Raw genomic sequence first — 45031 nt, 5'->3', positions numbered from 1 at the left:
AAAAAATCGGCCCAGATCCGCGAAATTTTAATCAGCGAGTCAGCTTGGGAAGAAATGACCTGCTTATTCGCACCTTCCCTGGAATGTCGGCAGCGATGAGTTCTTCCGTATTGCCTCCGACTGGTGTGATGCCGGGGCAAAAATTAAGAAAGACGGTGAGAATTTCGTAATTTCCCTGAAGGGATTCCCGGTTCCTCCTCAACAGTAATATTGCTGGGACTTCCTTGTCCATCACGGTATTCAATGGCGGGTCTTTTGACTCGTCGCTTAGATTATTTTACGCATTTTTCCGCTGCTGGCCTGCAATCGCAGGTTATCCCAAATGGGTTGCAACACTCTGAAAGCAGCACGCGCTGTGTCATCCGGTAACGTGAAGGGCATACGCAAAAAGCGATCGAATGCGCCATCAAGGCCAAACCGCGTACCGGTACCCAGCTGAATGCCTGCACTTTCGGCGCGTGTGGCAAAGAGCGTCGCCAGCGTATCGGGCAGTTCAACCCAGAAAGAGAGTCCTCCCTGTGGCTGGGTAAACTGCCATTCCGGGAAATGTGAGTTCATCAGGTCCGAGCACAGATCTCGTCGCGATGTGAGCAGGCGTCTTCTGTCAGGAAGAAAGTTAGGGGCGTTATCCAGCAGCCAACTGGTGGCGAGTTGTTCAAGCACCGGGGAGCCTAAATCGAAGGTGTCGCGGGTTTGTACCAGCGCCGCAATGGTTCGTGCCGACGCCCGGATCCAGCCCAGACGTAATCCCCCCCAAAAGCTTTTCCCGGCCGAACCCAATAGAATGATCGGCGCGTCGCGATTGAATGCGGCAAGTGGCGGCGGCGGCGGGGCGTCATACCACAGGTTCACCATCGTCTCATCGACCACCAGGGTAGTGCGGGTTCGTTCGGCAATATCCGCCACGACCTGGCGAGTTGCAGCGTCCATGCAACGCCCGGTCGGGTTGTGAAAGTCCGGCATCAGGTAGGCCATTCTCGGTGCGGTTTGCGCGAGGGTGGCGACCAGACCCGCGGTATCCCAACCGTGCTCGGGTAGCGACACGCCGACGGGGCGACAGGATGCGCCTTGAATCGCGGCAATCGCCAGCGGATAAGTAGGGTGATCTACCACTACGCGATCGCCGGGGCCGGTGAGCAAACGTAGGATCAGCGCCAGGCCGCTGACAGCACCATTCACGACCATGATTTCATCGGGCTGCGTCGGGAGCCCGCGATCGCAATAATGCTGAGCGATGGATTCACGCAATACCGACAGTCCCTGTGGCAGATACCCGGAACTCAACAGATGCTGTGGCATGGCGAACAGCGCCTGTTGGTAAGCCTGATGAATTTCGGGTCCGGCACTTAGCGCCGCCGTGGACAAATCAAGTGCTGTGCCGGTACTGGTCCGGGTTGGCACATGGCGAATATGTTCCGGCAGGATCACCCGTGAGCCGCTACCATGACGGCTTTCCAGATATCCCTCTTCACGCAGTTGCGCCATAGCGCTGGCGACGGTAGTTCGACTTACTTGCAGAACGACGGCGAGCTCGCGTTCACCCGGTAAACGGCTATCCAGCGCCAGTCGACCATCGAGAATAAGCAGACGTAACGCTTCTGCCAGCTGTCGCCAGATGGGCGTTCGCGAGGGGCTTTCCAGCCAGTGTCCGAGCAGGCGTTGCAAAGACTGACTTCCATAACGGCGAGATGACATAGCAGTCCACTTTTTGAAAACTGGACATTAATCATAGTGCCAATTGCGATGAAGATGAAAGTTATACGAGAGTGGGAGGGAAATGCATGCTGCGTCGTTTACTTCAGTTATATATCGGGCTGGTGCTGTACGGTGTATCGACGGCGATGTTTGTCCGTGCTGATTTAGGGGCCGATCCTTGGAACGTGTTTCACCTTGGTGTAGCCAATTTATTGTCAATGAATATCGGCGTGGTGATTATTGCCGTGGGCGTGTTGGTGCTGCTGGCGTGGATACCGCTGCGCCAGCGTCCTGGCTTTGGCACGTTGAGTAACGTGATTATGATCGGACTGGCGGCAGATGCCGCGCTGCTGGTGATTCCTGGATTTGAATCTCTGCTGGCGCGCAGCGGGCTGCTGGTGTCAGCGGTAATATTGAATGCGTTAGCAACCAGCCTGTACATTGGCGCCGGTTTTGGCGCCGGTCCGCGTGATGGTCTGATGACCGGTATCCACGCGCGTACCGGCTGGCCAGTACGACGAATTCGAACCGCAATCGAAGTGTCGGTGCTGCTTATCGGTTGGCTGCTAGGTGGAACCGTGGGAGTTGGTACGGTGCTGTATGCCTTGGCTATCGGACCGTTGATTCAGCTTTGCCTGCCGTGGTTTCGGCATCAGCCGCAGTCGCGTACGCGTATCAGGAATGCGCCTGGGGCGCGATCGCCTGGTGGCGACTAAACTTAACCTCGACTGACGCGGCCGGAATCGGCTTGCCGCGCAGTACACTTCGGAGGTTTTTCTCATGAAGTATGTTGATGGCTTTGTGGTTGCCGTACCCGCTGAAAACAAGGAGGCGTACATTGCGATGGCGGCAAAAGCAGCTCCGCTTTTCAAGGAGTTCGGTGCATTGCGCGTGGTGGAGTGCTGGGCAGATGATGTCCCCGACGGCAAGTTGACCGATTTTCGCATGGCTGTGAAAGCGCAGGATCATGAAGAAGTGGTATTCAGCTGGATTGAATATCCATCCAAAGAGGTCCGCGATGCGGCGAATCAGAAGATGATGTCCGATCCCCGTATGAAGGAATTCGGTGAATCTATGCCATTTGATGGCAAGCGAATGATCTACGGTGGATTTGCGCCCATTATGGAAGAGTGATGTGACTGGCTGTGCGGCGTGCCGCCAGCCATCTCAACATCAACAGCCATGTTAAAGCCGTTTTTCTGCCCACAGAATAAATTCCGCTTTCGGCAGCGCTTTGCTGTAAAGCCAACCCTGACCGTACTGCACGCCGTGCTGGCGTAGCCAGGTTTCCTGATTCTCGGTTTCGATACCTTCCGCCACCATCTCAAGTTTCAGCGTTTTTGCTATCTCGATGATATGCGGCGTGACGTTATTGTACTCCAGCGCATCGACGAACGATTTGTCTATCTTCAGGATGTCTACATCCAGATCCTGCAAATAACTCAGGCTGGAATAGCCGGTACCAAAGTCATCAATATAGATTGAATGACCCGCCTGACGGTATTTGGCAATAAACGGCGCGCTGTTTTTTGGGTCGGCAAATTCGCGTTCAGTTAGCTCCAGCGCGATTTGCGCAGGCTTAAGCTGCCAGCGGTTCACCTTCTGGCTTAACAGGGCAGGAAGCGTTTCGGAGGACAGATCGGCTGACTCTAGGTTGATGGATATATGCTGCTCCGGATGCTGACGCAGCCATTTGCCTAAATCTTCAAATACGCTTTCAATAATCAACCGGGTGAGGGACTCTGTCAACCCGGTTTCATGCGCCAGCGCGACGAAGACTTCCGGCGACAGATAGCTTCCGTCGGCCTACTGCCAGCGAGCCAGCGCCTCTGCCCCAACCACTTTCCCCGTTTTGAGCGAGATAATTGGTTGGTAGTGGACTTTGATGTCCCGATGCTGGATAGCGTCCTGCAACTGGTGATGGGGCGACTGTAAGCGGCGCAAAATACGCAAAACAAAGGCGGCGGTGAGCAAGCCGATAAGAATGCCTGCCGGGAGCCAGATCAGTGCCTGCCGGTGCCAGGTTTTTTGTAACGGCAGGGTAGATGCCCAGGTTACGATCGTGATACCCAACTCAGGAAAGGGGCGGGCGTTATAAATGCTGCCATCTTTTTTAAAATGAGTAATCGATCGTTCTTGCTGTACATGCTGCAAAACGTCCGATGGCAGATCGGCGCTACTGGCAACCACGACGTTGCGCACGGTGCCAATGATAGTCACTTCAATCGGCCATGAGCCAAACGGGATGACGTCAATGAAAGAACCCGGATCGACCATCACAACATAATGTTCGCTCCCTAATGCTGCCATAAAGCGCTTGATACCCAAATCATTTTGCGTGGTAAGCCATGCGCGATATCCATCAGGAGTGACTTTCATTGCGGGTGGAAATGCGTCAGCCTGGCTTCTTTTTTCCAGAGATGAGCATTGCGGAACGTTATCTTTGAGGTACAGCACTTCCTGAATATAGCGATAGCTATATGACAAACGGCGCATTTCCAGCAGATGCTCTTCACTACAAGGCACCCCCTGAAATGCTTCAATATGGCGCAATGCTTTTTTCGCCTGCTCGCCTACGCGTTCCGTACGTAATGCGACCCGCGTTGAGAACATGTCGAGCTCATCGATAAATTTCGTTTCGACCTGACGATGTGCCAGCCACAGGCTTAAACCTACAGGCGCGAGGATGGAAAGGAACAGTACCCCAGTCACCAGGCTTATCAGATGTCGTGTTGTCACAGTGATATCCTTATTTACACAGCGTAGGGAAAGTATATCCGAAACCCCAAAAAGCTATTCGATTGGCATCATATATTTACGGCCACTTATCATCCCGTTTGACTCCCTGTCGCGTAAATCAGGTTGTGATTTGTACAAGAGTGGTGTATTTTGTTGGTTATGTTATAACGTAACAAATTGAGGTTGCCATGAAACCGGATATTCATCCTTTTTACCGTACCGTGGTGTTTCACGATACCAGTGCCAATGAATTCTTTAAGGTCGGTTCGACCATCAAGACTGAGCGTGAGATTGAGTTTGAGGGGAAAATGTACCCGTACGTGACTCTCGATATCTCTTCTAAATCACATCCGTACTATACCGGGAAACAAAAAACCTTTGATAATGAAGGCAGTGCAGCACGTTTCCAAAAACGTTTTGGTCATTTTATTGGCGTTAAGCGGGGTTAAAATGCAGGTACTCAATTCACTTCGCAGCGCAAAACAGCGCCATCCTGACTGCCAGATAGTAAAACGCAAAGGGCGTTTGTACGTTATCTGCAAAACGAATCCGCGCTTTAAAGCAGTACAGGGTCGTAAAAAAAGACGTTAGTTTCCTTGCCAGCATTTCAGGGAGTAAAGTGCGTTGCCTTCGCAGCAACGCACTTTTTTAATCTGTGCTGAGATGCCGTTACTGGCTGGTCTGGGCGCGGGTAAGCGTAAAGACATCGTAAAACGAGAGTTCGCCTTTGCGCGATATCATCTTTTGCAGCTGTGCTTTATGTTCGCTATCCACGGACGGTGAGTGCAGGATAGTATCGATGAGTGAGGAGGGGACAAAGCGCGTGTTGTACCATTCTCCGTTATAGCAAACTCTAAAATCCAGAACGTCGATATCTTCAAAGCGGTATCGTGGCGCAACGTCGAAAAAGAAAAAGCCGTTGAGCACAACGAACAGTACCACCAGCAGCCATACTGAATCGACTAACGTTTCTGACTGTAGCATCACCGCCAGCGTGGCAAACCACGCAACATACATGCCGATAAACAGCCCTGGATGTTTGCGAATAAAGCTGATGCTAAAGCGCGGTTTGTTGTCGCGCTTCTCGCGAATATTTAAGTCGTCGATTGTTTCAGTAAGCAGGCGCTGTATTTCTGTCATCTCTTGCCTTCGTGGTGTCTGCAAAATTCAGGTGCGATCGCCCTATTTTAAAAGGGGATACGTTCTGAAGAAAGTAACAGATTAACCACAATTTAGCATAACAGTTACATTTAAGATCACAGCGTTTTGATGATCCTTGCGGGATTGCCCCCAACCACGGTGTTTGCCGGAACGCTTTTAGTGACCACTGCGCCTGATGCCACAACCACGTTATCGCCCAGCGTGACGCCGGGATTGATCACTGCACGGCCACCTATCCAGACATTATTGCCGATAGTCACGGGCTTTCCGAACTCCAGGCCACTGTTGCGCTCGGTAGCATCCAGCGGATGGGTCGCGGTATAGATATGAACGCCAGGTGCCAGCATGCAGTTGTCGCCAATATGAATTGGACAGACGTCGAGCATAACGCAGTCGAAATTAGCGTAAAAGTCTTTACCAAGATAGATGTTATAACCGTAATCACAACGGAAAGAGGGTTCAATATAGGCCCCCTCACTCTGACCTAACAGATCATGCAGGATTGCCTGACGCTCATTTTTTTCATCGGGAGCGGTGAGATTGTAGCGATGGATCAACTGACGAGCGCGTAGGCGGTCACTGCGCAGCGTTTCATCTGCCGGGCGATAGTATTCGCCGGCGATCATTTTTTGCTTTTCATTACGCATTACGAATTCCCTGTGTACTGAAGGTTATTTCAGCACAGTAAAACGTAATGCAAGAAAGGGGAACGTTCCCGCTTCTTTGCTGTGATCATAGTCACGCGATTTGAATTAAATAACCATTGTAAATGAGAAAATGGTCAGCCAGACAACGGTACCGCTATACCTGACTTACCCTTGAGTGCAATTAGCGAATGAATTTCCAAACAGAAGTTGGAATCTTGTCGTAAAGCTTATTCATGGTCAATTCAGCAAGGCGATGATCTGCTGCTGAGTAAAATACAGCCAGTTCGTTGTCGGACAATTCATATTTATTTTTTTCAATAACGCGCTCTAGCGTATCAATTGTCTGGCAACGTCGCAGGCGCATCAAATAATCTGTTTTAGTTAATGGTTTATCGGACATAACTCTTACCTATGATTGTAATAATTTTTAACAAGACAAACTAACAGGATTAGCCCTGGTGGCATTGACAAAACAGCGAAACAGTCGATTACCTGACTTCCGCCATTTCTGCAGATCCTGCGTATTAATACCATAACTGCTGAACAACATAAAAGTGTCATCCAGGTATTCATCTATCTGCGCGATCAGCTTATTGTCCTCATTGTACTTAATTTTATAATTAAGTGCGAAGGTTGCAATATGCTCTATCAGTTCATTGAGCTGCAAGCTGGTTGCAGAGGTAGGGTCATTAACCCAGCCATGGTTACTTTGTTCAAGGTTTGCAAGACAGTCATGATACAGAGTTTCGCAGAGAAATTTAAGCTGCGCGATATCATGTCTTTTGGGTGAGTATTCATCCATAACGCATCCCCTTCTTAGTGGCTTAAACTAACCGAACACCTTTCGGGATGGATACAACAACTACCTGGAACTTGCCCGCGACTCCTGATGATTTAACTATAATCTACTCTAAAAAAGATTTCATCGTCATATCACGAAAAATTACAATTATGTAAAATTATGATGCTACGTCATTTTTACATTTTAACAGATAAATGCCGCTATTCGAAATGGGACAAATTCTTTATTCTTCGGGCAATCATCGGGTTATCTTGTTTAGGTTTAGCAACGAAAGGCAACAACCGACAATGTGAACCAGTGGATAGGATTAATCTTAATATTTATTAAAGTAAATAAGAACTCTCGCTGTTTTTTTAAGAATAGCCTTTAAGGCTACAAGGATTATATCGCTTATTTACCCGAGAGAAAATAAACGGAATGGCAATAAGTGATTTTTATGATTTTTCCAGAAAAAAGGCCGCTTGTGCGGCCTTATCTTTAGAGATGTATCAATGATGTTCTACTGAGTGGCTATGCTCAATATCTTCATTTTTGCGGCTAAAGCGGCGGCGTACCACCACAAAGAACACCGGAACAAAGAAGATCGCCAACACGGTTGCCGTCACCATCCCACCCATTACGCCAGTACCAACGGCGTTCTGCGCACCGGAACCTGCGCCGGAGCTGATGACCAGCGGCATTACGCCCAGAATAAAGGCCAGTGACGTCATCAGGATTGGACGTAAACGCATGCGTACTGCGTCCAGCGTCGCCTCTATCAGACCTTTACCCTCTTTATCCATCAAGTCTTTGGCGAATTCGACGATAAGTATCGCGTTCTTCGCCGACAACCCAATGGTTGTGAGCAGGCCTACCTGGAAGTAAACGTCGTTGGTCAGGCCGCGGAACGTTGCTGCCAGCAATGCACCGATAACACCCAGCGGTACAACCAGCATTACGGAGAACGGAATTGACCAGCTCTCGTACAACGCTGCCAGACACAAGAACACGACGATCAGTGAAATGGCATACAGGGCAGGAGCCTGGTTGCCGGACAGTCGTTCCTGGTAGGACATACCGGTCCAGTCATAACCGATACCGGATGGCAGTTTGCTGGCCAGTTGCTCCATCATGGCCATCGCTTCACCGGTACTTTTACCCGGAGCGGCCTGGCCTAAGATTTCCATGGAAGGCAGACCGTTATAGCGTTCCAGACGCGGTGAGCCGTATTCCCAACGCGAAGTAGAGAAGGCGGAGAACGGTACCATCTGTCCATCGCTGCCGCGGACATACCAGTTTCCAATATCTTCCGGCAACATACGGTATTTCGCTTCAGACATGACGTAAACTTTCTTCACACGACCACGGTCGATGAAGTCATTCACGTAGCTTCCGCCCCATGCTGCACCCAGCGTTGTATTAATATCACTAATGGAAACGCCCAGAGCCTGCGCTTTTTCCTGATCGATATCGATCTTGAACTGCGGCGTATCTTCCAGACCGTTAGGACGTACGCCGACCAACAGATCAGGATGCTTCGCGACTTCACCAAACAGCTGGTTACGCGCCTGAGTCAGCTTCTCATGACCTAAACCTGCCTGGTCAATCAACTGGAAGTCGAAACCGGTCGCGGTCCCTAACTCCACAATCGCTGGCAGGTTAAAGGCAAAGACCATAGCGTCTTTAATCTGCGAGAATGCGCCCATCGCACGTTGAGTAATCGCCTCAACTTTGTTCTCTTCGCCTGGACGTTCACTCCAGTCTTTCAGAGAAACGAACGCGATACCGGTGTTCTGACCACGACCAGCAAAACCGAAACCGTTAACGGCAAACACCGATTCAACGTTCGCTTTTTCCTTGGTCAGGTAGTAATCCGTCATTTCGTCCAGCACCTTCTGGGTACGCTCTTGCGTTGCACCCGCTGGCAGCTGAGCCATTGACAGGAATACCCCCTGGTCTTCATCTGGCAGGAACGAGCTTGGCAGACGAACGAACAGATAAGCCATGCCCACGACGATTATCAGATACAGCGCCAGATAACGACCGGTGCTGCGCAGAATACCGCCCACGCTGTCGGTGTAATGGTGCGTGCTCTTATCGAACATGCGGTTAAACCAGCCGAAGAAGCCTTTTTTGCCTTCACCGTGATCGCCTTTAGCAATCGGTTTGAGCATGGTCGCACACAGGGCAGGGGTCAGAATCAATGCCACCAGGACTGACAACGCCATTGCTGAAACAATGGTGATGGAGAACTGACGGTAAATTGCACCGGTAGAACCCCCGAAGAATGCCATCGGGATAAATACCGCTGACAGTACCATCGCGATACCCACCAGTGCGCCCTGAATCTGGCCCATTGATTTACGCGTTGCTTCCTTCGGCGGTAGTCCTTCCTCTGCCATTACACGTTCAACGTTCTCGACCACAACGATGGCGTCATCCACCAACAGGCCGATGGCGAGCACCATCCCGAACATCGTCAGGGTGTTTATCGAGAAGCCGAAAATCGCAAGGACGGCAAACGTACCCAATAGCACAACCGGCACGGCGATAGTCGGAATCAGCGTCGCGCGGAAGTTCTGCAGGAACAGATACATTACCAGGAACACGAGGATGATTGCTTCCGCCAGCGTTTTTACTACTTCGTGAATAGAGATTTTCACGAACGGCGTGGTGTCATATGGGTAAACGATCTTCAGACCTGACGGGAAGAACGGCTCCATCTTCTTCAGTTCTTCGCGGATAGCGTTTGCTGTATCCAGGGCGTTAGCACCTGTCGCCAGCTTGATACCCAGACCGGATGCCGGTTTACCGTTGAACTTCGCAATGATGTCGTAGTTCTCACCGCCCAGTTCCACTTTCGCCACGTCACGCAGACGAACCTGGGAACCATCCTGATTCACTTTCAGCAGAATTTTGCTGAACTCATCAGCGGAGGTCAGACGGGTTTGCGCGATGATTGACGCGTTAAGCTGCTGGCCTTTAACCGGTGGCGTACCACCTAACTGACCGGCTGCAACCTGGGCGTTCTGCGCCTTGATGGCGCTGATTACATCAACCGGCGTCAGCTGGAAGTTGTTCAGTTTGTTCGGATCCATCCAGATACGCATCGCGTACTGAGAACCAAACAGCTGAACATCACCCACGCCTGAAGTACGGCTAATAGCGTCCTTCATGTTGGCGCCAACGTAGTCGGAAATATCCTCCTGCGTCATGGTGCCGTTGGTGTTGATAACACCGACAACCATCAGGAAGCTACTGGATGACTTCTCAACGCTAACCCCTTGCTGCTGTACTTCCTGCGGCAGCAACGGCATGGCCAGCTGCAGTTTGTTCTGCACCTGAACCTGCGCGATATCCGCATCAGTACCAGACTGGAAGGTTAGGGTGATCTGCACGGTACCCGTGGAGTCACTGTTAGAGGACATGTACATCAGGTTATCGATACCGTTCATATTCTGTTCGATAACCTGCGTAACAGTATCCTGTACTGTTTTGGCATCAGCGCCAGGGTAGGTCGCGGAGATCGTCACTGCTGGCGGTGCAATAGTCGGATATTGCGCTACCGGCAATTTGAGGATCGCGAGCCCCCCTGCCAACATGATGATAATGGCGATCACCCACGCAAATATTGGGCGATCGATAAAGAAATTAGGCATGTCTTAACGGCTCCTGTTTAAGTTAAGACTTGGACTGTTCAGGCTGGCTACCGCTTTGGCCTTGCTGGTTGTTATCAGCGGTGATTTCCTGCGCTTTTACCTGCGCGCCAGGACGTACTTTCTGCAGCCCAGTAACAATCACGCGGTCGCCCGGCTTAAGTCCATCAGTGACTAACCATTTGTCACCAATCGCTTGTGCGGCGACAATTTGACGAGTTTCAACTTTGTTGTCTGCGCCGATAACCAATGCACTGGCATCGCCACGCGGTGTACGGGTAACGCCTTGCTGCGGGACCAGTAATGCAGTTGGGTTAATCCCTTCTTCCAGACGTGCACGGACGAACATACCCGGCAGTAAGGTGTGATCCGGGTTAGGGAAGATGGCGCGTAACGTAATCGATCCGGTGGTTTGATCAACCGTCACATCAGAAAATTCCAGCGTGCCGGACTGCGGGAATTTAATGCCGTCATTGGTTACCAGTTCGACTTTCGCTTTGCCGTTCTCTTGCTTCAGTGTGCCGTTGGCCAGCTCTTGTTTCAGGCGCAGGAAGTCGTTGCTTGACTGCGTCACGTCCACGTAGATCGGGTCTAACTGCTGAACGGTCGCCAGTGCGGTCGCTTGACCGTTTTGCACCAGAGCACCTTCCGTAACGGATGATTTACCAATGCGGCCGCTGATAGGCGACGTCACTTTGGTATAGGCCAGATTGATGCGTGCAGTTTCTACCGCGGCTTTCGCGGCGACAACGGCGGCGTTTGCCTGCTGCGCGTCTGCCAGCGCGCTATCATAGTCCTGTTGACTGATGTACTTGGTACCCAACAGTTTCTGATAACGTTTAACCGTCAGTTGAGCGATATTTGCTGCGGCTTGTGCTTTGGCCAGATCGCCTTTTGCGCTTTCATAAGCGGCCTGGTAAGTTGCAGGATCAATCTGATAGAGAGACACACCCGCTTCGATGTCACCACCTTCGGTGAAATTACGCTTCAGGATAATACCGCTAACCTGAGGGCGAACTTCTGCGATGCGAAACGCACTGGTGCGACCCGGAAGCTCGGTTGTTATCTGTAGAGGTTCAGTTTTGAGTGTAACAACTCCAACCTCTGGCATCTGCTGGCCCCCTTGTTGGGCCTGTTTGTCGTCACATCCTGTTAGCGCTAAGCTGCCTGAGAGCATCAGAACGACTGCCAGAGGCGTTAACCCTCTGTTTTTGTTCATATGTAAACCTCGAGTGTCCGATTTCAAATTGATCAATGGCTTAAAGCCCATAAACCCATTGCTGCGTTTATATTATCGTCGTGCTATGGTACATACATTCACAAATGTATGTAAATCTAACGCCTGTAAATTCACTGACATATGGCACGAAAAACCAAACAACAAGCACAGGAAACACGACAGCATATTCTCGATGTTGCTCTGCATTTGTTTTCGCAACAAGGGGTATCATCCACCTCGCTTGCGGAGATCGCAAAAGCCGCTGGTGTCACGCGCGGAGCAATCTATTGGCATTTCAAAAACAAGTCGGATTTATTCAGTGAAATCTGGGAGCTAGCAAAACCTAACATTGATGAGTTAGAGACTGAGTATCAGGCAAAATTCCCCGACGATCCACTATCAGTATTAAGAGAAATTTTAATTTACGTTCTTGAAGCTACCGTGACAGAAGAACGCCGACGTTTGTTGCTGGAAATTATATTCCACAAATGCGAATTTGTCGGGGAAATGGCCTCTGTTCAGTTAGCTCAACGCCATCTTTGTATTGAAAATTACGATCGTATCGAACAAACATTGCGGCACTGTATGGATGCCAATATGCTGCCGGAAAACCTGAACACCCGTCGCGTGGCGGTCCTGTTGCGTAGCTACATTACCGGAATCATAGAAAACTGGTTATTTGCCCCCGAATCGTTTGATCTGAAAAAAGAAGCTCGGGAATACGTGGCTGTGCTGCTGGAGATGTGCCTTATGTGCCCAACTCTGCGGCTTGGCGTGGCGGAAATCCACTAAACGTTTTGGGCCTGTACCAGGAATTCTCCTGGTCGTTTTGCCTGCTGCTATTCTGCCGGTCACAGCCGTGATATTCTTGCCGCTTGACTATTTTCGGTCACTTTTCCGGTTCAGAAACGTTCATTCTCATGACTATGTTGCAGCTCTATAAACGTTCACAGCATCTTATTGCTATTACCATTCTTTTCTTCATTCTCTTGCTATCTTGCCAGTCGTCTGCTTTTGCGCGGGCGCAACAGAGTGGTGAACTGCCGACGAAAGCGGATATTCAGAGCCAACTGGACGCGCTGAGTAAACAAAAAGATCTCTCCGCGCAGGATAAGCTGGTCCAACAGGATCTCATCGATACCATCGCCACGTTGGATAAAATCGATCGCGTGAAAGATGAGACCGTACAGCTTCGCCAGAAAGTTGCCCAGGCACCGGAGAAAATGCGTCAGGCGACGGATGCGTTAAATTCGCTCAGTGATGTTGATAACGACGATGAAACGCGAAAAACGCTGAGTACACTCTCCTTACGACAGCTTGAGTCGCGCGTGGCACAGGTTTTGGATGACCTGCAAAGTGCGCAAAACGATCTTGCCGCTTACAACAGCCAACTGGTGTCGCTCCAGACGCAGCCAGAGCGTGTGCAGAATGCGATGTACACCGCGTCGCAGCAAATGCAGCAAATCCGCAATCGACTCGATGGCACCAATGTGGGAGAGGCGGCGTTACGCCCCAGCCAGCAGGTGTTGCTGCAGGCGCAGCAGGCGCTGCTGAATGCGCAGATCGACCAACAGCGTAAGAGCCTGGAAGGCAATACTGTTTTGCAGGATACCTTGCAAAAACAACGTGATTACGTAACAGCTAACAGTAACCGGCTTGAACATCAGCTCCAGCTCCTGCAAGAAGCGGTGAACAGCAAACGACTGACGTTAACCGAAAAGACGGCTCAGGAAGCGGTAACGCCGGATGAAGCCGAGCGTATTCAGTCAAATCCGTTAGTGAAGCAGGAACTGGATGTTAACCATCAGCTCAGCCAGCGCCTGATTGCCGCGACCGAAAACGGCAACAACCTGATGCAGCAGAATATCAAAGTCAAAAACTGGCTTGACCGCGCGCTGCAATCCGAACGCAATATTAAAGAACAGATCGCTGTCCTGAAAGGCAGTCTGCTGCTGTCGCGTATTCTGTATCAGCAACAACAAACACTGCCGTCGGCGGATGAACTTGCCGATATGACTAACCGGATCGCTGATTTGCGTCTGGAACAGTTTGAGATTAACCAGCAGCGCGATGCGCTATTCCAGAACGATGCGTTTGTCGCCAAACTGGAAGAAGGGCACAGCAACGAAGTGAATGGTGAAGTCCATGATGCCCTGCTGCAGGTTGTGGATATGCGCCGTGAACTGTTGGATCAGCTGAACAAGCAGCTGGGCAACCAGTTGATGATGGCGATTAACCTGCAAATCAATCAACAGCAGCTAATGAGCGTGTCGAAGAACCTGAAAGGGATCCTCACGCAGCAAATCTTCTGGGTTAATAGTAACCGTCCGATGGACTGGGACTGGATCAAAGCCTTCCCGCAAACGCTCAAAGACCAGTTTAAGTCGATGAAAATCACAGTGAACTGGGAAAAAGCCTGGCCAGCGGTCTTTATTGCGTTCCTGGCGGGCCTGCCGCTGCTGCTTATTGCCGGGTTAATCCGCTGGCGTTTGAAATGGCTGAAAGAGTATCAGGCGAAATTAGCCGCCGCAGTAGGGAATCTGCGTAATGACAGTCAGCTCAATACGCCAAAAGCGATACTGATCGATCTGATCAGAGCGTTGCCGGCGTGCCTGATTATCCTCGCCGTGGGCCTGATTCTGCTTACCATGCAGTTGAATATCAGCGACCTGCTGTGGGCGTTCAGTAAGAAGATGACAGTCTTCTGGCTGGTGTTTGGTCTGTGCTGGAAGGTGCTGGAAAAAGATGGCGTGGCGATACGTCATTTTGGCATGCCAGCGCAGCAGACCAGCCACTGGCGCCGCCAGATCGTGCGTATTAGCCTGGCGCTGTTGCCGCTTAACTTCTGGTCGGTCATTGCTGAACTGTCGCCGCTTAATTTGATGGACGATGTGCTGGGTCAGGTAGTTATTTTCCTCAACCTGCTGCTGATCGCCTTCCTGGTATGGCCAATGTGCCGCGAAAGCTGGCGTGACAAAGAGTCACATGGCCTGCGTCTGGTCACTATTACCGTCCTCTCAATTATCCCGATTGCATTAATGGTGCTGACGGCGACAGGGTATTTCTACACCACGTTGCGCCTGGCCGGCCGTTGGATTGAAACGGTCTATCTGGTTATCCTTTGGAACCTGCTGTATCAGACGGTACTGCGTGGATTGAGTGTGGCGGCACGTCGTATCGCCTGGCGCCGTGCCTTAGCGCGTCGTCAGAACCTGGTGAAAGAAGGGGCGGAAGGAGCCGAGCCGCAGGAAGAACCGACCATTGCGCTTGAGCAGGTTAACCAGCAAACGCTGCGTATAACAATGCTGGTGATGGTTGCCCTGTTTGGTATTCTGTTCTGGGCTATTTGGTCTGATTTGATAACCGTATTCAGCTACCTCGACAGCATAACGCTCTGGCATTACAACGGCACCGAAGCGGGAGCTGCGGTGGTGAAAGACGTCACCATGGGCAGTCTGCTGTTTGCGATTATTGCCTCAATGGTCGCGTGGGCGCTGATCCGTAACTTACCCGGCCTGCTGGAAGTGCTGGTGCTGTCGCGACTGAAGATGCGTCAGGGTGCTTCGTATGCGATCACCACGATCCTTAACTACGCGATCATCGCCATCGGTGCGATGACGGTCTTCGGATCGCTCGGTGTTTCATGGGATAAGCTACAGTGGCTGGCAGCAGCCCTGTCGGTTGGTCTTGGTTTTGGCTTGCAGGAAATCTTCGGTAACTTTGTTTCGGGTCTGATTATTCTGTTTGAACGCCCGGTCCGCATCGGCGATACCGTAACTATCGGTACGTTCTCAGGAACGGTCAGCAAGATCCGTATCCGTGCCACCACTATTACCGACTTCGATCGCAAAGAGGTGATCATCCCGAACAAAGCATTTGTGACGGAGCGCTTGATCAACTGGTCGCTTTCCGATACCACCACGCGTCTGGTGATCCGCATCGGCGTGGCCTACGGTTCGGATCTGGATAAAGTGAAGAAAGTGCTGTTGCAGGCGGCGATGGAACATCCGAAAGTGATGCACGATCCGGAGCCTGCGGTGTTCTTTACCGCCTTCGGCGCCAGCACGCTGGATCATGAACTGCGATTATACGTGCGTGAACTGCGCGATCGTAGCCACACGGTTGATGAACTGAACCGTGCGGTCGATCGTTTGTGCCGTGAAAACGACATTGATATCGCCTTTAACCAGCTCGAAGTGCACCTGCATAATGCGAAAGGTGATACCGTGACCGAGGTTAAGCGTGACATCATTAAAGGTGATGATCCGACGCCTTCGGTAGGTTAATAGAAAAACTCATCAGGCCTGCGAGCTTCGATTCATTCGTAGGCCTGATAAGTGCAACGCTTTCAGGCATTTCAGCTATAGCGCGTTTTTTGAAGAAGAGAGCTGTTTCTTTTCGTAATCCCGTTTAACAATCTCCAGCGCCTTCAGTACGGTTTCAGGCGCAACCTGATTTTCCTCAAGTAAAACAATCAAATCGACGGCCAGTTTGACCTCGTCCGGGGCGTTCTCTAATGACATAAATTCTCCGGGGATTAACGGGTTAAACGCGCCAGCACGTTTTCTATGCTTGCCAGAGCATGGCGACAGCGCGCCAGTCGCGCCTCGAATGCTTCTACTTCACGATGCAGTTTTTGCTGTTCTTCAAAGCCGGTAGCCTGAGCCAGACGCTCTTTGCGTTCACGCGTCATTTCAACCAGACGGCGTTCAAATTCCTGATGTTGGACCCGCTTGCGCTGCCAGCGCGCCAGACCTGGAGAAGCGCTGTCCCACTCTCGAAGGGACCAACTGGCGGTTTCACGTGAAATCGCCTCTAACTGTGAGGCAAGGTGTTCCGCAAGCCAGGTGATTTGCGGGAGTTGTTGCTGCTCAACGGCACGACGCAGGGCAGTAAGATTATCGTCAGCCTCATCCAGACAAGCCTGCAGCAACGTGCTGCGCGTGTGAAACAGATGCCTGTCAAAGCGGGCGCTAAGCGTTGTGTGATGCGCCAGCGGAGCACAACGCTGTCGCAGGCGGTTAAGCTGGTTTTCGAGCGTCTGTAACAGCATGGCGGTTTTCACAACAACACTCCGATGAAAATGAGAACCGTTATGCTAAAGTAGCGATTCTCTGTGTTAAGTACTCATATTATGCAACGCATTATTCTAATCATCATTGGCTGGATAGCGGTAGTGCTAGGTACGCTGGGCGTTGTATTGCCTCTGTTGCCGACGACGCCGTTTATACTGCTGGCAGCCTGGTGTTTTGCCCGCTCATCGCCGCGTTTTCACGACTGGTTGCTTTACCGTTCGTGGTTCGGCGGGTATTTGCGCCACTGGCAAAAACACCGTGCGATGCCGCCGGGAGCAAAACCGCGCGCTGTTTTGTTGATCCTGGTGACGTTTGGTATTTCACTGTGGCTGGTCAATATGATGTGGGTGCGCGGCCTGCTGCTGGTTATTCTTGCCTGTTTACTGATTTTTATGTGGCGGATCCCGGTGATTGATGAAAAACAACAAAAGCAGTAAAGCGCAATAATCGCTGTTGCAATTGTCTCTCACAGCCAGTAAATTCGACCGTTTTCGAGCACAGGCGCAGGTGGTCAAAGGTTAAGCAAGTGTAACCTTGGCTCTTATATAGACACAAAATCATTCAAGATACGTCGAGGATGAAGTGTTTAGTGCGCCGTGAAGTAATACTGTATTAATCAGGCACAAACTTATGACCGCGACAGCACAGCAGCTTGAGTTTCTCAAAAATAGCATCAAAAGCATCCACGACTACCCAAAACCGGGCATTCTCTTTCGTGATGTCACCAGTTTACTGGAAGACCCGAAAGCCTACGCCCTCAGCATTGAATTGCTGGTTGAACGCTACAAAAATGCGGGTATCACTAAAGTGGTTGGCACCGAAGCGCGTGGCTTCCTGTTTGGCGCGCCGGTAGCGTTGGGTCTGGGCGTCGGCTTTGTTCCGGTACGCAAACCCCGTAAGCTTCCGCGTGAAGTTATTGCTGAGACCTATGAGCTGGAATACGGCACCGATCAGCTGGAAATCCACGTTGATGCCATCAAACCTGGCGATAAAGTGCTGGTTGTGGACGACCTGCTGGCAACTGGCGGCACGATTGAAGCGACTGTGAAGCTGATCCGCCGTCTGGGTGGTGAAGTTACCGATGCTGCTTTTATCATTAACCTGTTTGATCTGGGCGGCGAACAGCGTCTGGAAAAACAGGGGCTGACCTGTTATAGCCTGGTTCCATTCCCGGGCCACTAAGTCGGGCTATCTTATCTCGGTAGACGAATACCGAGACACACAACCTCGCCGTCGCTGCGAGGTTGTGTTAGCATTATCCCCCTGTGAATCCACCCTCCAGCCTTTCAGAGCCTGCCAATGAGTTATCAGGTCTTAGCCCGAAAATGGCGCCCACAAACCTTTGCTGACGTCGTCGGCCAGGAACATGTGCTGACGGCACTGGCGAACGGCTTGTCGTTAGGGCGTATTCATCATGCTTATTTGTTTTCCGGCACCCGTGGCGTCGGGAAAACCTCTATCGCCCGTTTGCTGGCGAAGGGATTAAACTGTGAAACCGGCATCACCGCCACGCCGTGTGGCGTGTGCGATAATTGCCGGGAAATCGAGCAGGGGCGTTTTGTCGATCTGATTGAAATCGACGCCGCCTCACGCACCAAAGTCGAAGACACCCGTGACCTGCTGGATAACGTCCAGTATGCGCCTGCGCGCGGTCGCTTTAAGGTCTACTTGATCGACGAAGTGCACATGCTGTCTCGCCACAGTTTTAATGCCTTGCTGAAAACGCTCGAAGAGCCGCCCGCGCACGTTAAGTTCCTGCTGGCGACTACCGATCCGCAGAAGCTGCCGGTGACTATCCTGTCGCGCTGTCTGCAATTCCATCTTAAAGCGTTGGATGTCGAACAGATTCGCCATCAGCTTGAGCATATCCTCAAAGAAGAGCATATCGCCCATGAACCACGTGCACTGCAATTGCTGGCTCGCGCCGCGGACGGCAGCCTGCGTGATGCGCTGAGCCTGACCGATCAGGCGATCGCCAGCGGCGATGGCCAGGTCTCGACCGAGGCGGTCAGCACTATGCTCGGCACGCTGGACGACGACCAGGCGCTCTCGCTCGTTGAAGCGGTTGTTGCTGCGGACGGCGAACGCGTGATGGCGCTGGTAAACGACGCCGCCGCGCGCGGTATCGAATGGGAAGCGCTGCTGGTTGAGATGTCGGCTTTGCTGCATCGTATTGCCATGGTTCAGCTTTCGCCTGCCGCGCTCGGCAGCGATATGGCCGCCATTGAACAGCGTATGCGTGAACTGGCGCGAATTGTTCCGCCAACCGATGTGCAGCTTTACTACCAAACTTTGTTAATCGGGCGCAAGGAACTGCCATATGCGCCGGACAGGCGAATGGGCGTCGAAATGACGCTGCTGCGTGCGCTGGCTTTTCATCCGCGCATGCCGCTCCCGGAACCTGAAGTTCCACGACAGTCGTTTGCCCCGGTCGCACCCACTGCGGTGATGACCCCGACGCAGGTGCAGCAGCAGCCTGCGCCTGCACAACAGCAACAGAATGTGCCGCTCTCCGATGCCACCAGTCAGGTGTTGGCGGCGCGTAGCCAGTTGCAACGCGCTCAGGGAGCAACCAAAGCAAAAAAGAGTGAACCGGCAGCCGCTTCCCGCGCGCGGCCGGTGAATAATGCTGCGCTGGAAAGACTGGCTTCGGTGTCGGAACGTGTTCAGGCGCGTCCGGCGGTCTCTGCGCTGGAAAAAGCACCGGCGAAGAAAGAAGCGTATCGCTGGAAAGCGACCAATCCTGTTGCAGAAGTTAAAGAAGTCGTTGCCACGCCGAAAGCGCTGAAAAAAGCGCTTGAGCATGAAAAAACGCCGGAACTGGCGGCAAAGCTTGCGGCTGAAGCCATTGAACGCGACCCGTGGGCCGCCCAGGTGAGTCAGCTCTCGCTGCCTAAACTGGTGGAGCAGGTGGCGCTTAATGCCTGGAAAGAAGAGAATGGCAACGTAGTTTGCCTGCATCTGCGTTCCACGCAGCGACACCTAAATTCCAGCGGTGCGCAGCAAAAACTGGCCGAAGCTCTGAGTTCCTTAACGGGGTCAACGGTTGAATTGACCATCGTTGAAGATGATAATCCAGCGGTGCGTACGCCGCTGGAGTGGCGTCAGGCCATTTATGAAGAGAAGCTCGCGCAGGCGCGTGAGTCGATTATTGCGGATAATAACATCCAGACGCTGCGTCGTTTTTTCGATGCGGAGCTGGACGAAGAGAGTATTCGCCCCATTTGATCGTCAGCCTAATGGTTTGACGGTCGTCATCCCTTAACGTGATTGAGAGAGAAGCCTATGTTTGGTAAAGGCGGTCTGGGTAACCTGATGAAACAGGCCCAGCAGATGCAAGAAAAAATGCAGCAGATGCAGGAAGAAGTCGCCAAGCTGGAAGTGACCGGCGAATCTGGCGCGGGTCTGGTAAAAGTGACCATTAACGGCGCGCACAACTGCCGTCGCGTGGAGATCGATCCAAGCCTGCTGGAAGACGACAAAGAGATGCTGGAAGATCTGGTTGCTGCGGCATTCAACGACGCGGCGCGTCGCATTGAAGAGACGCAGAAAGAGAAGATGGCCTCTGTTTCCTCCGGAATGCAGCTGCCGCCTGGCTTTAAGATGCCGTTCTGATGCAAACCAGCCCGCTGTTAACTCAGCTTATGGAAGCACTGCGCTGTCTGCCCGGCGTTGGCCCGAAGTCGGCGCAGCGCATGGCGTTCACGCTACTTCAGCGCGATCGCAGCGGCGGGATGCGTCTGGCACAGGCGTTAACGAAGGCAATGTCGGAAATCGGCCACTGTGCCGATTGCCGCACCTTCACAGAACAAGACGTCTGCAACATTTGTTCGAACCCGCGTCGCCAGGAAAACGGTCAGATTTGTGTGGTGGAGAGTCCGGCGGACATCTACGCCATTGAGCAAACCGGGCAGTTTTCCGGACGTTACTTCGTGCTGATGGGACACCTGTCGCCGCTGGACGGTATTGGCCCTGATGATATCGGGCTGGATCGTCTCGAACAGCGACTGGAGTCTGAGCAAATCAACGAACTGATCCTGGCGACCAATCCCACGGTCGAAGGAGAGGCGACCGCCAACTATATTGCTGAGCTTTGCATGCAATATGGCGTTGAAGCCAGCCGTATCGCCCATGGCGTTCCGGTAGGCGGCGAGCTGGAAATGGTCGATGGCACTACGCTGTCGCACTCTCTGGCAGGACGACACAAGATTAAATTCTGAACAAACGGAGGCCGCGACGGCGGCTTCCGCTTGAAATCCTTCCCGCTTGTCCCCATTTCACCCTCAACGTGTTTTTACCATTGAAAATGGCATTGTTGAGGTAGATCTACATGAAAGGACAAGAAACTCGTGGTTTTCAGTCAGAAGTCAAACAGCTTCTGCACCTGATGATCCATTCTCTGTATTCCAATAAAGAAATCTTCCTGCGTGAGCTTATCTCTAACGCCTCGGATGCGGCAGACAAGCTGCGTTTCCGCGCCCTGTCTAACCCGGACCTGTATGAAGGCGACGGTGAGCTGCGTGTACGTGTTTCCTTCGATAAAGATAAGCGTACGTTGACCATTGCCGATAACGGCGTGGGGATGAACCGTGATGACGTTATCGATCATCTGGGGACCATTGCGAAATCCGGTACTAAATCTTTCCTCGAATCCATGGGTTCCGATCAGGCGAAAGACAGCCAGTTGATCGGCCAGTTCGGGGTGGGCTTCTACTCTGCGTTCATCGTGGCGGACAAAGTCACCGTGCGTACCCGTGCTGCGGGCGATAAGCCGGAAAACGGCGTGTTCTGGGAATCTGCGGGCGAAGGTGAGTACACCGTTGCCGACATCACCAAAGACGATCGCGGCACCGAAATCACTCTGCATCTGCGCGAAGGCGAAGACGAGTTCCTTGATGACTGGCGCGTACGTTCCATCATCAGCAAATATTCCGACCATATCGCGTTGCCGGTAGAGATCGAAAAATCCGAAGAGAAAGACGGCGAGACCGTGATTTCCTGGGAAAAGATCAACAAGGCGCAGGCGCTGTGGACCCGTAACAAGTCGGAAATCAAAGACGACGAGTACAACGAATTCTACAAGCACATCGCCCACGACTTCACTGACCCGCTGACCTGGAGCCACAACCGTGTGGAAGGTAAGCAGGAGTACACCAGCCTGCTGTACATCCCGTCCCAGGCTCCGTGGGATATGTGGAACCGCGATCACAAGCATGGCCTGAAACTGTACGTCCAGCGTGTGTTCATCATGGACGACGCCGAGCAGTTCATGCCGAACTACCTGCGCTTTGTGCGCGGTCTGATAGATTCCAACGATCTGCCGCTGAACGTTTCCCGTGAGATCCTGCAGGACAGCACAGTCACCCGTAACCTGCGCAGCGCGCTGACCAAACGCGTACTGCAGATGCTGGAAAAACTGGCGAAAGACGACGCGGAAAAATACCAGACCTTCTGGAAACAGTTCGGCCTGGTACTGAAAGAAGGCCCGGCGGAAGATCACGCCAACCAGGAAACGATCGCTAAGCTGATGCGCTTCGCGTCTACGCACACTGACTCCTCCGCACAGACCGTGTCGCTGGAAGACTACGTGTCGCGTATGAAAGAAGGGCAGGAGAAAATCTACTACATCACCGCAGACAGCTATGCGGCAGCGAAGAGCAGCCCGCACCTGGAACTGCTGCGTAAGAAAGGCATTGAAGTCCTGCTGCTTTCTGACCGCATCGATGAGTGGATGATGAACTACCTGACCGAGTTCGACGGTAAGGCATTCCAGTCTGTTGCTAAAGCTGACGAGTCCATCGACAAGCTGGCGGATGAAGTTGATGAATCGGCAAAAGAAGCGGAAAAAGCGCTGACGCCGTTCGTTGAGCGCGTGAAAACCCTGCTGGGCGACCGCGTGAAAGAAGTGCGTCTGACTCACCGTCTGACCGACACGCCAGCCATCGTCACCACCGATGCGGATGAAATGAGCACCCAGATGGCGAAACTGTTTGCCGCTGCGGGCCAGGCCGTACCGGAAGTGAAATATATCTTTGAACTCAACCCGGACCACGTGCTGGTAAAACGCACGGCGGATACCCAGGATGAAGCGCAGTTTAAAGAGTGGGTCGAACTGCTGCTGGATCAGGCGCTGTTTGCTGAGCGCGGCACGCTGGAAGACCCTAACCAGTTCATCCGTCGTATGAACCAGTTGCTGGTGTCCTGATACCCGTAATGTAATGCCGGATGGCGCTAACGCTTATCCGGCCTACAGCATCTCGTAATAGTATGCCGGATACGGTGTTTCCACCGCCATCCGGCATTTTCTCGCCTTATTTTTAATTTTCCCACCGTTAACCGTTTCAGCGTCGGGCGTCTTTCTTGAGCCAATTGCGTGATGGTGGTATCGTTTAGCGCTTTTTAAAAAATATCGACAACCTTTAAGGGGATTTTCGTAATGCGTATCATTCTGCTTGGCGCTCCGGGCGCGGGTAAAGGAACTCAGGCTCAGTTCATCATGGAGAAGTATGGTATTCCGCAAATCTCCACCGGTGATATGCTGCGTGCTGCCGTGAAATCTGGCTCCGAGCTGGGCAAACAAGCGAAAGACATCATGGACGCCGGTAAGCTGGTGACTGATGAGCTGGTGATCGCGCTGGTAAAAGAGCGTATTGCTCAGGAAGACTGCCGTAATGGTTTCCTGCTGGATGGCTTCCCGCGTACTATTCCGCAGGCAGACGCCATGAAAGAAGCGGGCATCAACGTGGACTACGTTCTGGAGTTTGACGTACCTGACGAACTGATCGTTGACCGTATCGTGGGTCGTCGCGTACACGCTGCTTCTGGCCGCGTTTACCACATCAAATTCAACCCGCCTAAGGTTGAAGGTAAAGACGACGTGACCGGCGAAGAGCTGACCACCCGTAAAGACGATCAGGAAGAGACCGTACGTAAGCGCCTGGTGGAATACCATCAGATGACCGCTCCGCTGATCGGCTACTACTCTAAAGAAGCGCAGGCGGGTAACACCAAATACGCGAAAGTTGACGGTACTCAGGCCGTTGCTGACGTGCGCGCAGCGCTGGAAAAAATCCTCGGCTAATTTTTCGCGTAATAAACCTCTTATCAGGCCTGCCATTATCGCGTAGGCCTGATAAGCGTAGCGCCATCAGGCAAATTCTCGTCTTACCTCTCACAGCAATTAGTTCTTCTTTATCGCTTTTCCGCTACAATTATCAACAATTTGAATCGATAAGAGGCGGTAATGCGTCAGACGAAAACCGGTATCCTGCTGGCAAACCTCGGCACTCCCGATGCCCCAACCCCCGAAGCCGTTAAGCGCTACCTGCGCCAGTTTTTAAGCGATCCACGCGTAGTTGATACGTCACCTGCACTGTGGTGGCCGCTGCTGCGTGGGGTGATTTTACCGTTGCGTGCGCCACGCGTAGCCAAGCTGTACCAGTCAATCTGGATGGAAGACGGTTCCCCGCTGATGGTTTATAGCAAGGCACAACAGCGGGCCCTGGCAGAACGCCTACCAAATACCCCTGTCGCGCTGGGAATGAGCTACGGTTCGCCGTCGCTTGAAAGCGCGGTCGATGAACTGTTGGCAAGCGGGGTTGAACACATGGTGGTGTTACCGCTGTACCCGCAATATTCCTGTTCGACGGTGGCGGCCGTCTGGGACGAACTGGCGCGTATCTTAGCGCGTAAACGCGGTATTCCTGGCGTTTCATTTATTCGTGATTACGCCGATGACAGCAGCTACATCGATGCGCTGGCGAAGAGTGCCCGGGATTCATTTGCTCAACACGGTGAACCTGATTTGCTGCTGCTCTCCTACCACGGCATTCCGCAGCGGTACGCCGATGAAGGAGATGACTACCCGCAGCGCTGTCGTGATACCACCCGAGAGTTGGTTTCAGCGCTTGGCCTGCCGCCAGAAAAAGTAATGATGACCTTCCAGTCTCGCTTTGGTCGCGAACCATGGCTGACGCCATATACCGACGAAACGTTAAAAATGCTGGCGGAGAAAGGGACACAACATATCCAGGTTATGTGTCCGGGCTTCTCGGCAGATTGCCTCGAAACGCTGGAAGAGATAGCGGTACAAAACCGGGAGATTTTCCTTGAGGCGGGCGGTAAGCAATATGAGTATATTCCGGCGCTTAATGCCGCACCGGAACATATCGAAATGATGGTTAAACTGACCGACGCTTACCGTTAAAGCTGGGCTCTGAAGTAACGAGCGCCTTCCCGCAACGCATCGTCGGCGGTTTTCATCATTCGCGAATAGTGCAGGAAGGCGTGCAGCGTACCGGGGTACATTTTGTACTGACAGGGCTGCTGATGCGCCTGCAACGTCTGGAATAGTAAGCGGCTATCGTCAATCAGCGGATCAAACTCAGCGCCGGCGATAAAACACGGCGGCACGTCACGCGTCAGATCGTTATTAAACAGGCAATAATACGGTGACTCGCGATCGTCAGCGCTACGCAGGTACGCGTTTTCGTACATCTGCAAGTCCTCGCGGGTTAACTCATCCCACGCTCCGCCCATCAGCCGTCGGCTCAGTGAATCCTGCAGGCCGTAAAGCCCATACCACAACAGCACCCCAGCCACCTTGCCGCAGACAATGCGTTTATCCCGTAGCCACAGCGCGCTGGCAAGCGCCAGCATGGCTCCGGCGGAATCGCCCGCAAAACCGATATGATTCACATTAAGAGAATAGTCGCCAGAGTGCTGATGAAAATACTGGCAGACGGCGGCAATCTCTTCGATGGCTTGCGGGAAACGGGCTTCTGGCGCAAGCGAATAGTCGATACCAATTACCGTGCACTGCGTATAGCGCGCCAGCAAGCGCATAATACGGTCGTGGGTATCCAGATTACCGAGAATAAAACCGCCGCCGTGCAGATAATACAACGTTGCCAGGCTATGGGGCTGCGGTGAGTAAATACGTGTGGCCACGGGGCCGCATGCGGTAGAAATAACGCATTCGCGGGTATTCATCTCTGGGGCATCGGCATTCCACAGCTGCCGTTCATGAATGTAGTGCTGGCGCTGGGCCACGAAGTCATCTGTAGCGGGCCACGGCGGCAGATCGTCGCGATGAAAATTCACCACGCTTTTCATTTCATCCGAAATTCTGTCGAGTACGGGGATCTTGTTTTCCGGCTTCATAAAACGCTCCTTGTGAAGGTGAGTTATTGTAGAAATTAATCCCGTTTAAACTGCGATCTCACCGTCTGATATTGAAACTTAGCGCCGCATCGCATGCGTGGCAGGGAATGTGCTACCATGCATCGCTCAGTTAACCACCCGTAAAATCGACCATGAAATTTCCCGGTAAACGCAAATCCAAACACTATTTTCCCGTCAGCGCGCGCGATCCGTTGCTGCAACAAATTCAGCCAGAAAATGAAACCAGCGCAGCCTGGGTGGTGGGCATCGACCAGACGCTGGTGGATATTGAAGCCAAAGTGGATGATGATTTTGTAAAACGTTATGGATTAAGCGCCGGGCACTCTCTGGTGATTGCCGATGATGTTGCTGAAGCGCTCTACCAGGAACTGGTGCGTGAAAATTTGATCACCCATCAGTTTGCGGGCGGTACTATCGGTAACACGATGCACAACTACTCCGTACTGGCGGATGACCGCTCGGTGCTGCTGGGCGTGATGTGCAGCAATATCGAGATTGGCAGCTATGCGTACCGCTATTTATGCAATACCTCCAGCCGTACCGACCTGAACTACCTGCAAGGCGTTAACGGACCGATTGGCCGCTGCTTTACGCTGATTGGCGAGTCAGGTGAGCGTACCTTCGCAATCAGCCCTGGGCATATGAATAAACTACGGGCGGATAGCATCCCTGAATCGGTGATTGCTGGCGCGTCCGCACTGGTGCTGACGTCCTATCTGGTGCGCTGCGAGCCGGGCGAGCCGATGCCGGAAGCGACCATGAAGGCGATTGAATATGCCAAAAAACACAATGTGCCGGTGGTTCTGACCCTGGGCACCAAATTCGTCATTGCCGATAACCCGCAGTGGTGGCAGGCATTCCTGAAAGAGCATGTCTCTATTCTGGCGATGAATGAAGAAGAGGCTGAAGCGCTGACTGGCGAGAACGATCCGCTGCTGGCATCTGACAAGGCGCTGGATTGGGTGGATCTGGTGCTGTGCACGGCGGGTCCGGCGGGTCTGTATATGGCGGGCTTTACGGAAGAAGAAGTCAAACGTAAAACCCAGCATCCGCTGCTGCCCGGTGCTATTGCCGAATTTAACCAGTACGAATTCAGCCGCGCCATGCGCCATAAAGACTGTACCAATCCGCTGCGCGTGTATTCGCACATCGCACCGTATATGGGCGGACCTGAAAAGATAATGAACACCAACGGCGCAGGTGATGGCGCGCTGGCGGCATTGCTGCATGATATTACCGCCAACAGCTATCACCGCAGTAACGTGCCTAACTCCAGCAAGCACAAGTTCACCTGGCTGACCTATTCGTCGTTAGCCCAGGTGTGTAAGTATGCTAATCGCGTGAGTTATCAGGTGCTGAACCAGCATTCACCGCGCCTGACGCGCGGTTTGCCGGAACGTGAAGACAGTCTCGAAGAGTCGTATTGGGACCGTTAAATCTTGCATAGGCCGGATAAGCGATAGCGCTATCCGGCACGGACATTAACTGGCCGTAGCAACTTCACCTGCAGGCGGCGTTTCAATCAGCTCCAGCATGGTACGGGCGATTTCGCGCTCACCCATGACGACCTGGTTGGCGCCGCGTTCGGTAATATATTCCACCTCATCGTCATAATGCGCGCGGGCGATAATCTCAATCGACGGGCATTTCTCACGTGCAGAAGCGACAATTTCACCCGCTTCATAACCATTGGGAATGGTCAGCAGCAGCCAGCGCGCGCAATCCAGATGCGCCAGATTCATAATCTCTTCGTTGGCGGCATTTCCCAGTACCGCGCGGATCCCACGCTCGCGCAGTTCATCCACACGGGTACGCGAGGTTTCGATCACCACCAGCGGGATCCCCGCAGCCATCAATTTCTCACCCAGCAGGCTACCGACGCGACCAAAGCCAACCAGCAGGGCGTGATTGCAGATATCCACCGGAATTTGCTTCTCTTCTTCGATAGCCTCTTCCAGCGTCTGCTCTTCCAGCGTTTCTGTTTTGGCGAGATATTTTTCTAACACCGCGAACAGCACCGGGTTGAGCATGATGGACAGGATTGCCCCCGCCAGTACCAGATTCTGTCCGGCCTGCGGCAGCAGGTTTAACGCCATTCCCAAACCCGCCAGGATAAAGGCAAATTCACCAATCTGCGCCAGGCTGGTGGCAATAGTGAGCGCCGTGCGTTGGGAGTGACCAAACAGGCGCACCAGGAAATAGGCGGCAAGGGATTTACCAAAGATGATAATCGCCAGCGTGCCCAGTACCGCCAACGGCTGCTGGATCAGAACTAACGGATCGAACAGCATCCCGACGGAGACGAAGAACAGCACGGCGAACGCATCGCGCAGCGGCAGAGTATCATGCGCCGCACGGTGGCTTAGTTCAGATTCATTCAGCACCATACCAGCGAAGAACGCGCCCAGCGCAAAGGAGACATCGAACAGCTCTACTGCGCCAAAGGCAATGCCTAAGGCGAGGGCGAGGACTGAGAGGGTAAACAGTTCGCGTGAACCGGTTGCGGCGCTGCGGGCCATAATCCACGGTACCAGGCGACGACCCACCAGCATCATAATCGCGATAAACGCCACCACCTTACCGATGGTAATGCCCATATCGACGGCCAGCGAAGCGAAGCCGACATCTTCTTTTTCCAGCATCCCGGCGACGGCTGGCAGGAGAACCAGCGTCAGCACCATCATCAGATCTTCGACAATCAGCCAGCCAATGGCAATTTGCCCTCGCTGGCTGTCAATGAGCTGTCGTTCTTCAAGCGCGCGCAGTAGCACCACGGTACTGGCGGTTGAAAGACACAGACCAAACACGATCCCCACCATCAGCGACCAGCCTAATACGGCTGAAAGCGCCATACCCAGCAGCGTTGCCACCGCTATCTGGGCAATCGCGCCGGGAATGGCGATAGACTTTACCGCCATCAAATCCTTCAACGAAAAGTGTAGCCCCACGCCAAACATCAGCAGAATAACGCCAAGCTCGGCCAGCTCAGGCGCGAGCTTAGTATCAGCAACAAAACCAGGTGTAAATGGACCGGCCAGAACGCCCGCTAACAGATATCCCACCAGAGGAGAAATACGCAGTTTATTGGCAATCATGCCTAATATAAAAGCGAGCACAAGGCCGCCGACAATGGTGGTGATAAGCGGGGTGGCGTGATGCATTCCGTCTCCTTTGGTTGCTGTGATGATCCTAAAAACCCAAACTACGAGTAATAGTTTATGACAATTTTAATGTTTATGTTTATGAATAATTATTGAATTTTGAAGAAAACGGGATTTTACGCGCAAAAAAGCACGGATCGGAAAAGTACGGTGATATGTGAGAGGTAAAGGCTGATGGCTACTGCAAGTAATGACGGCCAAAATTTACTTTTGGCCGTCAGAAAATCAGGCTTTGTGTCGGTTATCAGGTAAGAATATGGTCAGTATCCCCAGAAGTGGCAGGAAAGCACATATTTTGTAGACCAAATCGATGCTGGTATGGTCGGCTATCAGCCCTAACACCGCGGCTCCCAAGCCGCCCATGCCGAAGGCAAAACCGAAAAATAGCCCAGAAACCATGCCGATACGCCCAGGAAGCAGTTCCTGTGCGTAGACCAAAATAGCAGAAAACGCCGATGCGAGGATAAAACCAATGATCACGGTTAAAATCCCGGTCCATTCCAGCGTTGCGTAGGGTAAAACGAGGGTAAATGGCGCAACGCCGAGGATAGACCCCCAAATAACATATTTTCTGCCAATTTTATCGCCCAATGGTCCGCCAATCACCGTCCCGGCCGCGACGGCAAACAGGAAGGCAAACAGGTGAAACTGGGCGTTTTGTACCGATAATCCGAATTTTTGCATCAGATAAAAGGTGTAATAGCTGCTGATGCTCGCCATATAGAAGTATTTGGAGAAAATCAGCACCAGCAGGATGCTTACCGCCAGCACAACTTTATTGCGCGGTAACGGATTTACGATGGCGACTTTCGGTTTTCCTTTACTCATCCGATGCTGCGCAGCGTACCAACGGCTGATTTGTGCCAGGACGACAATCGCTAATAACGCAGCCAGAACAAACCAGGCCACATTACCCTTACCATATGGCGCGATGATGACAGCTGCCAGCAAGGGTCCCAGAGAGCTGCCGAAGTTGCCGCCAACCTGGAAAATTGACTGTGCCAGGCCGTGACGACCGCCGGAGGCCATGCGTGCCACGCGGGACGATTCCGGATGAAATACCGAAGAGCCGGTGCCAACCAGCGCCGCGGCGAGCAGCACCATATGGAAGCTGCCGGCCATGGCTAGCAAAACAAGTCCGCTCAGCGTGAAGCACATCCCAATGGGCAGCGACCACGGCATCGGGTATTTGTCCGTCCAGTAACCCACCACCGGTTGCAGCAGCGAAGAAGCAAGCTGGAAGGTTAGGGTGATCATCCCGATCTGCATGAACGTTAGCGAGAACTCTGACTGCAATAGCGGATAAATCGCCAGGATCAGCGACTGAATCATATCGTTTAGCAAATGGGAGAGGCTGATCGCTCCTAAAATGCCAAATGAGGTGCGTGCTTTAGCAACCGACGCTGACGCGCCAGCCACAGGCTGGGTTGGTTCACTTATTGCCATAGAAAGTCACTTCTGTTTGGGTTGCGATTATGAGGGTAATCTATTTTGTTATTATTACCTGACTAACATACCTGCGGAAGGTGTTTGAAGGAAGTCTCATTTCTGAAAACATTTTCGACTATTATTTCATATCATTGTAATTTCAGTCGTTGATTTTGGCTCAGGGAGAGAAATATGAAGTTTTTAAAACGGGGCGTGGCGCTGGCGTTATTCGCCGCATTTACGCTGGCAGGTCAGCCTGCACAAGCGTACGAAAAAGATAAAACCTACAAAATTACCATTTTGCATACCAACGATCATCACGGTCACTTCTGGCGCAGCGAATACGGAGAATACGGACTGGCGGCACAAAAAACGCTGGTGGACGGTATTCGTAAAGAGGTGGCAGAGGAAGGGGGAAGCGTACTGCTGCTTTCCGGTGGCGATATTAATACCGGCGTACCGGAGTCCGATCTGCAGGATGCGGAACCTGATTTTCGTGGGATGAACCTGATTGGCTATGACGCGATGGCGGTCGGAAACCACGAGTTTGATAATCCTATGACCGTACTGCGCCAGCAGGAAAAATGGTCCAAATTCCCGTTTCTCTCGGCCAATATCTATCAGAAAAGCACCGGCGAGCGTTTATTTAAACCGTGGGCCATCTTTAAGCGCCAGGATTTAAAAATTGCCGTACTCGGTTTAACCACTGACGATACCGCGAAAATAGGCAACCCCGAGTTCTTTACCGATATTGAGTTCCGTAAACCTGCTGATGAAGCCAAACTGGTTATCCAGGAACTGAATATGGGTGAAAAGCCAGACATCATTATCGCGACCACCCATATGGGACATTATGACAACGGCAACCACGGCTCGAACGCCCCTGGCGATGTCGAAATGGCGCGTAGCCTGCCGGCGGGATCGCTGGCGATGATTGTCGGTGGTCACTCGCAGGATCCGGTGTGTATGGCTTCAGAGAACAAGAAGCAGGTTGACTACGTACCGGGTACGCCGTGTGCGCCAGATAAGCAAAATGGGATCTGGATTGTGCAGGCGCATGAGTGGGGTAAATACGTGGGTCGGGCGGACTTTGAGTTCCGTAACGGCGAAATGAAAATGGTTAACTACCAGCTCATTCCCGTCAACCTGAAGAAAAAAGTGACCTGGGACAACGGTAAAAGTGAACGCGTACTCTACACCCCGGAAATAGCTGAAAATCAGCAAATGCTTTCGCTGCTGACGCCGTTCCAGAATAAAGGTAAAGCGCAGCTCGACGTGAAAATTGGTAGCGTCAATGCGCGCCTCGAAGGCGACCGAAGCAAAGTCCGTTTCGTGCAGACCAACATGGGACATTTACTGCTGGCTGCGCAAATGGCGCGAACCAGCGCTGATTTTGGCGTGATGAGCGGCGGCGGCATCCGTGATTCCATCGAAGGTGGCGATATCACTTATAAGAGCGTGCTGAAAGTACAGCCGTTCGGAAACATCGTGGTGTATGCAGACATGAGTGGGAAAGAAGTGATTGACTATCTGACCGCTGTAGCACAAATGAAGCCGGACTCCGGGGCCTATCCGCAGTTTGCTAATGTCAGCTTTGTGGCGAAAGATGGCAAGCTTAACGATTTGAAAATCAAAGGCGAACCCGTTGACTCAGCCAAAACCTATCGTATGGCGACCCTGAGCTTCAATGCGACCGGCGGCGATGGCTATCCGCGAATTGATAACAAACCAGGCTATGTGAATACCGGGTTTATTGATGCGGAAGTGCTGAAAGAGTACGTGCAGAAGAACTCACCGCTGGATGCCAGTGTGTATGAGCCGAAGGGCGAAGTTACCTGGCAGTAACAGGGCTATTTTGTTCGCCATTTTGAACGCGGGCAGTGCTCGGAATCCTCACGTACTACATGTACGCTCCGGTTCCTGCGCGCTGGCCGCGTCCAAACTGCCTTCACCAATAACGCCCTGTTGAGTATTCGGTTTGTAGGCCTTAAAGCTGTGCGCCATCAGGCATTCATTCTATAACCGCTTAATCACGGCGGGCGATGTCGGCGAATTTCGCATCCAGAATTTTCGCCAGATCGCCCGCTGCCAGTTCGATATCCAGCCCGCGTTTGCCGCCGGAAACATAAATGGTGTCAAACGTCTGGGCAGGGGCGTCAATGAGCGTTGGCAATCTCTTTTTCTGTCCTAATGGGCTGATCCCCCCCACCAGATAACCGGTGGTTCGTTGCGCAACCATTGGATCGGCCATATCAACCTTTTTAGCCCCCAGAGCCTTAGCGACCTTTTTGAGATCCAATTGACCGGCTACAGGCGTGACCGCAACCGCCAGATGCTTCATATCGCCATTCACGGCAACCAGCAGCGTTTTGTAGACCTGGTCCGCATTCAGACCTAACTTGCGCACCACTTCATCACCAAAGTTCGTCTCGGACGGATCGTGATCGTAGGTGTGGATCTGGAAAGAAATTTTGTTTTTTTCGAGTAATTTAACGGCGGGTGTCATAGCAATTTTCCTGGACCAGACAAAATACGACTCAAGCATACGCCTGATGTCTGTCTAAAAAATAGTACCATCTTGCGCAATAGTATTGGCAGGATGATGACTTTGAGCGACAATCGAACTACACCGATGCTTTAAGCATTGGGATCATAATAATGATGAAATTCCTCTTTGACGGGCCAATAGAAATATTGGCCATTTTTTTACCGTAACATCTCCGGCAAATTTCCCTCTCCGTACAGATGTAGCGCGCCAACGGCTACGACGTAATGACCAGCAGGCATCGCCCTGAGCCGATCGCGCCAGGCTGTGTTGCGTTGATGCATCAATACGTCATACAACGACTGGCTAAAGGTATTTGGAAGCGTCAGTTCGCTATTGCGTGGCGGTGTTTTAAGCCACCAACCCATCATCTGTTGCAACAATCTGGCATTGGTATGCCAGTGCGTCAGAGTATCGTCCAACAAGGCCAGCCCGTTATCAGGCAACTGACATAACAGCTCGATTTGACTGGATGCGCCTTCCAGTTCGATGACGGGTTTATGCGCTTGTTTTGCCGCTTTCAGCAATTGGTAATCAATTCCGTATTCCGCCCGTAGCCCCAACTGCTGTGCCTGTGTCGCCTGTAATACCATGGCGATTTGCCACAACGGCTGAGTAGATAACAGGGATGGGGAAATGCCCAGTTCGTTGGTGACTTTACGCAGGTTTTCTAACTGCTCCGGGCTGATACGTTCTTCGAGTGCGGCAAATGCAGGAAGGTTAGCAAACGGCGCGTCGTCACCAGAAACATCTGCTTCGACAATCAGCGCGTCGGCATGGTTGAGTTTTTTGAGTAATTTGGCAGGCAGAGGTGCCATATCGCGACTGCCCATGTGAATACTGCCAATCAGATGAAAATGGCGGTTGCCGGGCAATGAAATGTCGATGGCAGGCCAGGTATAGTGGTTGCCGCGCAGCGCGGTGAAAAATGTTTTTACCCGGTATAACAGATCCATACGACCTCCCTAAGTAGACTTTCATGCTAGCGCGTGGTCCTGGAAGGTGCAATGCGAGAATCGCCGGATGGCGACGCGAAATCGTCTTATCCAGCCTACAATGTTACCTGCACTTTGTAGGCCGGATAAGCGAGAGCGCCATGCGGTAGAGGGTTACTCTTTCGGTTTGAAGCGCAGCAGTCGGTTAGCGTTGCTCACCACAGTAATGGAGGAGAGCGCCATCGCCGCCCCTGCAACGACCGGATTCAGCAGTGTTCCGGTGAACGGCCACAGGATCCCAGCGGCAACGGGGATACCGATGCTGTTATAAATAAACGCGCCGACCAGATTCTGCTTCATATTACGCAGCGTTGCCCGGGAGATAGACAGCGCATCCGCAACGCCCATCAGGCTATGACGCATCAGCGTAATCGCGGCGGTTTCAATCGCCACATCGCTGCCGCCACCCATGGCAATTCCGACATCGGCCTGAGCCAGCGCAGGTGCATCGTTGATACCGTCACCCACCATGGCAACCTGACGTCCCTGGCTTTGCAGACGTTTAATCGCCTCGGCTTTACCATCCGGCAGAACACCGGCAATCACCTCATCAATACCGGCTTCTTTGGCAATAGCGTTAGCCGTGGTTGGGTTGTCACCGGTAAGCATCACCAGACGATACCCGTTGCGGTGCAGGCGCTGAAGTGCTGCCACGCTGTCGCTACGCAGTGGATCACGCACCGCTAACAGCGCCGCCGCTTTGCCATCAATCGCCAACAGGACCGGGGTTGACCCCTGGGATGCCTGAGCGGTGATTTCAGCTTCCATTTCAGTGGTATCTACCTGCTGTTCATTAAGCAACGCCTGGTTACCCAGCAGCAGCGTATGACCTTCCGTTTCGCCACTGACGCCTAAACCACGCAGCGTACGGAAACCATTGACCTGTGGCAGCGTAACATCACCGGCTTTGTCCAGTATCGCTCTGGCCAGCGGGTGGCTGGAGCCCTGTTCAAGGGCTGCTGCCAGACGAATTGCCAGTGCTTCATCGGTGTTGCCAAACGTTTTGATGGCGACAACCTGCGGTTTACCTTCAGTCAATGTCCCGGTTTTATCAAATACGACGGTATCAAGCGTACTGGCGCGCTGCAGCGCATCGGCATCACGTACCAGAACCCCAAACTCAGCGGCACGACCCACACCGGAAATAATCGACATTGGTGTTGCCAGGCCCAGCGCACAAGGGCAGGCAATAATCAGTACGGTAGTGGCAATCACCAGCGTATAAACAATTTGTGGTGCCGGCCCGAAGAAATACCAGATTGCTGCACTTACCAGCGCAATGACTACGACGACCGGAACGAACACTGAGGAGATACGGTCAGCCAGTTTGCCAATCTCCGGTTTACTGCTTTGCGCCTGGCGCACCATACGAATAATACGTGACAGCGTGGTGTGGCTGCCCACGGCGCTGGCACGGAACAGCACGCTGCCGTCTTGTACGACCGTACCGGCGTGGACGCTATCACCTTCGCCTTTTTGTTGCGGAATAGGCTCTCCGGTCAGCATGGCTTCATCCAGCCAGGCTTCGCCCTGAGTGATTTCGCCATCTACCGGAACGCGGTCACCGGTGGTCAGGCGCAGTAACATTCCCGCCTGAACGTCTGCCAGCGGCACGTTCTTTTCACCTTCGTCGGTAACAACACGCGCGGTCGGCGGTGTCAGATCGAGTAATTTTTCCAGTGCTTTGGACGAGCGCTGACGAGCCCGCGCTTCCAGCATGTGCCCGAGGTTAATCAGACCGATAATCATCGCACTGGCTTCATAATAGAGGTGTCGTGCTTCCATCGGGAACCATTGCGGCCAGAGGTTGACGCTCATGGAATAAAGCCATGCCACCCCCGTACCCAGCGCCACCAGCGTATCCATGGTCGCGGTGCCGTTCATCAGGCTTTTCCACGCGTTGCGGTAAAAATGACCGCCCGCGAAAACCATCACGGCAAGCGTTGCCAGACCAATCGTCAGCCACAGGCTACGGTTGTCGGCAGTGACCATCATGTTTTCGCCAATCATTCCCCATACCATGACAGGGATACCCAGCAGCAGCGCGACGGCTGCCTGCCAGCGAAAACGTTTCATGGTAGCCACGGCGGTTTCTTGCTGACGCTCGCGGCGCTTAACATCATCTTCAATGGCTTCTGCGCCGTAGCCCGCTTTTTCCACCGCTTTCACTAATTGGTCGGCGGACGCACTGCCCATTACCAGCGCAGTACGTTCCGCCAGGTTTACCCGTGCCTGTGTGACACCCGGTACGCTTTGCAGAGCATCTTGTACGCGGATAACACAGCTGGCGCAGCTCATGCCGTTTAACAGCAACTGTTGGCTGTCATCATCAGCCGTAGCTGCCGGAAGCTCGGAAGGGACCGCTGCCAGTGCTTCCGACGGGATTGATGACTCCGTCAGCGGTTTAGCCTTTGGGTGGCTTAACTCCGCGCCGTAACCGGCTTGTTTGATGGTTTCAATCAGCGCTTCAGCACTGGCGCTCCCGGTGATGTGCGCTTCAGTCACAGTGACATCCGCTTGCTCAACGTCCGGGCGTTGCTCCAGACTCTCTTTAACGCGTTTTACACAGTGACCACAGGACAAGCCGTCCAGGGTTAGATCGATTGTTTGAGACATAACCAACTCCTTTATTGCAGGATTAACTGACTGTGATAAAGGTTAAACCTTCCATCTAGGGGAAGGTCAAGTGTTTAAATTGCTGATTGAAAGGGATTTTTAAAATCAGTGTCCACATAGCGTCCACACTTCGAAAAAAGTGACTACAAAACAAAGGCAAAGCCTCGCAAAATCTGCGAGGCTTTTTTTATTTCACCGGTTGACTCATTTTAGATAAAGGAACTATAAATGAGTGTTTTATAACCATATGAAAATAAAGGATAGAAATATGAAAACAGGACTTTTACTCACAGCAACGTGCATTACCTCTCTTGTGTCTTCCGTCGCGTTCGCTGATGGTGGCACACGTACGGATTTTGTGGCAGCGAATCAGTGTCGAAGTCAACCTGATGACGTAAAGCGATTGGCATGTTATGACGAAGCTGTAACTCCGACGCGTACAAAGTCGCTGGAAAACTTTGAGAGTAGGGATCAATGCAAGGATGAATCGTCAGATGGAAAAAGACTGGATTGTTATGACAGGTTTTTCTCTCCAACATTTGCAGGTGCACAGGTTAAAAAACGAGATGATAATTCTGTTAGGGATGTTGGAAACTGGCAGACAGATATAAAAACGTCTCCGATTGATGATTCAAAAAACGTTATTATCTCACTCAATGGCAATGAATCGTTTAGAACTCCATTTGGTGAGACAACAACACCTACACTGTTTATAGCTTGCCGGGAGAAAAAAACAGAATTATTTATAGATTGGGATGTGTATTTGGGGTTGGATGAAACAACGATGCTGTACCGGTTAGACAAACAAAAAGCAGTAAATAAGTCATGGTCAATTTCAACGGATACAAAAGCTGTGTTTTATCGTGGAAAAACAATCGACTTTATAAAAAATCTCAGTTCCGGTCAGATGCTCTTTGCCCAGATAACCCCTTACAATGAGAATCCTGTAAGTACAACCTTCAATCTTAAAGGGCTTTCTGAAGCTCTAAAACCATTACAAGAGTCATGTGGCTGGAGATAATCGTAAGAACTCCAACACTTGCACTCTAAAACAAATAACCCGCCTATGTGGCGGGTTATTTGTTTTAGAGTGTCAAATTTAGCTGGTCTCGTCCCCGGTGTGATGACGGAAAGGCATCATATGGAACGAAGCTATCAGGTAGCGGATTTTCTTTCTGTCGCCGGGTCAGGCGCTCCACACTTTCCAGTGTAGAAAATCCAACACCACATTCCAGGCTGTTGCACTGATAAAACTTACGCCGGACGGTGTTGGTGTTATTCATTGGTGAACTGGTACGGATACGGGCTGACGCGCCGCAAATTGGACATCTGAACATAATGGCTCCCCCACGGGAGTTGAACTCCCGGCCATTGTATTCTGCTTATTCCGTTTCGGCTATCCATTCGGGTATTTTGGCCTCCAGCTCCAGCTGCGTGGTAAATCCACCGCTGTCGTCAATCACATGCTCCGCTTTTGCAATTATCCAGTCCTGGTTGTCTATTTCCGCTTTGAAGCCTGACACAGTGCCGTGCATTTCCGGGTAGAGGTCAGCGCGTCCACGCGCCAGGGTGATCGAGAACTCCGCCGCTCCCCGCTGAAGCTGCTGCCACTTAGCCGCAGCGGCACGCTTTGCTGCCTCTTCATTCTGGTAAGTTTTCCGCAGGACGTAGACGTTGCCTTTGGCTCCCTCCATGTAGTCACCTTCGCGGGTGCTGCTTTTCTCTTCTTTGTGTTTTGGTGGTTTGCGACTCTGGACGTTTACCTTTTTCTTTTTGCCGAAGCTCAGATCCAGCCAGTATGCCTGCACGCCAGTGTATGCCTGTCTGTCAGCAATACGGAATCGGTGCTTATCTCCGCTGCTGCGTGTTAGCGCAAAAGAGGGTAACGCCCTGCCATCAGCCGTGACGCCTCCCCCTGGCAGGATAAACAGCAGACAGCCATTCTTGACGGTGGTAATCGCCCCCAGTTCGTCGGCCATCCTCGTTAAAAAAGACATGTCGCTTTCTTCGGTCTGGTCAGCGTGGTCAATTTCAATATTCATCAGCATTTCACTGATTTGCGCCTTCAGCTTATAGCGATGGGCGATTGCAGAAACGACGCGTTCTACCGTCACGTCATGCCATGAGACTTCGCGTTTGACGTTAAACTCCTCCCGAAAGTCGGCGCTGCTGGCGGTAATTTGCAGCATATCGGGCGGGCCTTCGTGGGATATTTCATCCACGGTATAAAGCCCCTTGTATATCAGCGGCTCACCCTTCCAGCCCATCGATAAAGCCAGTTGCGTGCCGCGCGGCGGCAGCTTAACCATGCCGTCCGCATCATCCACGCTGATGGTTATCTGGTCGGCCTCAAACCCCCGGTTATCGGTCATCGATACCGACATGATCCGGTCATTCAGGTCAGACAGTATTTCGCCCCCTGCGGTGATGCTGTAATCGGGGATCTTTATCGCATCGTCCAGGTTGTCCAGCCAACTGTTGATTTTCAGATTGAGTGTGTCGGTCAGTGTCATAGCGCCTCCGTTGTTCTGCATGATTTCACGCGCGCGCGGGAAGCGATAACCCATTTTTGTTGTGGGCTGACGCTCAGAATCCTTAATGCGTGAAGTGGCCTGGTGCATAGGGGATTATTGCTGCGAACTCAAACAACATAATGGTGGAAAACATGAGCGAAACGCGTTTCCACGGTGCCCGCGTCAGAGAAAATACCGACCTGGTAACAGCCATTGATGACATTGATTCCAGTGTTATCGGGATTGTTGCTATGGCGGATGATGCTGACGCTGACACCTTCCCCCTGAATAAACCCGTTCTTATTCATCGGGTCAGCGACGTGCTGGGCCTGACGGGTAAGACCGGTACTCTGTACAAGAGCCTGAAGGCAGTTGCTGACCAGGTCAGCACAAAAGTCATCGTCGTGCGTGTCGCAGAAGCGGAAGCCGGTGAAGGTAAAAAAACGCAGTCGCAGCTGGTAATCGGCGGCACGGAACCCGATGGCACTTATACCGGGATGTATGCCTTTCTGGTAGCGGAACAGGATGAGCGTATAGGATATCGTCCGCGTATTTTGTCAGCGCCCGATCTCGACACAGAGGAAGTGACGTCCTCACTGTGTGTGATTGCAGAGAAGCTGCGTGCCTTTGTGTATGCCGGGTGCAACGGCTGTGAAACGATGGCGGATGCTATCGCCTACCGCGCTACCTTCGCGTACCGTGAACTGATGCTTATCTGGCCTGACTTCATCGCCTATAACCCGGTGTCCGGCAAAAACGAAGTGTTCCCGGCTCCGGCGTATGCCTGCGGCCTGCGTGCCCAAATCGATCACACTCAGGGCTGGCACAAGTCGCTGTCAAACGTCCCGGTAAAAAACGTGCTTGGGATTTCAAAACAGGTGTTCTGGTCGCTTCAGGCTGAAGACAGCGACGCCAACGCGCTGAACAACAAAGAAATCACCACGCTGATTAAGCGTAATGGTTTCCGTTTCTGGGGCAACCGCGCGACGGATACCAAAGACTATATCTTTGAAGTCTACACCCGCACCGCGCAGGTTCTGGCGGACAGCATTGCGGAAGCGCAGTTTGAAGATATTGACGAACCGCTGACCCCGGCGAACGTGAAAGACGTTATCAGCGGTATTCGTGCGAAGCTGGACAAGCTGGTCACGTCCGGGCGTCTTATCGGTGCTGAATGCTGGTATGACGTGGTGGACAACAGCACCACTGACCTTCGTCAGGGGCGGGTGCGTATCCGCTACAAATATACCCCAGTGCCGCCGCTGGAAGATCTGACGTTACATCAGACCTTCACGGATGAATTCTTCGGCCCTGCATTCGCTTCTCTGGGAGGTGCGTAAATGGCTGTTCCTCATAAACTCCGCCTGTTTACCTGCTTTGTTAATGGCGATAACCAGATCGGGAAAGTCACCTCGTTTACCCGCCCGAAACTCAGCCGCAAGCTGGAAGACTACCAGGGTGGCGGCATGATTGGATCCGTTGGTGTGGATCTCGGACTGGATGCCGGGGCGCTGGATTCCTCCATCGAATTTGGCGGTGTGATCAAAGCGCTTTTTCTGGAATATGGCGCGGATATCGACGGCACCCGCCTGCGTTTCGCCGGTGAATACTACACCGATGGCGACAGCCAGCTTGTTGAAGTGGAGCTTCGCGGACGCTTTACCGAACTTGACGGCGGCGACAGCAAGCAGGGGGAAAACACCGTCGAGAAATACACGTTCAAATCGACGTATTACAAATTCTCCATCGACGATAAGCCGATTATTGAGATTGACCTGCTGAACTTTATCTACAAGAAAGACGGCAAGAATATCTACCCTGACCGCATCACGTCCGCCCTGGGAATGGGCTGATAATCAACCCTGACGGTGGCACATTTTTGTGCTGCCCGGAGATTCAACGATGAAAAAAAATGATACAGCATCAGTAACGGCTGAAGGGGGCGTAACGCTGGCCCAGCCGATTGTACGCAGCGAAGAGACGATCACTTACGTGGAGATTGGCGAGGCAATTAAACAGTCCGGCTCGCTGCGTGGCCTGTCGCTCTCGGATGTGCTCAACATGAAAACAGACACACTGGTTACGCTGTTCACGCGAGTGACTTCGCCACGTCTTAAAGAAAACGAAATTAAAACGATGGCCACCGCTGATTTTATCGCGCTCTCTCAGGCGATCGTGCCTTTTTTGGTTCCTACGGGCTCTGGAGCACAGAGCGAGCCGGAGACGGAAGCACTGTAACGGTGGTGAAATTCGACCAGATTGAAGAGCTGGTCGCTGATATTGCCGTTGTTTTTAACTGGTCGCGCGCCGATATCTACATGATGGATCCGGGTGAGGTTATCACCTGGCGCGAACGGGCCGCGCGACGTAGCGGAGCCCGTGAAGATGAAGACACTTGATATCCGTATCGCTTTCAGCGCGATCGATAAACTTACCCGACCTGTTGAGACTGCCCGCCAGAGTGTGGGCGGTCTCTCTGATTCCCTCAAAAAAACGCAGACCGACATTAAATCACTGGGTACGCAGTCAAAAGCGTTTGCCCGCCTGCGCGAAAACTTCACTAAAACCACCGAAAAAATACAAACGGCCCAGCGGGAACTGAACGGACTCAGGCAGGCACAGCAGGCCGGGAATGTGATGACGGACAAGCAGCGCGAGCATATGGCGCAACTTGCGGCAAAACTTGATCGCCTGAATGAAGTACGCGCCCGCGAGAAAGAGAAGCTGCGCGAAGCGACGGCAGTGATGGTCCGGCATGGCATTACGCTTTCCGGCAGTGATCGAACCATTCAGAGCGCCATACGGCGTACCGAACAGTACAACCAGACGCTGGAGCGCGAGCGGCAGATGCTGGCGCGGGTGACACAAGCACGTGCACGCTATGAACAATCCCAAAAGGCAGCGGAAAAGCTGCGCAACGTTGGCGCTGCTGCTGTTGCTGCGGGGTCAGTAGGCCTGTATGCCGGATCACGCATGATCGCCCCACAGATTGAGGCTGAGGGACATGGCTCGGTAATTGCCGCTCAGACCGGAGAGGGTGCCGCATCCGGGGAGCGGTACACCCGCATCATCCAGGATCTCAACAGCAGCGGCATTAGCAGTAATCTGGATCAGGCTGCGGAGGCGCTGTCGGTGGTACGCAGCGGGCTGGGGGCGCTGGGTGATGTTGGCGACAGCGAACTCAGCCGGATATCACGCAAAGCGCTGGATATGCAAAAGGCGCTGGGTGGCGACCTGTCAGAACACATTCAGACCGCCGCTATCATGATGAAAAACGGACTCGCCGGGAGCAGTGATGAAGCGATCGATTTGATGGCGGCCGGTATGCAGCGCATGTCTGCACAAATGCGCGGCGAGCTGCCGGAAATACTGCATGAATATTCCACGCATTTTCGCAACATGGGGTTTAGTGGCAATGAAGCCATGTCTCTGCTTGTTGATATGGCAAAGCAGGGTAAATTTGCGCTGGACAAAACCGGAGATGCGATCAAGGAGTTCAGCATTCGTGGTTCTGACATGTCAAAGGGTAGCGTCAGCGCCTATGAGAGTATCGGCCTGAGTGCCGCTACCATGTCCTCCGCTATCGCGACGGGTGGCGCTCAGGCACGCGATGCCATGCAAAAAACTGCCCGTGGCCTGTTAGCCATAAGTGACCCTGCGGAACGCGCTAACAGTGCTATTGCGTTGTTTGGCACCCCCATTGAAGACCTGTCTGTCGATCAGATCCCCGCGTTTCTTTCGGCACTGGCGGGAATGTCTGACCAGATTGGTGACGTGCAGGGCACGGCTGACCGGATGGGAAATACGCTGAGAGATAACCTTCCCGGCGACATTGCCAGGCTGACAGGTGCGCTGTCCGGGTTACGGACGGACATCTTCAGTAGTCTGTCCGGTGATCTGCGGGTATTGACGCAGACCGCTACGGAATGGATTAACCAGCTTCGTGAGTGGGTTCAGGCCAACCCGTCACTGACCAAAACACTGGTTATTGTCAGTGGTGTTGTGCTGGCTTTAACGGTTGCGGTTGGCGGACTTTCACTTGCGATTGGGCTATTGCTTGGACCGATAGCAAAACTGAAGCTTGGGTTTGCAGTGCTGACCAAACTGCCTGCTCTGGCTTCCGGTTTTAGTGTAATCCCCAGCATGTTTGGCGCTATAACGGGGGCTGTTTCAGGTCTTGGCGGCGCGCTGTCACTGTTACTGAGTCCGGTGGGTCTTGTCGGTGTGGCATTTGTCGCGGCTGGCCTGCTTATCTGGAAATACTGGGAGCCCATCAAAGCATTTTTTGCCGGTGTGTTTAGCGGAATTATGGAAAGGCTGGCGCCGCTGCGGGAGTCATTTGCTCAGTTCAGCCCGCTGTTTGATGCGATTAGCAATGGTATCAGTCAGGTGTGGGTCTGGTTTACGGAACTCCTTACCCCTATGGATGCCAGCAAAGAGACGCTGGAGAAGTGCAGCAGCGCAGGGGAGATCTTCGGTAACGTGCTTGGCGGCGCGCTGCAACTGGTTCTGACCCCGGCTAAAATGCTTCTGGATACACTGTCCTGGATACTGGAAAAACTAGGCGTCTTACCTGATGAGGCTGAAAAAGCCAGAAAGAAGATCGAGGATGCGCAGCGTACAGCATTATTACAGGATAAGGTCGCACTCCTGCAGGGCGACATTGCGAAAGTAGCACCCAAAAAAGTTGAAACTGTTACGGTTACGCCGCCAGCCGGAAATAATCCGCTTGGTGGTAATAACGGCACTTATGGGCAACTAAAGAAAATATCCGATAACACGGGCGGCATGCTTCAGGAGACAAAAAAACGGATTGGCCCCGGTGATATCGTCTTCAAAAACCTGCCCCGTGCCCTGGCAGTACGTGGTGAGTGGCAGGAGTCAAAACTTGCGCGAACCTCTGCCGCTATCGCTCCGCCGCTTGCCCCGGTTGTTGCAGCGGCAGCGGCACCTGTTGTGCAGGCCATGTTACCCCCGGTCAGACGCCCAGGCGACAGCGCCAGAAATGACAGTGCTGCAGGTGGGTTTAACGGTGAAATTCACGTACATCTGCACAACGTGGTGACGCAGAATCCCCGCGAACTGGCGAAGACTGTGGGGGAAATGGTTAAGGCAGAATTAGACCGGCTGACCCGCGCAGGTCGCGGCAGTTTCCGGGATACAGATTAGGTAAACAGGTGACGTTATGATGATGGTTTACGGTATGTTTGTGTTTGAGCTGAAGACGCTCCCCCATCAGCAGCTACAGCAAAATAAATCCTGGCGGCACGTCAAAAACGAGCGAATAAACCGTTCGGCAAGCTGGCAGTACATTGGGGCAGGTGAAGATCAGATCACGCTTTCCGGCGTGCTCTACCCGGAAATTACTGGCGGTGAGGTCTCACTGACGGTGTTGACCACGCAGGCCTATACCGGACGCCCCTGGCCTTTGATTGATGGCACGGGGCAGATTTACGGGATGTATGTTATCACCGGCTTGCAAACCACCCGATCGGAACTTGACCGTTACGGTAAGGCGAAAAAAATAGAGTTCTCAATCAGTTTTCAGCGTTGTGATGAAGACCTTCGCGAACGGCTTCAGTCTTCCTCTGTCGGTGATCTGTTGACCGGGCTGAAG

Annotated in this window: 40 protein-coding genes, 1 pseudogene and 1 other annotated feature (1 of these 42 cut by a window edge); of the genes and pseudogenes, 23 read left to right on the top strand and 18 right to left on the bottom strand. The window is 52.6% G+C overall.

The features are described 5' to 3' along the window. Positions 1–267 precede the first annotated feature (267 nt). A complete protein-coding gene (yczR, locus tag OGY18_RS00925; protein ID WP_003831031.1) occupies positions 268–1695 on the bottom strand; it encodes a MocR-like transcription factor YczR in 1428 nt (475 codons plus the stop codon). Between the two features lie 86 nt (positions 1696–1781). Here yczR and yczE point away from each other — a divergent pair, with 86 nt between their 5' ends. Together yczE and OGY18_RS00915 are read left to right on the top strand one after the other, a co-directional pair. Continuing rightward, positions 1782–2411: a membrane protein YczE gene (gene yczE, locus OGY18_RS00920; RefSeq protein ID WP_063941317.1), complete on the top strand. Its 630-nt coding sequence runs from the start codon at positions 1782–1784 to the stop codon at positions 2409–2411. Positions 2412–2475: 64 nt separating this feature from the next. Then, on the top strand, positions 2476–2829 hold the full coding sequence (locus OGY18_RS00915; protein WP_003831033.1) for a DUF1428 domain-containing protein: 354 nt from the start codon (positions 2476–2478) through the stop codon (positions 2827–2829). Positions 2830–2880: 51 nt separating this feature from the next. Here OGY18_RS00915 and pdeB read toward each other — a convergent pair. After that, positions 2881–4434, bottom strand: a pseudogene (gene pdeB / locus OGY18_RS00910) (cyclic di-3',5'-guanosine monophosphate phosphodiesterase PdeB). 188 nt (positions 4435–4622) lie between these two features. Here pdeB and OGY18_RS00905 point away from each other — a divergent pair. Both OGY18_RS00905 and ykgO read left to right on the top strand, forming a co-directional pair. After that, positions 4623–4883 carry a type B 50S ribosomal protein L31 gene (locus OGY18_RS00905; protein ID WP_008783961.1) on the top strand — a complete coding sequence of 87 codons (261 nt, stop codon included), beginning with the start codon at positions 4623–4625 and terminating at the stop codon, positions 4881–4883. Between the two features lies 1 nt (position 4884). Beyond that, on the top strand, positions 4885–5025 hold the full coding sequence (gene ykgO, locus OGY18_RS00900) for a type B 50S ribosomal protein L36 (RefSeq protein WP_005125190.1): 141 nt from the start codon (positions 4885–4887) through the stop codon (positions 5023–5025). Positions 5026–5103: 78 nt separating this feature from the next. Here the strand turns inward: ykgO and OGY18_RS00895 are convergent, their stop codons facing one another. From OGY18_RS00895 to acrA, 6 genes are all read right to left on the bottom strand, one after another. Next, complete coding sequence (locus OGY18_RS00895; protein ID WP_020996574.1) at positions 5104–5574, bottom strand: YlaC family protein; 471 nt, start codon at positions 5572–5574, stop codon at positions 5104–5106. Between the two features lie 116 nt (positions 5575–5690). After that, positions 5691–6242 carry a maltose O-acetyltransferase gene (gene maa / locus OGY18_RS00890; RefSeq protein WP_003835924.1) on the bottom strand — a complete coding sequence of 184 codons (552 nt, stop codon included), beginning with the start codon at positions 6240–6242 and terminating at the stop codon, positions 5691–5693. Between the two features lie 181 nt (positions 6243–6423). Continuing rightward, positions 6424–6642, bottom strand: a complete 219-nt coding sequence (gene hha / locus OGY18_RS00885; protein ID WP_002892050.1) for a hemolysin expression-modulating protein Hha — start codon at positions 6640–6642, stop codon at positions 6424–6426. 27 nt (positions 6643–6669) lie between these two features. Continuing rightward, positions 6670–7044 carry an Hha toxicity modulator TomB gene (tomB, locus tag OGY18_RS00880; protein WP_003021733.1) on the bottom strand — a complete coding sequence of 125 codons (375 nt, stop codon included), beginning with the start codon at positions 7042–7044 and terminating at the stop codon, positions 6670–6672. Positions 7045–7532: 488 nt separating this feature from the next. Continuing rightward, the gene (acrB, locus tag OGY18_RS00875; RefSeq protein WP_063941319.1) at positions 7533–10682 is read right to left on the bottom strand and encodes an efflux RND transporter permease AcrB; all 3150 of its coding nucleotides are present in this window, start codon (positions 10680–10682) and stop codon (positions 7533–7535) included. A gap of 22 nt (positions 10683–10704) precedes the next feature. Next, positions 10705–11898 carry a multidrug efflux RND transporter periplasmic adaptor subunit AcrA gene (gene acrA, locus OGY18_RS00870; RefSeq protein ID WP_003831044.1) on the bottom strand — a complete coding sequence of 398 codons (1194 nt, stop codon included), beginning with the start codon at positions 11896–11898 and terminating at the stop codon, positions 10705–10707. Between the two features lie 141 nt (positions 11899–12039). Here acrA and acrR point away from each other — a divergent pair, with 141 nt between their 5' ends. Beyond that, complete coding sequence (gene acrR, locus OGY18_RS00865) at positions 12040–12690, top strand: multidrug efflux transporter transcriptional repressor AcrR (RefSeq protein ID WP_003831045.1); 651 nt, start codon at positions 12040–12042, stop codon at positions 12688–12690. Positions 12691–12818: 128 nt separating this feature from the next. Continuing rightward, complete coding sequence (mscK, locus tag OGY18_RS00860; RefSeq protein WP_126318998.1) at positions 12819–16184, top strand: mechanosensitive channel MscK; 3366 nt, start codon at positions 12819–12821, stop codon at positions 16182–16184. A gap of 75 nt (positions 16185–16259) precedes the next feature. On the opposite strand, the gene rsmS is transcribed toward mscK, so the two are convergent. Together rsmS and priC are read right to left on the bottom strand one after the other, a co-directional pair. Further along, the gene (gene rsmS / locus OGY18_RS00855; protein ID WP_003021750.1) at positions 16260–16421 is read right to left on the bottom strand and encodes a pleiotropic regulatory protein RsmS; all 162 of its coding nucleotides are present in this window, start codon (positions 16419–16421) and stop codon (positions 16260–16262) included. A 14-nt stretch (positions 16422–16435) separates the two neighbouring features. Next, positions 16436–16963, bottom strand: a complete 528-nt coding sequence (priC, locus tag OGY18_RS00850) for a primosomal replication protein N'' (RefSeq protein ID WP_286551305.1) — start codon at positions 16961–16963, stop codon at positions 16436–16438. Between the two features lie 69 nt (positions 16964–17032). On the opposite strand from priC, the gene OGY18_RS00845 reads away from it, so the two are divergent. From OGY18_RS00845 to hemH, 8 genes are all read left to right on the top strand, one after another. Next, entirely contained in the window at positions 17033–17410 is a 378-nt protein-coding gene (locus OGY18_RS00845) for a DUF454 family protein (RefSeq protein ID WP_032934350.1), read from the top strand. Between the two features lie 193 nt (positions 17411–17603). Then, positions 17604–18155, top strand: coding sequence for an adenine phosphoribosyltransferase (apt, locus tag OGY18_RS00840; protein WP_003021759.1), 552 nt, complete (start codon positions 17604–17606; stop codon positions 18153–18155). 117 nt (positions 18156–18272) lie between these two features. Next, on the top strand, positions 18273–20201 hold the full coding sequence (dnaX, locus tag OGY18_RS00835; protein WP_003831049.1) for a DNA polymerase III subunit gamma/tau: 1929 nt from the start codon (positions 18273–18275) through the stop codon (positions 20199–20201). Further along, positions 19534–19598: a sequence feature (DnaX frameshifting element), on the top strand. Its footprint overlaps the gene before it by 65 nt. A 57-nt stretch (positions 20202–20258) precedes the next feature. Beyond that, on the top strand, positions 20259–20588 hold the full coding sequence (locus OGY18_RS00830) for a YbaB/EbfC family nucleoid-associated protein (protein ID WP_003021764.1): 330 nt from the start codon (positions 20259–20261) through the stop codon (positions 20586–20588). After that, positions 20588–21193 carry a recombination mediator RecR gene (gene recR, locus OGY18_RS00825; RefSeq protein ID WP_003831050.1) on the top strand — a complete coding sequence of 202 codons (606 nt, stop codon included), beginning with the start codon at positions 20588–20590 and terminating at the stop codon, positions 21191–21193. Before OGY18_RS00830 ends, recR begins: the two co-directional genes overlap by 1 nt. Positions 21194–21303: 110 nt before the next feature. Next, a complete protein-coding gene (htpG, locus tag OGY18_RS00820) occupies positions 21304–23178 on the top strand; it encodes a molecular chaperone HtpG (RefSeq protein ID WP_286551303.1) in 1875 nt (624 codons plus the stop codon). 231 nt (positions 23179–23409) lie between these two features. Then, positions 23410–24054: an adenylate kinase gene (gene adk / locus OGY18_RS00815; protein ID WP_003021773.1), complete on the top strand. Its 645-nt coding sequence runs from the start codon at positions 23410–23412 to the stop codon at positions 24052–24054. Positions 24055–24216: 162 nt separating this feature from the next. Next, positions 24217–25179: a ferrochelatase gene (gene hemH, locus OGY18_RS00810; RefSeq protein WP_003831052.1), complete on the top strand. Its 963-nt coding sequence runs from the start codon at positions 24217–24219 to the stop codon at positions 25177–25179. Here the strand turns inward: hemH and aes are convergent. Continuing rightward, on the bottom strand, positions 25176–26135 hold the full coding sequence (gene aes / locus OGY18_RS00805; RefSeq protein WP_286551301.1) for an acetyl esterase: 960 nt from the start codon (positions 26133–26135) through the stop codon (positions 25176–25178). The genes hemH and aes overlap by 4 nt on opposite strands. A gap of 152 nt (positions 26136–26287) precedes the next feature. Between aes and gsk the strand changes: the two genes are divergently transcribed. Next, entirely contained in the window at positions 26288–27592 is a 1305-nt protein-coding gene (gsk, locus tag OGY18_RS00800) for an inosine/guanosine kinase (RefSeq protein ID WP_003021781.1), read from the top strand. A gap of 45 nt (positions 27593–27637) precedes the next feature. Here gsk and ybaL read toward each other — a convergent pair whose 3' ends face one another. Both ybaL and fsr read right to left on the bottom strand, forming a co-directional pair. Then, the gene (gene ybaL, locus OGY18_RS00795; protein ID WP_003021783.1) at positions 27638–29317 is read right to left on the bottom strand and encodes a YbaL family putative K(+) efflux transporter; all 1680 of its coding nucleotides are present in this window, start codon (positions 29315–29317) and stop codon (positions 27638–27640) included. Positions 29318–29542: 225 nt separating this feature from the next. Beyond that, the gene (gene fsr / locus OGY18_RS00790; protein WP_003021788.1) at positions 29543–30763 is read right to left on the bottom strand and encodes a fosmidomycin MFS transporter; all 1221 of its coding nucleotides are present in this window, start codon (positions 30761–30763) and stop codon (positions 29543–29545) included. Between the two features lie 174 nt (positions 30764–30937). Between fsr and ushA the strand changes: the two genes are divergently transcribed. Then, a complete protein-coding gene (gene ushA / locus OGY18_RS00785; protein ID WP_286551299.1) occupies positions 30938–32590 on the top strand; it encodes a bifunctional UDP-sugar hydrolase/5'-nucleotidase UshA in 1653 nt (550 codons plus the stop codon). Positions 32591–32771: 181 nt separating this feature from the next. Here the strand turns inward: ushA and ybaK are convergent, their stop codons facing one another. The 3 genes from ybaK to copA form a co-directional block, all read right to left on the bottom strand. After that, positions 32772–33251: a Cys-tRNA(Pro)/Cys-tRNA(Cys) deacylase YbaK gene (ybaK, locus tag OGY18_RS00780; protein WP_003831056.1), complete on the bottom strand. Its 480-nt coding sequence runs from the start codon at positions 33249–33251 to the stop codon at positions 32772–32774. A 200-nt stretch (positions 33252–33451) separates the two neighbouring features. Next, positions 33452–34246 carry a TraB/GumN family protein gene (locus tag OGY18_RS00775; protein WP_048226266.1) on the bottom strand — a complete coding sequence of 265 codons (795 nt, stop codon included), beginning with the start codon at positions 34244–34246 and terminating at the stop codon, positions 33452–33454. Positions 34247–34399: 153 nt separating this feature from the next. Further along, positions 34400–36901, bottom strand: coding sequence for a copper-exporting P-type ATPase CopA (gene copA / locus OGY18_RS00770; RefSeq protein ID WP_032942557.1), 2502 nt, complete (start codon positions 36899–36901; stop codon positions 34400–34402). 268 nt (positions 36902–37169) lie between these two features. On the opposite strand from copA, the gene OGY18_RS00765 reads away from it, so the two are divergent. Beyond that, entirely contained in the window at positions 37170–37922 is a 753-nt protein-coding gene (locus tag OGY18_RS00765) for a type VI secretion system-associated protein TagO (protein ID WP_199953282.1), read from the top strand. A 64-nt stretch (positions 37923–37986) separates the two neighbouring features. Here the strand turns inward: OGY18_RS00765 and OGY18_RS00760 are convergent, their stop codons facing one another. Together OGY18_RS00760 and OGY18_RS00755 are read right to left on the bottom strand one after the other, a co-directional pair. Continuing rightward, the gene (locus tag OGY18_RS00760) at positions 37987–38238 is read right to left on the bottom strand and encodes an Ogr/Delta-like zinc finger protein (protein WP_286551295.1); all 252 of its coding nucleotides are present in this window, start codon (positions 38236–38238) and stop codon (positions 37987–37989) included. A 45-nt stretch (positions 38239–38283) separates the two neighbouring features. Next, positions 38284–39522 (bottom strand): phage late control D family protein, encoded by a 1239-nt coding sequence (locus tag OGY18_RS00755; RefSeq protein WP_370528813.1) that lies wholly within the window; start codon positions 39520–39522, stop codon positions 38284–38286. Between the two features lie 44 nt (positions 39523–39566). On the opposite strand from OGY18_RS00755, the gene OGY18_RS00750 reads away from it, so the two are divergent. The 6 genes in view from OGY18_RS00750 to OGY18_RS00725 are tightly spaced (at most 49 nt apart) and all read left to right on the top strand, a layout consistent with a single transcriptional unit that may run on beyond the window. After that, positions 39567–40754, top strand: a complete 1188-nt coding sequence (locus OGY18_RS00750; RefSeq protein WP_199953279.1) for a phage tail sheath subtilisin-like domain-containing protein — start codon at positions 39567–39569, stop codon at positions 40752–40754. Then, a complete protein-coding gene (locus OGY18_RS00745) occupies positions 40755–41267 on the top strand; it encodes a phage major tail tube protein (RefSeq protein ID WP_003835886.1) in 513 nt (170 codons plus the stop codon). A 49-nt stretch (positions 41268–41316) separates the two neighbouring features. Further along, the gene (locus tag OGY18_RS00740; protein WP_199953278.1) at positions 41317–41652 is read left to right on the top strand and encodes a phage tail protein; all 336 of its coding nucleotides are present in this window, start codon (positions 41317–41319) and stop codon (positions 41650–41652) included. Positions 41653–41657: 5 nt separating this feature from the next. After that, a complete protein-coding gene (locus tag OGY18_RS00735) occupies positions 41658–41813 on the top strand; it encodes a GpE family phage tail protein (protein WP_032941227.1) in 156 nt (51 codons plus the stop codon). Beyond that, positions 41800–44583 (top strand): phage tail tape measure protein, encoded by a 2784-nt coding sequence (locus tag OGY18_RS00730; protein ID WP_286551289.1) that lies wholly within the window; start codon positions 41800–41802, stop codon positions 44581–44583. The genes OGY18_RS00735 and OGY18_RS00730 overlap by 14 nt, the downstream gene beginning before the upstream one ends. 16 nt (positions 44584–44599) lie before the next feature. Continuing rightward, positions 44600–45031: the 5' portion of a phage tail protein gene (locus tag OGY18_RS00725; RefSeq protein ID WP_286551287.1), read on the top strand. It continues 57 nt past the right edge of the window; only the first 432 of its 489 coding nucleotides appear in the window; the start codon lies at positions 44600–44602; the stop codon falls past the right edge of the window.

The sequence above is a fragment of the Citrobacter sp. Cpo142 genome (assembly GCF_030332425.1).
GTDB lineage: Bacteria > Pseudomonadota > Gammaproteobacteria > Enterobacterales > Enterobacteriaceae > Citrobacter > Citrobacter portucalensis.
Note: the sequence above shows the minus strand (reverse complement) of the source record. Positions and strands in the feature narration are given on the sequence as shown.

Coding starts and splice junctions, on each gene's coding strand:
- yczR (WP_003831031.1), bottom strand. CDS start 1,695: ATGTCATCTCGCCGTTATGGAAGTCAGTCTTTGCAACGCCTGCTCGGA.
- yczE (WP_063941317.1), top strand. CDS start 1,782: ATGCTGCGTCGTTTACTTCAGTTATATATCGGGCTGGTGCTGTACGGT.
- OGY18_RS00915 (WP_003831033.1), top strand. CDS start 2,476: ATGAAGTATGTTGATGGCTTTGTGGTTGCCGTACCCGCTGAAAACAAG.
- OGY18_RS00905 (WP_008783961.1), top strand. CDS start 4,623: ATGAAACCGGATATTCATCCTTTTTACCGTACCGTGGTGTTTCACGAT.
- ykgO (WP_005125190.1), top strand. CDS start 4,885: ATGCAGGTACTCAATTCACTTCGCAGCGCAAAACAGCGCCATCCTGAC.
- OGY18_RS00895 (WP_020996574.1), bottom strand. CDS start 5,574: ATGACAGAAATACAGCGCCTGCTTACTGAAACAATCGACGACTTAAAT.
- maa (WP_003835924.1), bottom strand. CDS start 6,242: ATGCGTAATGAAAAGCAAAAAATGATCGCCGGCGAATACTATCGCCCG.
- hha (WP_002892050.1), bottom strand. CDS start 6,642: ATGTCCGATAAACCATTAACTAAAACAGATTATTTGATGCGCCTGCGA.
- tomB (WP_003021733.1), bottom strand. CDS start 7,044: ATGGATGAATACTCACCCAAAAGACATGATATCGCGCAGCTTAAATTT.
- acrB (WP_063941319.1), bottom strand. CDS start 10,682: ATGCCTAATTTCTTTATCGATCGCCCAATATTTGCGTGGGTGATCGCC.
- acrA (WP_003831044.1), bottom strand. CDS start 11,898: ATGAACAAAAACAGAGGGTTAACGCCTCTGGCAGTCGTTCTGATGCTC.
- acrR (WP_003831045.1), top strand. CDS start 12,040: ATGGCACGAAAAACCAAACAACAAGCACAGGAAACACGACAGCATATT.
- mscK (WP_126318998.1), top strand. CDS start 12,819: ATGACTATGTTGCAGCTCTATAAACGTTCACAGCATCTTATTGCTATT.
- rsmS (WP_003021750.1), bottom strand. CDS start 16,421: ATGTCATTAGAGAACGCCCCGGACGAGGTCAAACTGGCCGTCGATTTG.
- OGY18_RS00845 (WP_032934350.1), top strand. CDS start 17,033: ATGCAACGCATTATTCTAATCATCATTGGCTGGATAGCGGTAGTGCTA.
- apt (WP_003021759.1), top strand. CDS start 17,604: ATGACCGCGACAGCACAGCAGCTTGAGTTTCTCAAAAATAGCATCAAA.
- dnaX (WP_003831049.1), top strand. CDS start 18,273: ATGAGTTATCAGGTCTTAGCCCGAAAATGGCGCCCACAAACCTTTGCT.
- OGY18_RS00830 (WP_003021764.1), top strand. CDS start 20,259: ATGTTTGGTAAAGGCGGTCTGGGTAACCTGATGAAACAGGCCCAGCAG.
- recR (WP_003831050.1), top strand. CDS start 20,588: ATGCAAACCAGCCCGCTGTTAACTCAGCTTATGGAAGCACTGCGCTGT.
- htpG (WP_286551303.1), top strand. CDS start 21,304: ATGAAAGGACAAGAAACTCGTGGTTTTCAGTCAGAAGTCAAACAGCTT.
- adk (WP_003021773.1), top strand. CDS start 23,410: ATGCGTATCATTCTGCTTGGCGCTCCGGGCGCGGGTAAAGGAACTCAG.
- hemH (WP_003831052.1), top strand. CDS start 24,217: ATGCGTCAGACGAAAACCGGTATCCTGCTGGCAAACCTCGGCACTCCC.
- aes (WP_286551301.1), bottom strand. CDS start 26,135: ATGAAGCCGGAAAACAAGATCCCCGTACTCGACAGAATTTCGGATGAA.
- gsk (WP_003021781.1), top strand. CDS start 26,288: ATGAAATTTCCCGGTAAACGCAAATCCAAACACTATTTTCCCGTCAGC.
- ybaL (WP_003021783.1), bottom strand. CDS start 29,317: ATGCATCACGCCACCCCGCTTATCACCACCATTGTCGGCGGCCTTGTG.
- fsr (WP_003021788.1), bottom strand. CDS start 30,763: ATGGCAATAAGTGAACCAACCCAGCCTGTGGCTGGCGCGTCAGCGTCG.
- ushA (WP_286551299.1), top strand. CDS start 30,938: ATGAAGTTTTTAAAACGGGGCGTGGCGCTGGCGTTATTCGCCGCATTT.
- ybaK (WP_003831056.1), bottom strand. CDS start 33,251: ATGACACCCGCCGTTAAATTACTCGAAAAAAACAAAATTTCTTTCCAG.
- OGY18_RS00775 (WP_048226266.1), bottom strand. CDS start 34,246: ATGGATCTGTTATACCGGGTAAAAACATTTTTCACCGCGCTGCGCGGC.
- copA (WP_032942557.1), bottom strand. CDS start 36,901: ATGTCTCAAACAATCGATCTAACCCTGGACGGCTTGTCCTGTGGTCAC.
- OGY18_RS00765 (WP_199953282.1), top strand. CDS start 37,170: ATGAAAACAGGACTTTTACTCACAGCAACGTGCATTACCTCTCTTGTG.
- OGY18_RS00760 (WP_286551295.1), bottom strand. CDS start 38,238: ATGTTCAGATGTCCAATTTGCGGCGCGTCAGCCCGTATCCGTACCAGT.
- OGY18_RS00755 (WP_370528813.1), bottom strand. CDS start 39,522: ATGCACCAGGCCACTTCACGCATTAAGGATTCTGAGCGTCAGCCCACA.
- OGY18_RS00750 (WP_199953279.1), top strand. CDS start 39,567: ATGAGCGAAACGCGTTTCCACGGTGCCCGCGTCAGAGAAAATACCGAC.
- OGY18_RS00745 (WP_003835886.1), top strand. CDS start 40,755: ATGGCTGTTCCTCATAAACTCCGCCTGTTTACCTGCTTTGTTAATGGC.
- OGY18_RS00740 (WP_199953278.1), top strand. CDS start 41,317: ATGAAAAAAAATGATACAGCATCAGTAACGGCTGAAGGGGGCGTAACG.
- OGY18_RS00730 (WP_286551289.1), top strand. CDS start 41,800: ATGAAGACACTTGATATCCGTATCGCTTTCAGCGCGATCGATAAACTT.